Source organism: Pseudomonas sp. HS6 (genome assembly GCF_023375815.1).
In the GTDB taxonomy this organism is placed as follows: Bacteria; Pseudomonadota; Gammaproteobacteria; order Pseudomonadales; family Pseudomonadaceae; genus Aquipseudomonas.
Genome location: NZ_CP067412.1, coordinates 5596102 through 5651582, shown reverse-complemented (window position 1 = coordinate 5651582; position 55481 = coordinate 5596102). Strand labels below are relative to the sequence as shown.

Here is a 55481-nt window from a genome sequence, read left to right as displayed (position 1 = left end):
CGACCAGCGCTTCGGCGGCGCCGATCTGAGTGGCGATGAGGAAGGTTTCCACCGGGACTTTGCGGGTGATCGCGGCGGTCAGCGGGCTGGAACCGAGGTAGCCGATCTGCACGTCGCCGGAGGCGATGGCGGTGATGACGTCGGCACCGTTGTCGAACTTGCGCCAGCTGATGTCGGCTTTGGTGGCTTTTTCATAGGCGCCGTCGGCCTGGGCGACTTTCGCCGGGTCAACGGTGGTCTGGTAGGCGACGGTGAGGTCGGCGGCCTGAGCCAGGAAACTCGCGGCAGCCAGAGAGGCCACGGCCAGCAGGCGAAGCGGGACATTCAGTTTCATTGGAGAGCTCCATGTCAGGCGACCGAGGATCGGCGTGAAAGGAGACTAAATGATCTAAGAATCTAAAAATAAATAACTTTTTAGACTTAGCTTATGAGCGGAAAAATCTAAGGCTCGCTGGTATTGGGGGGCGTTTGAGTTTTGGGTATGGCTTGAGATCTTTTCCCCCTCACCCCAACCCTCTCCCCCAGGGGGGGCGAGGGGGAAAGGGAGCCGATTGGGGACCTTTCAGATACTGAGCTCGGCTTGATATTGCAGGTCGGCGTACCTCGCACCAACAACTCGGTCAGTCCCCTCTCCCTCCGGGAGGGGGAAAGGGAGCCGATTGGGGGCCTTTCAGATCCTGAGCTCGGCTTGATATTGCAGGTCGGCGTACCTCGCACTAACAACTCGGTCAGTCCCCTCTCCCTATGGGAGAGGGTTAGGGTGAGGGGCTTGCGATCTAAAGCCGAACGATCAGTTACTGATCGCCAGAATGCTCGCCTGATACGACCCGACAAACACATCGAAATCCCCCACCTCGTTCTGCTCCAGCTCAGCCTGTTGCGCCAGCGACGACCGCGCCAGTTCTTCAAACTTCGCCTGTTCCTCAGGCGCCAACGGCTCGCTGCGGAAGAACTTGGCGTGAGCCTGGCTCTGGCGCAGGGAGAATTGCGCGAAGCTTTCCTTGTGCTCGGCCATCGCCGCCAGCACCTGAGCCGAAGGTGTCAGGGACGAATCCTTGACCTTGGCCAGTTGTGCGTCGAGTGCCTTGCTGTGGGCATCGCCGCCATGGCTTTGATCCAGCAGCGCCGCCAATGGAGCGATTTTCTCCAGCAGTTCGGCCGCCCATTCCTTCAGCTCGACCGGTTGGCCGTCACGCTGCAATTGCAGGCCCGGACGGCGACCTTCCTTGACCACGCTGAGGAAGTTCGAAGTCGCACCGCCGCAGGAGTTGTTGGTCAGCAGCGGGCTCTCGTTCAGCGCGCAGTACAGCAGGAACGCGTCGAGGAAGCGCGATTCGGTGAGGTCGATGCCCATCGGCAGGAACGGGTTGATGTCCAGGCAACGCACTTCGACGTACTGGATGCCACGGGCAACCAGCGCCTGGATCGGCCGCTCGCCGGTGTAGGTCACGCGTTTCGGGCGGATGTTGGAGTAGTACTCGTTTTCGATCTGCAGGATGTTGGTGTTCAGTTGCACCCACTCGCCATCCTGGTGCGTGCCGACTTCAACGTACGGCGGGTACGGCGTGGCCACCGCCTTGCGCAGGCTGTCGGTGTAGCTTGCCAGGTCGTTGTAGCAAGGGGTCAGGCCGGCCTGGGCGTTGCTCTGGTAACCGAGGTCGCTCATGCGCAGGCTGGTGGCGTAGGGCAGGTACAGGGTGTCCGGATCCAGCTGTTCCAGCTGATGCGAACGGCCGCGCAGGAATCCTGCATCCAGCGCCGGCGAAGCACCGAACAGGTACATCAGCAGCCAGCTGTAGCGACGGAAGTTGCGGATCAGCGCGATATAGGACGACGACTGGAAATCCCGGTCGGTGCCAACGAAGCCTTCGGCTTCTTTCAGCAGCGGCCAGAGTTTTTCCGGCAGGGAGAAGTTGTAGTGAATCCCGGCGATGCACTGCATGGTCTTGCCGTAACGCAGGGCCAGGCCCTTGCGGTAGACGTACTTGAGCTGACCGATGTTGGAGGTGCCGTAATAGGCGATCGGGATGTCTTCCTCGGCCGGCAACGGGCACGGCATCGATGGACTCCACAGGTACTCGTTGCCGAGTTTGCTGTAGGCGAAGCGATGAATCTTGTCCAGGCTGGCCAGGGTGTCGGCCGGGTCCGGTAGGGCAGGCGTGATGAATTCCAGCAGCGACTCGGAATAGTCGGTGGTGATCTGTTCGTTGGTCAGCGCGGAACCCAGGCTTTCAGGGTGCGGCGTTTGCGCCAGACGTCCCTCGCCGGTCACGCGCAGGCATTCACGTTCGATACCGTGCAGGCACTGCTCGAGCAGAGAGAGGTTGGCGCGCTCACCGAGCAGAGCCAGGCGGCGGTTGAGAAGTTCGCTCAATTTGGATTCCTTCACGCGTCAGTCGCCCCAATATGGGGGTGGGCAGGACGGTCTACAAGGGTGAAGTTGAAACTGGCGTTTTCGCCTGGTTTTCGGGTGGTCAAACCCATGTTGGAAACGCCGACTTCAATCCTTGAATCTGGCTGATACACGCGAAGAAAATGAGATCCCTGTGGGAGCGGGCTTGCCCGCGAAAGCGGTGTGTCAGACAAGTTGATCCTGGCTGATACGCCCCATTCGCGGGCAAGCCCGCTCCCACAGGAAACTCCGACGCTGCGATCACAGCGCCGAAATTAACTCAAAATGATGAACAACATCTACAGGACAGCGAACGTGCCTTGCGCTTTTGCGACCAGTTTGTCGCCCTGCATCACGTCGGCTTCGACCACCAGCGTGCGCCGGCCCGGGTGGATCACCCGCGCCGTGCACATCACCTCGCCTTCGGAGACGGCGCGGATGTAGTTGATCTTGCACTCGATGGTCGCGCTTTGCTGGTCAAAGCCGTGAGTGCTGGAACAGGCCAGCCCCATGGCGATGTCGACCAGACTGAACAACGCGCCGCCATGCAGCTTGCCGCCGCGGTTGCGCAGTTCGGGTTCCAGCACCAGGGCGACTTGCGCCACCCCGGTTTCCAGGCTGTGCAGGCGGCAGCCCAACAGCTTGAAAAACGCGCTCTCGACGAGCCCGGCCGGAATCTCCATCAGCGTTTCTTCAACTGCTTGGCGTTGGCGAACAGCGACGCCATGGCGTTGTTCGCCGGAGCCGCCGGGGTGCTTTCCTTGCGTGGAGCCGAACCCTGCGACTGGCGTGGCGCCGAGCCCGGACGCGCGCCACGGGCACCGTCGATTTTCTCGCCCGGGGTGTCGCTCATGCGCATCGACAGGCCGACGCGTTTGCGCGGGATGTCGACTTCCATGACCTTCACTTTCACCACGTCACCGGCCTTCACCGCTTCGCGCGGATCCTTGATGAACTTCTCCGACAGCGCCGAGATGTGCACCAGACCGTCCTGATGCACACCGATGTCGACGAACGCGCCGAACGCGGTCACGTTGGTCACCACGCCCTCGAGGATCATCCCCAGTTGCAGGTCCTTCAAGTCCTCGACGCCTTCCTGGAACTCGGCGGTCTTGAACTCCGGACGCGGGTCGCGGCCCGGTTTTTCCAGTTCCTGCAGGATGTCGGTGACGGTTGGCAGACCGAAAGTCTCGTCGGTGTATTTCTTCGGATCCAGACGCTTGAGGAACCCCGCGTCGCCGATCAGCGAGCGGATGTCGCGGTCGGTTTCAGCGGCAATGCGTTGCACCAGCGGATAGGCTTCCGGGTGAACGGCCGAGGAATCCAGCGGGTTGTCGCCGTTCATCACACGCAGGAAGCCGGCGGCCTGTTCGAAGGTTTTCTCGCCCAGACGCGCGACTTTCTTCAGCGCAGCGCGGGTCTTGAACGCGCCGTGCTCGTCACGGTGAGTCACGATGTTCTGCGCCAGGGTCGCGTTGAGGCCAGAGATCCGCGCCAGCAGCGCCACGGACGCAGTGTTCACGTCCACGCCCACGGCGTTCACGCAGTCCTCGACCACGGCGTCCAGGCCGCGTGCCAGTTTCAGCTGCGACACGTCGTGCTGGTACTGACCGACACCGATGGATTTCGGATCGATCTTCACCAGTTCGGCCAGTGGATCCTGCAAGCGACGGGCGATGGACACGGCACCACGGATCGATACGTCCAGATCCGGGAATTCCTTGGCTGCCAGTTCCGATGCCGAGTACACCGATGCGCCGGCTTCGGAGACCATGACCTTGGTCATTTTCATCGCTGGGTATTTTTTGATCAGCTCGATGGCCAGTTTGTCGGTCTCACGGCTGGCGGTGCCGTTGCCGATGGCGATCAGATCGACCGAGTGCTTGGCGCACAGGGCGGCCAGGATGGCGATGGTCTGATCCCACTTGTTGTGCGGCACGTGCGGGTAAACCGTGGCGTGATCCAGCAGCTTGCCGGTGGAGTCGACCACGGCGACCTTGCAGCCGGTGCGCAGGCCCGGGTCGAGGCCCAGGGTAGCGCGCGGGCCGGCCGGAGCGGCCAGCAGCAAGTCGTGCAGGTTGTGGGCGAACACGTTGATCGCTTCGGTTTCCGCGCCGTCGCGCAACTCGCCGAGCAGGTCGGTTTCCAGGTGGGTGTAGAGCTTGACCTTCCATGTCCAGCGCACCACTTCGCCCAGCCATTTGTCGGCGGGGCGGTTCTGATTCTGGATGCCGACTTGTTGGCCGATCATGCCTTCACACGGATGCATGGTGCCCGGCAATTCGTCGCCGACTTTCAGCGCGGAACTGAGAATGCCTTCGTTGCGGCCACGGAAAATCGCCAGCGCGCGGTGCGACGGCATGCTTTTCAGCGGTTCGTCGTGTTCGAAGTAATCGCGGAACTTGGCGCCTTCCTCTTCTTTACCGGCGATCACGCGGGCACTGAGGGTGGCTTCCTGTTTCAGATAAGTACGCAGTTTTTCCAGCAGGTTGGCGTCTTCGGCGAAGCGCTCCATGAGGATGTACTTGGCGCCTTCCAGTGCAGCCTTGACGTCGGCCACGCCTTTTTCGGCGTCGATGAAGCGTGCGGCTTCGGTTTCCGGAGCCAGGCTCGGGTCGTTGAACAGACCGTCGGCCAGCTCGCCGAGGCCGGCTTCCAGGGCGATCTGGCCCTTGGTGCGGCGCTTCTGTTTGTACGGCAGATACAAGTCTTCGAGGCGGGTCTTGGTGTCGGCGAGTTTGATTTCGCGCTCCAGTTCAGGGGTGAGTTTGCCCTGCTCCTGGATGCTGGAAAGAATGCTGATGCGCCGTTCGTCGAGTTCTCGCAGGTAGCGCAAACGCTCTTCCAGATGACGCAACTGAGTGTCATCGAGGCTGCCGGTCACTTCTTTCCGGTAACGGGCGATGAAGGGAACGGTAGAGCCTTCATCGAGTAGCGCGACGGCCGCTTCGACCTGTTGTGGGCGTACGCCGAGTTCCTCGGCGATGCGGCTGTTGATGCTGTCCATAAAACCACCTGACAAATTGTGAAAGCAGGCTCGCAGGCACGTAAATAAAGGCCCGGAGTCTGGTTGGGCGGCCTGACGCTTGCCGCTGCCTGGGTCAAAAGGCTTCCCATTGACCCGTGAAATCGAACAATTACTGCTGCGCCCATGAAAATAAAGGACGGCCACCTGCGGTAACGATTCAGACGTTGCCTGACACAAAAGGCCGCGCATTATAACCAGCGTTCTGTCATTCGGGGGCGACACAGTCTGTAGGCTCAAGCCCCGGTTTTCTGGCAGTGAAGGAAAAATCTGCTAACAATGCACACGGTGCGTATAACGGCAGCTACGCCATAATGCGCGCCGAGCTAAAAGGAGCATCCAATGAGCAGCACTGCACAAACTGCTGAAGGCGAAAAAATTCTTATTGTTGACGACGATCCGGGGCTGAGCAGCCTGCTGGAACGCTTCTTCGTCAGCAAGGGCTACCGCGCCCGCGCCGTACCGAATACCGAGCAGATGGATCGTCTGCTGTCGCGTGAAGTGTTCAACCTGGTCGTTCTCGACCTGATGCTGCCGGGCGAAGACGGCCTGACCGCTTGCCGTCGTCTGCGTGGCGCGAACAATCAGATCCCGATCATCATGCTCACCGCCAAGGGCGACGAGCTGAGCCGTATCAAGGGTCTGGAACTGGGGGCCGACGACTACCTGGCGAAGCCGTTCAACCCGGACGAGTTGATGGCCCGCGTCAAAGCCGTCCTGCGCCGTCAGGCCGCACCGGTGCCGGGCGCGCCGGGCAGTGAAGAAGAAAACGTCACGTTCGGCGATTACGTGTTGTCCCTGGCCACCCGCGAACTCAAGCGCGGCGACGAAGTGCACATGCTCACCACCGGTGAGTTTGCGGTACTCAAGGCTCTGGTGATGAACGCCCGCCAGCCGCTGACGCGCGACAAACTGATGAACCTGGCCCGTGGCCGGGAGTGGGATGCCCTGGAGCGTTCCATTGACGTGCAGATTTCCCGTCTGCGCCGGATGATCGAACCCGATCCGTCCAAACCGCGCTACATCCAGACCGTCTGGGGCGTGGGTTATGTGTTCGTGCCGGATGGCAACTCCACCAAGTGACGGGTGATTTGTAGGAGCGGGTCTGTGGGGCGCGGTTGAAAGTACCGCCTCCGCAGACTCGTTTTCCGCAATATGCGAGCATTGCTCGCTCCTGCAAGTGCGTAGCGGTTATCCATGAAAACCCCTGTCTGGTTCCCCCAAAGTTTCTTCTCCCGCACCCTTTGGCTGGTGCTCATCGTCGTATTGTTTTCCAAGGCACTGACGCTGGTTTATCTGCTGATGAACGAGGACGTGCTCGTGGATCGCCAATACAGCCACGGCGTTGCCCTGACGCTGCGTGCCTATTGGGCCGCCGATGAGGAAAATCGCGCGAAGATTGCCGATGCCGCGACCCTGATCCGGGTGGTCGGTGCCGGTGTGCCGGAAGGCGAGCAGCACTGGCCGTACAGCGAAATCTACCAGCGGCAGATGCAGGCGGAACTGGGTGCCGACACCGAGGTTCGGCTGCGCATGCATTCGCCACCGGCATTGTGGGTGCGTGCGCCGAGCCTGGGTGATGGCTGGTTGAAAGTGCCGTTGTATCCGCACCCGTTGCGCGGCCAGAAAATCTGGAACGTGCTCGGCTGGTTCCTTGCCATCGGGTTGCTCTCGACCGCCTCGGCATGGATTTTCGTCAGTCAGCTCAACCAACCGTTGAAACGCCTGGTCTACGCCGCCCGGCAACTCGGCCAGGGCCGCAGCGTGCGCCTGCCGATCAGTGACACCCCCAGCGAGATGGCCGAGGTTTATCGCGCTTTCAACCAGATGGCCGAAGACGTCGAGCAGGCCGGTCGCGAGCGCGAGCTGATGCTGGCCGGGGTATCCCATGACTTGCGTACGCCGCTGACCCGTTTGCGACTGTCACTGGAGTTGATGGGTGACCGCACTGATCTGACTGACGACATGGTGCGCGACATCGAAGACATGGACGCGATTCTCGACCAGTTCCTCGCGTTCATTCGCGATGGTCGGGACGAGTCGGTGGAGGAAGTGGATCTGAGCGATCTGGTGCGTGAAGTCGCGGCGCCGTACAACCAGAGTGAAGAGAAAGTGCGCTTGCGTCTGGAGCCGATCCAGCCGTTCCCGCTGCGTCGGGTGTCGATGAAACGTCTGCTGAACAACTTGATTGGCAACGCGTTGAATCATGCTGGCGGTAGCGTGGACGTCGCGGCCTATGTGTCCGGAGACACCAGTGCGCCGTATGTGGTGCTGAGTGTGATGGACCGTGGGGCGGGGATTGATCCGTCGGAACTTGAAGCGATCTTCAACCCGTTCACCCGTGGCGATCGTGCCCGTGGTGGGAAGGGGACCGGGTTGGGGCTGGCGATCGTCAAGCGGATTGCTTCGATGCATGGTGGCAACGTCGAGTTGCGAAACCGGTCCGGTGGCGGGCTGGAGGCGCGGGTGCGCTTGCCGCTGGGGTTGATGCTGCCGCGAGACGCGGTTTAAGTTTCAGGCGGCCTTGCGGCCGCCTGATTCAAGGTTCAACCCTTGCCTTTTGTGCGGGTCATGTTCGGCCCGCCATTCTTTTCGAGATGCTCGATGATGATCCCCGCCACGTTCTTGCCGGTGGTGGTCTCGATCCCTTCCAGTCCCGGCGACGAGTTCACTTCCATCACCAGCGGCCCGTGATTCGAACGCAGGATATCCACACCCGCCACCGCCAGGCCCATGACCTTGGCGGCGCGCAGCGCGGTCATGCGTTCTTCCGGGGTGATCTTGATCAGGCTGGCGCTGCCGCCCCGGTGCAGGTTGGAGCGGAACTCACCAGGCTTGGCCTGACGCTTCATCGCCGCGATCACCTTGTCACCAACCACGAAGCAGCGGATGTCGGCGCCGCCGGCCTCCTTGATGTACTCCTGGACCATGATGTTCTGCTTCAGGCCCATGAACGCCTCAATCACCGACTCCGCCGCCGTTGCGGTTTCACACAGCACCACGCCAATGCCCTGAGTACCTTCCAGCACCTTGATCACCAGCGGCGCGCCGTTGACCATGTCGATCAGGTCGGGAATATCGTCCGGCGAGTGGGCGAACCCGGTCACCGGCAGGCCGATACCACGGCGTGACAGCAGTTGCAGCGAACGCAGCTTGTCCCGGGAACGGGCGATGGCCACCGATTCGTTGAGCGGAAACACCCCCATCATTTCGAACTGACGCAGCACCGCGCAGCCATAGAACGTCACCGATGCGCCGATCCGCGGGATCACCGCATCGAAACCTTCCAGCGGCTTGCCGCGATAGTGGATCTGCGGCTTGTGGCTGGCGATGTTCATGTAGGCGCGCAAGGTGTCGATCACCACCATTTCATGCCCGCGTTCGGTACCGGCTTCGACCAGACGACGGGTGGAATACAGACGCGGATTCCGCGACAGCACAGCGATCTTCATGCAACACCTGTGGAGGAGGTAGATACCGGGAACACCGGCTTGTCTTGTACATATTTGATGCCTGGATTGACCACCAACTGGCCGTCAATCAGGGCTTTGGAACCGAGTAACAAGCGATAACGCATGGACTTGCGGCAGGCGAGGGTGAACTCGACCGGCCAGACCCGATCACCGAGGGCCAGGGTGGTGCTGATCACATAGCGCACCTGGGCCTGGCCGTTGGAACTCTTGATGGTCTTGCGGGTGACCAGCGGTGCTTCGCAACGCCGATGGCGCAATTGCACTACCGTGCCCAGGTGCGCGGTGAAACGCACCCATTTCTCCCCGTCCCGTTCGAACGGCTCGATGTCGGTGGCGTGCAGGCTGGAGGTACTGGCCCCGGTGTCGATTTTCGCCCGAAGGCCCGCGACTCCCAAGCCCGGGAGCGCCACCCACTCGCGCAGACCGACAACGGTCAAATGGTCAAATGTCTTCAATGGAAAAAACCAACAATTAACGCGTCCACGCTCCAGGGGAAACCTGAGCTAACGCTTTGAATGCAGGCTTGGCGAACCAGAAACCCTGCATCAGAAATATTCCGCAGTCCGCCAGGAAATCCCGTTCACCAGCGCTTTCTATGCCTTCGGCGATGACTGTAACGTCCAACTCCGCACAGATTGTGACAATCCCCCGAACGATAGCCTGACGAACACGGTCACGGCCGATATCGCGGATCAGCGCCATGTCGAGTTTGATCAGGTCCGGCTGGAAATCGGCCAGCAGATTGAGCCCCGAATAGCCGGCACCGAAATCGTCGATGGCCGTCTTGAAGCCGAATTCGCGGTATTCACGCAGAATATTGGTCAAATGGCGATAGTTATCTACGTGCTCGCTTTCCAGTGTTTCGAAAATCAGCCGGTCGATCGGGAAATTGTGTTTCTTGGCGGCCTCCAGGGTGCTGCGAATGCATAACTCTGGACGATAGACGGCGTTGGGCATGAAGTTGATCGACAAGTGTGTCTGCATATTAAGCTCGGCCGCGCCTTCGATGGCGCGAGTCCGGCAGAGTTGGTCGAAACGGTAGCGGTTATCTTCTGTAACCTGATCCAACACGGTTAATGCGCCTTCACCGGCCGCACCGCGGACCAATGCCTCGTAGGCGTACACCGACTCGTCACGCAGATCCACGATGGGCTGATAAGCGAAGGAAAAATCGAAGCCCAGCGGCTCGCTTTGCTGGCAGCCCAGGCACCCGGATTTGGGCGAGGTCAATGAAGACGGGAATTTGGTCACTCGATCACTCCATGCCGTTGAACCGGCGAAGATCACAGTTTATCTGGAGCGCCGGGTTCTTGCGCCCGACAGAATCGGTAGTACAGTTCCGACTACTGGCTGAACGAGGAATTCATATGGCGCAAAAACAGGAAGAGGACGACAAGGTCCGTCTCGACAAGTGGCTGTGGGCCGCGCGGTTTTTCAAGACTCGCGCCTTGGCCAAAGCCGCCATCGAAAGTGGCAAGGTGCATTGTCGGGGAGAGCGCTGCAAACCTGGCAAAGAGCCACGCATCGGCGATGAATTCGAGATTCGTACCGGCTTCGATGAGAAGACTGTCGTGGTCCAGGCCCTGTCGATCGTACGTCGCGGTGCACCGGAAGCTCAGACGCTGTATGCGGAAACCGACGCCAGCGTCGCCAAGCGTGAGGCGGCTGCGGCGATGCGCAAGGCGGGCGCGTTGGGTGTGACCACCGATGGCAAACCGAGCAAGAAACAGCGTCGGGACTTGTTTAAATTTCGTGGGAATAGCAGCAGCGAATAAAAAATCGCAGCCTGCATGCGCTCCCGAAGGGGCCGCCGCAGGCTGCGATCTTTTCAGGCGCAGAGAATTAGCGGAGCGCCACCACACTCATCCGCGAAACCACCGGCAGCTTGCCCAGCAGGCCGAAAATCGGCGCGGTAACCTTCAGCCAGAAGTTCGCTGCGTGATACGCAAACGGCGTGTAGTAACCCCAGCCCAACGCCCACACCGCCAGCAGCAGGCCACCGATGTAATCGTCCTGGCCCCAGTGCGCGCCGGCCACCAGCCGCGGCAGCATGAACAGCAACGCCAGGCCCCAGATCGTCAGGAACTGGCCGGCTGAGCGACTGAATACGCCCATGAACAACGCCCAGATCAGCAACACCGAAGCATGGTCACCGGGGAAACTCTGGCTGGAGCGATCCTTCAGCTCAAAGGTCTTCTCCAGATGAGGGAAGTAGTCGCTCATATGAACGGCGCCCTGGAGCACCATGGATGGGCTATTGTGCTGCCAGCCCATGTGGTCGGCGAATTTGGAAAACAGCGCGCGGATCACCACCATCAGCAACAGGATCGAGAAAAATCCGAAGAAGGCGCGACGCACGTCAATCGCCTTGAACACCCAGTCGCCCTTGATCAGCAGCGTCAGCAGAATCAGTCCGACGACAACATCGAACGGGCGCAGACTTGCAATTGCCCAGATGTGGAGCCATATGGGGTTGCTGGCCAGCGGTGCATTGAGTGAGCGGAACAGCCACTCGTCGAAAATCACACACAGCATCTGACCCGTAGGCCATAACCAGAAAGCCAGTAGTGCCAATGGCACTGCATTGCACAGAACCAGCCGGCCGAGGTTCCACCTTGATTGGAACAAACCCGGATTGTTCATAAAATGCCTCCCGTGGCTGAACATAGGCATCAAAATGGATGCCAGAAGCGCGGGATTTTCATTCTTTGTAACCTTTTTGTCATTAAAATCAGATACCTAGACCTATGACCGATTTCCTCGATACCGATTACACCCAACGCTTCATCTTCGATGACAGCGACACGCGCGGCGAACTGGTGTCGCTGGAACGCAGCTACGCCGAAGTGCTCGCCAAGCACCCGTACCCGGAGCCGGTTGCGCAGCTGCTGGGTGAACTGATGGCGGCGGCGTCGTTACTGGTCGGCACTCTGAAGTTCGATGGCTTGCTGATTCTTCAGGCACGCTCCGAAGGCCCGATCCCGATGCTCATGATCGAGTGCTCCAGCGATCGCGAAATCCGCGGCCTGGCACGCTATGAGGCCGACCTGATCGCACCCGACGCAACGCTCTCCGACCTGATGCCCAACGGCGTATTGGCCCTGACTGTCGACCCGACCGTAGGCCAGCGTTACCAGGGCATCGTCGACCTCGACGGTGAAACCCTGTCCGATTGCTTCACCAACTATTTCGTCATGTCCCAGCAGGTCGGCACCCGCTTCAAACTCTTTGCCGATGGCCGTCGCGCCCGTGGCCTGCTGTTGCAGCAACTGCCTGCCGATCGCCTGAAAGACGAAGAGGAACGCGCCGCCAGCTGGCAGCACATCACTGCACTGGCCAGCACCCTGAGTGCCGATGAAATGCTGAGCCTGGACAACGAAACGGTTCTGCATCGCCTCTACCATGAAGAACAGGTGCGTCTGTTCGATGTGCAGAAACTGCGCTTCCATTGCAGCTGCTCCCGCGAACGCTCGGGCAATGCACTGGTCAGCCTGGGTCTGGAAGATGCGCAGGCGCTGGTGGTCGAGCAGGGTGGCAAAGTCGAGATCGATTGCCAGTTCTGCAACCAGCGCTACTTGTTCGATGCGGCGGATATCGCTCAATTGTTCGCTGGCGCGGGCGTCGAGACGCCGTCAGATACCCGGCACTAAAACGGTTCAGCGCAGGTAAATTCACTGCTCAACGACGGAATAACGCCGTTACGACGGGAGGGCCCTACTCTTTTTGGGCTTTTCTGGCATAATCCGGCCCACTTTTTTCGCGGTAGTAGTGCACGACTTTCTACTACAAAACGTTTGGAGCACACTCGGCCACTGGCCGACGGGGAACCTCATGACGCAAGCCAATAACGCCGTGTACACCGATCTGAGTGTTGATGATCTGGTAAAAGAAGCCCTGAAACGCGGTGAAGGCGAGCTTGCCGATACCGGCGCTCTGGTAGTTCGCACCGGTCACCGCACCGGCCGTTCGCCAGTCGACCGTTTCATTGTTGAAGAGCCTTCCACCCAGGCTGCCATCGCCTGGGGCCCGATCAACCGCAAGTTCCCGGCCGACAAGTTCGATGCCTTGTGGGCTCGCGTCGAGGCATTCAACAACGCGCAAGAGCATTTCGTTTCCCACGTGCATGTAGGCGCGGCCGAAGATCACTACCTGGCCGTGAAGATGACCACCCAGACTGCCTGGCAGAACCTGTTCGGTCGTTGCCTGTTCATCAACCCGGCCCAGTACAACCCGGCCGGTCGTGAAGAGTGGCAAGTGCTGAACGTGGCCAACTTCGAGTGCGTGCCTGAGCGTGACGGCACCAACTCCGACGGTTGCGTGATCCTCAACTTCGCACAGAAAAAAGTGCTGATCGCCGGCATGCGTTACGCCGGTGAAATGAAGAAAGCCATGTTCTCGGTGCAGAACTTCCTGCTGCCGGCTGCTGACGTGCTGCCAATGCACTGCGCTGCCAACATCGGCGAAGAAGGCGACGTGACCCTGTTCTTCGGTCTGTCCGGCACCGGCAAGACCACCCTGTCGGCCGACGAAAGCCGTTACCTGATCGGTGACGACGAACACGGCTGGGGCGAAGGCGTTGTGTTCAACATCGAAGGCGGCTGCTACGCCAAGTGCATCGACTTGTCCGAGAAGAACGAGCCGGTCATCTGGAAAGCCATCAAGCACGGCGCTGTGCTGGAAAACGTCGTGATCGACGACGCCAAGCACGCCGACTACGCCGATGTCAGCCTGACCCAGAACAGCCGCGCAGCCTACCCGCTGGAACACGTTGCCAAGCGTTCCGAGAAGAACCTGGGCGGCGAGCCAAACGCTGTGATCTTCCTGACCTGCGACCTGACCGGCGTACTGCCACCAGTGTCGATCCTGAACAACGAGCAAGCGGCTTACCACTTCCTGTCCGGCTACACCGCACTGGTGGGCTCGACTGAAATGGGTTCGGGCAGCGGCATCAAGTCGACCTTCTCCACCTGCTTCGGCGCACCGTTCTTCCCGCGTCCGGCTGGCGAATACGCTGAGCTGCTGATCAAGCGCATCAAGGGCTTCGGCTCCAAGGTCTACCTGGTCAACACCGGCTGGACCGGCGGTGGCTACGGCGTCGGCAAACGCTTCAACATCCCGACCACCCGCGCCGTGATCGCAGCGATCCAGAGCGGCGCGCTGATCGGTGCCGACACCGAACACCTGGACACCATCAACCTGGACGTGCCACTGGCCGTACCGGGCGTCGAAACCAACCTGCTCAACCCACGCAACACCTGGGCTGACAAGGCTGCGTACGACGAAGCTGCCAAAGCACTGGCCGGTCTGTTCATCGAGAACTTCAAGAAGTTCGACGTGAGCGACGCGATCAAGGCTGCCGGGCCTAAGTTGTAAGACTGGGTTCTGGTGAATGAAAAAGCCGCCTCTTGTGGGCGGCTTTTTTGTGGGCGTTCATTTTCTCAATGGGCCAATGCATTCAAAACATGAACCGGGTCGTTATGAATGGCCTTGAGCAAAGCTTTTGCCGGCCCGGTAGGCTCGCGACGACCCTGTTCCCAATTTCGTAGAGTGCCGAGTTGGACGTCGATCAGAGCCGCAAATTTGGTCTGGGTCAAACCGGTAGCTTTACGAATTTCTTTGACCTGCAATGCATCAACGTGGAATTCGCGAGAAGGTGCGCGCTGGCCTCGTACAATCTCGTCCATCTCTTGCACACTTTCCATCAGCTCATCAAAAAATTTGCTCATGGGCATCTCCATTTTTCGATCAAGACCTTGAGTGCTTTACGCTCATCGCTGGACAGATCGTGTTGTTCATTTTTAGGGTAGATCATCAATAACCCGATTTGTGACGCCGAAACGAAGTGGTAGTAGATCACCCGTGCTCCGCCTCGCTTGCCGTGTCCTTTCGCTGCGATTCGGGTTTTGCGGATCCCGCCTGTGCCTTCAATTACATCGCCAATCGAAGGACTTACAACCAGTTGCTTCTGAAAAGCGGCATACGTGTGATCGTCCAGCAGCTCTTTTACTCGACGAGTAAAGATCCGAGTCTCAACAAAAATCATCGTAAATGTACGCCATTGGCTTACCTTCCAGCAATGCTGAAGGGATTTGAGTAGATGACTGGTAAGTGATCGTTCTCATGTCGAACATGGGAACGATCTGATCACTCAACCTCAGACTGGAGCTTTCCAGTTGAGCATTCGTTGCTGGGCGACCTGCAACAGGTCAAACCCGTCTTTGGTCAGCAGGTAAAGGGCGTGGGTGATGTGGGGAATGTCTTCAACGTCGGCATGTTTGAAGCAGAGGCAGTAGAGAGTTTGCAGCAGGTCGCTTGAAGCGCGCAGGCGCTGGACGGCGCATTCGAGGATGTCTTGCGGGTTGGCCTCGGTGTCGATGACCAGGGGCTTGGTGTCGGTGAGGTTGGAGTCGAGTGGACGGTAGCGATCGGAGTGGAGCTCGTTCCATGATTTCATTTTTTAGATCCTCAATTGCTTCGAATGAAGCCACCAAATCGTGACCAAGCGACTGGAGGCGACTGTGTTCGGGTTGGTCAACCGGTGAGGATCATGCACATACCCGGCACGCTCGAAAGCGTCCCAAACACAGCCACCATAACGCTGCTGGCAATTGAGTGCCGGCAGGATACAGCGGACGCGAATGCATGATCCAATCGGGTGACCAAGCCCGAGCCGCTGAATTGGCAGCGATAGTCACAACTATAGGTTTCGACCTAACGGCGCCGATAGAAGACAAGGCGCCGCTGCGTGTAGGAACGGGATGCAGATTCGAGCAGGCCGTTCCTACAGATCAGTCACGGTTTTCAACGAATCGCCCGATACCCTTCAACATCCAGCACACTCGTCGTCAGCCCGGTCGCCGGGGTGTAGATCGTGCCTTTCACTGTCGAGAACGGGACGCCTTTGCTGCCCAGCGACACGTAGCGTTCACCTTGATCCAGTTCGGTGAACCAGGTGTAGGAGCACTTCTCCATGGCCTTGTATTTCGCTGCCGCGTTGACGATGGCGGCGGTGTGGTTTCGCAGGGCGGCGTCGGTGAGGTTGAGGTTTTTGTCGAGCACGGTGCCCCAGCGTTTCAGGCAGACCTCGGCAAAGTGGCGGACGATGAGGCCGGGTTCGGCCAGCACTTTGGGACCACTGTTGCCATCGGAGGAGGCGTTACCGACCAGGGTGGCGTGACGGCCAGGCATTGGGAAGATGCTGGTTTTGGTGCCGGTCGCGGTTTGCGGAATGACGCAGCTGAAACCCTTGGAGCGTTCGTCCCGAGCATAAAAGCCCACGTACTCTTTGACGTTGTAGTTGAGCTTTACCCGGTGTTCCTGAAAGTTACCGATACCGGGCACGGGATCAATGGCGAAGATATTCACCGGAATGTTTTTCAGCGCACTGTCGTTGAACATGGCATTGGCCAGCATATGGCAACTAATGCCGCCACGGCTCCAACCCACCAGATTGACCTTTGTTGGAATGACACCGTCCTTGCGGAAAGTTTTAATGATCTGCTCCTGTAACTTTTGTTGCGTGACGCTGCGCTCGCCATAGTTATATTTGCGCCATAGCCAGGAACCCTCGACCTTTACATCTTCAATGGGAATGCCGGCAGCTTTCAGGCGGTTGTATTCCGCTTCGGTCAGTTGCTCGCGCTGCCAGTCGCATTGGCCTTTGATGATGTTCATCGCGTGCTGGACGTTTTCCTCCCAGCCCTTGCCGAACAGGGTTCCGCTGAGGCCGTAGTCCTTGGATTTAGTGAATAGCTCATCGGCCTGAAGGTTGCTGGTGCCGGGACCATCGACCACGACCCATTCGGCGAATTCGCGACCGGTGTGATGGGAGGCCAGTGTGGAGACCAATTCGCCATCCCAATAGTTATCGTGGGCGTTATCAAACTTTGTCGAACCTGTACCGCAAAAGAAAATAGTTAAAGTAGTCATGTTGTTGCTCTCTGTTAATGTAAGAGCAAACAGGCTAGTTCTTAAATTTGTCGTATTGGAAGCGATGGGTTGTTGCGAACTTTGTAAGTTTGGCTGGCGGCTCTAATTGTTTATCCGATGCCTGGCAACTTCCAACAAATCACAACCGTCCTGCGTCAACAAATAAAGCGCATTGACGATGTTGGGGATATCTTTTACGTCGGCCTGTTTGAAACACAAGCAGTAAAGAGTTTCCAGCAGATCGCTGGCGGCACGCAGGCGTTGATCGGCGGCATTAAGCAGTTCACCCGGTTTTGCTTCGGTGTCGATGACCAAGACCGGGGTGTCGCCGTCGCAGGTTTTGAGAGGGCGAAAGCGAGTATTCAGCGGTTTGAACATGTTCATGATTGAGGCGTGTCCTTTACGAAGTCGCGTCGGTGGGCCGACACAGTGTTTTCAGCCGCGCCGGCCACTATAGAAGGGCGCCATCGAGTGGGACAAGACAGCCACAATGGACAGAATTCGTAGGGGTTTTTCCGGGGTTCGGGCATTTGCCCTACGCGTTTTTGCAGATTTTTCACAGCCAAACCCTGATGAGCGAAGTTTCCCACGCGTTTGTCGGGCGATTCCCGGTAAACCTCTGTATGGTGCGCGCCAGAATCCGTAGGGCGTTTCCAAATGTCCGACACTCGCTTAAAGGGAATTAGGTATGCAATGGCTACGAATGGCCTCGATCATTTTGCTGTGGGCCAGTGGTTGTCGTTTGGCGATGGCCTCCGATACGAGCAATGGGCTAGCACTTGCCAATCTGGAGCGCACCGGTTGGCCCGACGCGCTCACCACTCAGGCCAGCATCGACACCGCTTCCCGTGCTGAAGTGCTGATCTTCGGCAAGGCCCTGTTGGCGAGCGAAGCCCTGGATGAACCGGGACTCAAGCAACGGCTGGGCGTGCAGCAAATGCAGCTCAAGTCGATCAGGCAAGTGCGCGACGGTCTATGGGACCGCTTGCTCAGCACCTATCGCAACGCCAGCCAGAATTGCGACGAGCAAGCGTTTTGCCCGCGGGTGCGCAGCGTCGCCGACTTGCGTCAGTTGGCGGCGGCATTCACTGGCGATATCAGCCCGGCCCATGCACTTTGGGCGAGCAAGAGCCTGGACGTGCATGAGCGGGTACTGGATGAGCAATTGCGGGTGGCTGTGTTACGGCCATAACAATGCTCTTGCGGGTGTTAAGCCGAGGAGGCTTCATCCGCTGTCGCGGCGACAGCCCAGGGCGGTGGAAAACCGTCGGGAACTGGCGTGCATGCGCCCAGCAACAGGGATGTAAAGATCAGGGCGAGGGGTAGTTTCAAATGGTTCGACATGTTCACTCCTTGATAAAAATCCATGCGCATCGGCCGTCCTGGCTCGAGGCGTGACGGACATTACCCTCGGGTCGATTCACGCGGCGATGAACAAAGTGTTTCATTTGTTTGATCCCGTGGCAGGGCCGCCGACGCTGTATCATCCCGTATCGATTTGCCCCCCGACCTTTTCTCGACTCGCTGCGATCGCCCGCTAGGCTGTTGGCATCACAGCGGTCAACGGAGTGACAGCGAATGCACAACACCCTGGAACAGGTTTTTGGTTATCCACAATTTCGACCCGGTCAGGAAGCGGCAATCAGTGCCGTTTTGGCCGGGCGTTCGGCGGCGGCGATCTTTCCCACCGGATCTGGAAAATCTCTTTGTTACCAGCTGCCGGCACTCCTGTTGCCGCACCTGACGCTGGTGGTCTCGCCGTTGCTGGCGCTGATGCAGGATCAGCTCGAGTTTTTGCGGCGACATGGCATTTCGGCAGGCAGCATCGATTCGGCACAGAGCCGTGACGTCGCCAATGATGTGATGGCTCGCGCCCGTTCCGGCGAGTTGAAGATCCTGATGATTTCCGTGGAGCGGTTGAAGAACGAGCGCTTTCGCAACTTTTTGCAGCAGGTGCCGATCTCGCTGCTGGTGGTGGATGAGGCGCACTGTATCTCCGAGTGGGGCCATAACTTCCGGCCTGATTACCTCAAACTGCCGGACTACCAGCGCCAGTTCAAGATCCCGCAAACTTTGCTGCTGACCGCCACGGCAACACCGAAAGTCATCGCCGACATGCAGGCGAAATTCGCCATCGCTGCCGAGGATGTGGTGACCACCGGTTTCTACCGGCCCAACCTCAATCTGTTGGTGGAACCGGTGCGCGGTCAAGACAAGCGTCGACGGTTGGTAGAGTGGATGGCCGAGCGTGCGGATCAGCCGAGCATCGTCTACGTCACCTTGCAGAAAACCGCCGAGCACATCGCTGAACATCTGGGGCGCAATGGCATTCAGGCCGAGGCTTACCACGCCGGATTGCCTCACGAACAGCGGGACGCGATCCAGAAACGCTTCATGGGCGGGCAGTCCAATTGCATCGTCGCGACCATCGCCTTCGGGATGGGCATCGACAAGAGCGACATCCGCAATGTGGTGCATTTCGATCTGCCCAAATCCATCGAAAACTACAGCCAGGAAATCGGCCGCGCCGGGCGTGACGGGCAACCGTCCGACTGCCTGGTGCTGGCCAATCGCGACAGCCTCAATGTGCTGGAAAACTTCGTCTACGGCGACACGCCGGAGCGCGATGGCATTCGCCATGTGCTGGATGAATTGCAGGCCGCAGGTCCTGAAGGTCAGTGGGAGTTTTTGCTCGGGCCGTTGGCGGATCAGAGCAACATCCGTGCGCTGCCATTGAAGACGTTGCTGGTGCAACTGGAGCTGCGAGGGCTGATTGCCCCGCGCTACGCGTACTACGCCGAATACCGTTTCAAGTACCTGCTGGAACCCGAGGCGTTGCTTGAGCGTTTCGAGGGCGAGCGCAGGGATTTCGTCGCGGCCATCATCCAGACCTCAAGCCGCGCACGGACCTGGGCCACAGTGAATTTCGAGGCGATGTACACGCAATATTCGGCTGAGCGCAATCGTGTGGTGAAGGCGCTGGATTACTTCCAGGAGAAGGGCTGGGTCGAGCTGGAAAGCAAACAGATGACCGAGGTCTACAACGTGCTGCACAGCGCCTTCGACAGCCAGGTCTTGAGTGGCGAGCTGCATGAATACTTCTCCCGCCACGAACAGACCGAAGTGGCGCGGATTCACGCCATGCTCGAATTGTTCGCCACCGAACGCTGCCTGGGCTATCGACTGGCGGAGTACTTCGGCGATCACAACGCCCCCGAGCAGTGCGGGCATTGCTCGGTGTGTCATGGGCAGGTTGCCAGGCTCCCGGCACCTCCGGAATTGCCGGCACTTGTGGATAAAAGTTTCTCGGCGTTGTGCGGCGATTTTATCCACAGGCACGAGCAACAGACGGGCAGTGCGCCTTCAGCGGAGCGGCTGACGCGGTTTCTGTGCGGGATCAGTGTGCCGCTGTTTACCAAGCTCAAGGCGCGGACCATTTCCGGGTATGCATCGCTGGAGATGTATCCCTACGCGGACGTGCGGGCCTGGGCTCAGGCGCATCTTTGAAGAGATGAATCCATCTGCTGAATGTCGATCATCACGGTAATGAACTTCAAAAATGCCCGAGGGCTGACTATGGTGAAGACTGTCTTTGGATCTCCAACAAGAGAACAACATGAGCCAGACATCCTTCGAAATTCGGCAGGCCGCCGTGATCGGCGCCGGCACCATGGGCCGTGGCATTGTCATGTGCCTGGCCAACGCCGGCGTGTCAGTGCAATGGGTTGATAACAATCCACAGATGCTTGAGCAGGCGCTGAAGACGGTGGCCGATACCTATGCGCACAACGTGCGTCAGGGGCGGATCGATCAGGCCGAGGCCGATGCACGAATCGCCCGGGTCAGTACGGCGGCGGATTATGTGGCGATCCGCAATGTCGACCTGGTGATCGAAGCGGTGTACGAGAATCTCGAACTCAAGCAGAAGATCTTCCGTGAGCTCGATGGCTTGCTGAAACCCGAAGCCCTGCTGGCGAGCAACACTTCGGCGTTGGACATCGACGCGATTGCCGCGGCGACACGACGGCAGACGCAAGTGCTGGGGCTGCATTTCTTCAGCCCGGCGCACATCATGAAATTGCTGGAAATAGTCCGTGGTGCGCAAACCTCGCCAGCCGTGCTTGAAGCTGCGCTCGAACTGGGCAAGCGTATGGGCAAGGTCAGTGTGGTCTCGGGCAACTGCCACGGATTCATCGGCAATCGCATGCTCCATCCTTACGTGCTCGAGGCGCGCAAGATGCTGCTTGAGGGGGCCTGGCCGCAGCAGATCGACGCGATATTGCAGGGCTTCGGCTTTGCCATGGGGCCGTTTCGCATGTACGACGTGGTCGGCATTGATCTCGAGTGGCGTGCTCGTGAGCTGGCTGGCGAGGGCCAGGACGCGCCAGAGGTTCAGGTGGATAACCGCTTGTGCGAGTTGGGGCGGTTCGGGCAGAAGTCCGGCAACGGTTACTACCATTACGAACCGGGTAGTCGTCAGGCCGAGCATGATCCCGAGGTGGATGCGCTGGTGTTGAGCGTCAGCGAAGGTCTGGGGTTTCATCGCCGTGACATCGGGTCAGAGGAGATCCTTGAGCGCTGTCTTCTGGCACTGGTCAACGAGGGCGCGAAGATTCTGCAGGAAGGGATTGCCGAGTCGGCTCATGACATCGATCAGGTGTACCTGAATGGCTACGGCTTCCCGGCTGACAGGGGCGGGCCGATGGCGTGGGCGGATGATCAGGGATTGGAAGACATTCATAAGCGTTTGCTGGCGCTGGAAACGCGGCAGGGTGATCAATGGCGACCGGCGCAATTGATTGGCGAGTTGGCGGCACGAGGCAAAGGTTTTTACCTTTAGACTGGGCCGATCACTCAAGGAATCGACACTGATGTCCAACCCGATGCCGCAACGCGCCGATTACCCGCATTTCCAGCCGATCACCACGCGCTGGCATGACAACGATGCCTACGGCCACGTCAACAACGTCACCTACTACAGCTTTTTCGATACGGCCGTGAACACCTACCTGATTCAGGTCGGTGGCCTGGATATTCACGATGGCGAGGTGGTGGGGTTTGTGGTGAGTTCGTCTTGCGATTACTTCGCCTCGATTGCGTTTCCGGACTTGATCGAAGTCGGCTTGCGGGTCGGCAAACTGGGCAACAGTTCAGTGCAATACGAGCTGGCCGTGTTCAAGGCTGGCGAGCGTGAAGCCTGTGCGGCGGGGCGTTTCGTGCATGTGTTCGTTGATCGGGCGTCGAATCAGCCGGTGGCGATCCCGGCGGGTTTGCGCGAGGCGCTGGAACGGCTGGCGGTTTGACAGGCAAAAAAAATCGCAGCTCGGGGGAGCTGCGATCTGGCTGTACCGGCAACGAGGTCAAGCCTCAGTCGCGGTAATAGCGGTGATGCTTGCGGTGGCCGTAGGCATGGCCACGACCCCGGTGGTCGTCGCGGTAGTAGCGACCACGGTCACGGCCGCGATCGTAATTGCGGTCTTCGCGATTACTCTCGTTACCCATGTAGTTACCCAGCGCGCCACCGGCGCCGCCACCTGCTGCGGCACCGATCAGGCTGCCGGTGGTGCCGCCCATGCTGCGGCCAACCACGTTACCGCCGGCTGCGCCCAACGCACCGCCAATGGCGGCTTCGCCACGGCTGTGTTTGTTGGCGCCCACCGCGCTACCACCCGCGCCGCCCAGGGCCGCGCCAATGGTTGAACCTGTGCTGCCGCCTAAAGACTGACCGACGACCGAGCCAAGAACCCCGCCCAATGCGCCGCCCACACCTGCTTCGGTGGTGCCTCCGGCAGAAGCGAAGCCACTGACCAGGCCAAGGGACAACAAGAGAATCTGGGAGAACTTCATAGAGGAGCCTCAAAGGGATGACGGCGCGATCCTGAGGCTGTGTAACAGGGCTGACAATCGAAATCCGACGAATAACACGACTTGTATACAATTCTGCAAGTTACTGATTTTTGGGTGGAACTTAACCGATTTTGGCCGGTCTTTAACTGCTTCGGACAGGCCGCTTTTATGCAAAAGCGGCCTTTTTTGTGGGCGCTGAAAAGTTTGGTGTCAGGCCGATTTGGCCATGATCAGCCCTGTCTCGCTCGCTGCTTCCAACCGAATCGCGATGAACTTCGACGTCGGCGTATGGCTGCCATCCCCGGTGCTTTCCAGCGGCACCAGCGGGTTCACCTCAGGGTAGTAAGCCGCCGCTTGCCCCGCCGGAATATCGAACGCCAGCAGCGTGAAGCCCTTCACGCGACGCTCGCGTCCATCGTCCCACAGCGACACGATGTCAGCCTTCTGCCCAGGCTTGAAGCCCAGACGGATGATGTCCGCCTCGTTGGCGAACAGCACATCACGCTGTCCCTTCACCCCGCGATAACGGTCGTCGAGACCATAAATCGTGGTGTTGTACTGATCGTGAGAACGCATCGATTGCAGGATCAGGTCCGGCAGTTGGCCAGTGGCACGAGTGCGTTCGTGGATCAGGTCCTTGGGCAGCATGTTCGGCTTGAAGTTGGCCCGGCCCGACGTGGTGTTCCACTTGCGCGCGCCGGCGCTGTTGCCGAGGTAGAAGCCGCCCGGGTTCTTGACCTTCTCGTTGAAATCCTTGAAGCCCGGAATGGTGTCAGCGATCAGCTCGCGGATGCGCCGGTAGTCGGCCACCAGCCAGTTCCAGTCCACCGGTTTGCTGCCCAGGGTCGCGGCGGCGATGCCGGCGATGATCGACGGCTCCGAGCGCATCTGGTTCGACAGCGGCTGCAACTGGCCGTTGGAGGCATGCACCATGCTGAACGAGTCTTCCACGGTGACGGCCTGCGGGCCTTCGGTCTGGATGTCGATGTCGGTACGGCCCAGGCACGGCAGGATCAATGCGTCCTTGCCGTGGGCCAGGTGGCTGCGGTTGAGCTTGGTGCTGATCTGCACGGTCAGGTCGCAGTTGCTCAGGGCCTGGAAGGTGCGTGGGCTGTCCGGTGTGGCCTGGGCAAAGTTACCGCCCAGACCGATGAACACCTTGGCGCGACCCTCGGCCATCGCGTGAATCGCTTCGACCACGTTGTGCCCGTTGTGGCGCGGCACCTTGAACTGAAAGCGGCGTTCCAGGGAATCGAGGAACGCCACTGGCGGACGCTCGTTGATGCCCATGGTGCGGTCGCCCTGCACGTTGCTGTGGCCGCGCACCGGGCACAGACCGGCGCCGGGCTTGCCGATGTTGCCGCGCAGCAGCATCAGGTTGGCGATTTCCTGGATGGTCGGCACCGAATGGCGGTGCTGGGTGATGCCCATCGCCCAGCACATGATCACGTTCTTGCCTTTGGCGTACATGCGCGCCGCTTGCTCGATTTCCACGAGGGTCAGGCCGGACTGCGCAACGATCTGCTCCCACGGCGTGTCATCAACAACGCCGAGGTATTCCAGCACGTTGACGCTGTGTTCATTGAGGAAGTCGTGATCGAACACCGCCGGTGCACCGGCCTTTTGAGCATCGCGTTCCCATTGCAGCAGGAACTTGGCCATGCCGCGCAGCACTGCCATGTCGCCGCCCAATGCCGGGCGGAAGTACGCGGTGTTGGTCGGTTTGTCGCCGTTCGTGAGCATTTCGATCGGGTGCTGCGGATGCTGGAAGCGTTCCAGGCCACGTTCTTTCAGCGGGTTGATACAGACCACCTGGGCGCCGCGCTTCACTGCTTCACGCAGCGGTTCGAGCATGCGCGGGTGGTTGGTGCCGGGGTTCTGGCCCCAGACGAAAATCGCATCGGCATGTTCGAAGTCGTCGAAGGTCACGGTGCCTTTGCCGACGCCGACGCTTTGTGCGAGCGCCACACCGCTGGCTTCGTGGCACATGTTCGAGCAGTCGGGGAAATTGTTGGTGCCGTAAGCGCGCACGAACAGTTGATACAGGTAGGCGGCTTCATTGCTGGCGCGGCCCGAGGTATAGAACTCGGCCAGGTCCGGGCTCGGCAGGGCTTGCAGGTGCTTGCCGATCAGCGCGTAGGCATCGTCCCAGCTGATCGGCTTGTAGCGGTCGGTTTCGGCGTCATACACGACCGGCTCGGTCAGACGGCCCTGATATTCAAGCCAGTAGTCGCTCTGCTCCAGCAGCGAGGTGACGCTGTGTTTGGCGAAGAACTTGCCGTCCACGCGGCGCTTGGTCGCTTCCCAGTTCACTGCTTTGGCGCCGTTCTCGCAGAACTTGACCATGCCGCTTTCCGGCGAGTCGCCCCAGGCGCAGCCCGGGCAGTCGAAGCCGCCATTTTGGTTGGTTTTGAGCATCATGCGCAGGTTCTTCAGCGCGTTGTCGCTGGTCAACCAGGCCTGGGCCACGCTGATCAATGCGCCCCAGCCGCCGGCTGCGCCCTTGTAGGGCTTGTAGCGCGGGACGGGTTTCTGGTCGGCTTGATGGTGTTGGCTCACGAGTGTTTCTCCATTTCTGGGCTATACACCCGCGGCGCGTTCTTCTGCGGCAGGTGGATGAGATTGAGGTTGTGGCGGCGGGCCCATTGCACGGCGAGGCCGGTGGGCGCGGACAGACTGACGAGGGTCTGGATCCCGGCGCGCAGGACTTTCTGGATCAATTCGAGGCTGCAACGGCTGGTGACAATCGCCAGGCCGCCGGTTGTGGATATCTTTTGCCGGATCAGGCCGCCGATCAGTTTGTCGAGGGCGTTATGCCGGCCGATGTCTTCACGGCCCAGCAGCAATTCACCGCTGGCGTTCATGAACACCGCTGCATGCACCGCGCCGCAATGCTGGCCCAGCGGCTGGAACGCGCCGATGCGCTGGCGCAGACCGTCGAGCCATTCGGCCGGCGGCAAAGGGGCGCCGGGCAAGACCTTGAGATCGGGCAACGCCTGTTCCACCGCTTCCACGCCGCACAAACCGCAACCGCTGGTGCCGGCCAGTTGCCGACGCTGCTGCTTGAGGTTCCAGAAGGCGCGGTTGGCGATGGTCACTTGAGCATATTGCGCCGAGCCCGAACCGGTCAGTTGCAGGTCATAGATGTCGGTGGCGTCTTCGATGATGCCGCTGCCCAGGCTGAAGCCGACGATAAAATCTTCGAGGTCGGTTGGCGTTACCAGCATCACGGCCTGGCTGATGCCGTTGTAGGCAATCGCCAGTGCAACTTCCTCGGCCAGCGCAGTGCTGGCCGACTCGACAAGTGGCAGGTCGCTGTAACTGTAGGTCTGACTGGCGGCGGGCGCGGGCGTTTCGAGTGCAGGCGCCGCGCAGGCCGGGCGCTTGGCGTTCATGGCATCACCGACGGATTGATCAACGCTAAGACTAGGCGCGGCAACTTGTCGCGTCTAATCGCTAGTGTCGATCTATCGATAGATGCCGTCGATCAAGCGGCCGTTGGCGATTTCTGATAAAGCGCGAAACAGGCCTCGGCCAGCGCCGATCGCGGGGCGCCTCGGCGCATGATCAGGCCCAGCCGGGCGAGGGTCTGGGCGTTTTCGAGCGGTTGTAGGCGCAGGTGGTCGGTGAGGCGTTCGAGGCCGCCGTCCAGCGGCATGATCGCGCAGCAGAATCCGCCGTGCACAGCTTGTAACAATTGATGCACGGCGTCGGTCTGCAACAGTGGCTGCGGGGTCAGGCCACGGCTGTGGAAGTTGTGGTCGATGGACTGGCGAAAGTGCATGCCGCTGGTGAGCATGCCCAGCGGCAGCTCGATCAGCGCCTGCCATCTCAGCGGTGCCTCGCCGAAGCTGAAGGAGCGCTGATCGTAAAGCAGGCCCATGCGGGTTTCGTCGAACGCCAGAGATTCGAAACGCTCGTTGTCGAGGCGGTCCAGATACGAGACGCCGATGTCGATCCGGTTGTCCGCCAGTTGTTCGAGGATCTGCTCCGAACTCAGCGCCGACAATTCGAAGCGCAACTCCGGGTGTGCAGCGTGCAGGCGTTGCATCAGCGGCAGCGGATCAAAACTCGACAGCGGCACCACCCCCAGGCGCAAAGTGCCGATCAGGTTGCCGCGACAGGCCGCCGCTTCCGCCTGCAAGCCATCGTAAGCGGCCAGCACCATACGTGCCCAGGCCAGCACTCGTTCGCCTGGTGCGGTGAAACCTTCGAAGCGCTGGCCGCGATTGACCAGCGGCAGATCGAGTTCTTCTTCCAGGCTGCGCAGGCGCATCGACAGGGTCGGCTGGGTGATGTGGCAGCGGGCGGCGGCCTGGCCGAAGTGGCGTGTTTCGTCGAGGGCGATGAGGAATTTCAGCTGCTTGATGTCCATCTTCGCTCCGGGGCGCTGGCAAGGGTGGGCGATTCTACCGCTTGCGCGGCGACAGGGTCATTGGTCGGCCTGGAACCGGGTTGGTTTGTGGTGGTCTAGGCTTGGGCGTCTGGAACTTAAATCAAGGAGTGTGCGCTATGAGTCTTTTGAGCTTTGTAAAAGAAGCGGGTGAGAAGCTGATCGACCTGCTGACCCCCGGCAACGCCAATGCCAGCGAGCAATTGAAGGAACACATCAGCAAGGTCGGGTTGGGTAACCCGAATGTTCAGGCGACGGTGGATGGCGACAAGGTGACGGTCACCGGCGAGGTGGCGAGCCAGGAAGAGAAAGAGAAAATTCTGCTGGCGGTGGGCAATATTGAAGGCGTCGGCAGTGTCGATGATCAGATCACGGTTACCGGGCCGGTGGTGGCTGCCGCACGTTTTGTCGTAGTGAAAAAGGGCGACACCCTCAGCGCGATTTCCCTGGCGGTGTATGGCAACGCCAACCAGTACAACAAGATTTTCGAGGCCAATAAGCCGCTGCTCAAGGACGTGAACAAGATCTATCCGGGGCAGACGCTGCGCATTCCCGAGTAACAACAGGCTTGCGGGAGCTGCCTTTGGCAGCCCCCGCAGCGTTCAGAGTCCGGCGATCAAATCCCGGTAATCCTCGACCGCCGCGAATTCCGCCGTGTCCTTCGGCCCCTTGCGGCTGTCCGGCTCCCTCACCGCCAATAAATGCGCTACACCGAAATCCCGTGCGCTGCGCAGGATCGGCAAGGTGTCGTCGATGAACAGACTGCGCGCCGGGTCGAAACCTATATCAGCCTGCAAGGCATCCCAGAACTGCGGATTCTCCTTGGGAAAACCGTAATCGTGGGAGCTGATCAGCCGCTCGAAGTACGGCGCCAGTTCAACCCGCTCCAGTTTCAGCGACAGCGAATCGCGATGGGCGTTGGTGATCATGATCACCCGCTTGCCAGCGCGCTTGATTGCTTCCAGAAAGGTGTCGGCGTCCGGGCGCAGGGCAATCAGGTGGGCGGTCTCCTGCTTCAGGTCGCGCACCGAAAGCTTCAATTCCGCGCTCCAGAAATCCAGGCAATACCACTGCAATTGACCGGCATGGCGTTCGAACAACGGCTGCAATTCCATTTCCGCCATGGCCCGGCTCACGCCATGCAGTTCGGCGTAGCGCTGCGGCAAGTGTTCCAGCCAGAAGTGGTTGTCGAAGTGCAGATCCAGCAACGTGCCGTCCATGTCGAGCAGAACGGTATCGATGTCGGACCACGGTAATGAAGGCATGGCAACGTCTCGAACGGTAGAAAGATATCCGACGCAAACAATCGGAAAAGCCGCGTTATAGTAGCGCGTTCACGCCAAGGAGCTTTGCATGCGCCAGAAACCAACCGTACTTGCCCGCGAAATCGTCGCCACCAGTCGTCTGTTCTGCGTGGAAGAGCTGAAACTGCGCTTTTCCAACGGCGTGGAACGCACCTACGAGCGGCTGGTGGGCAAGGGCGCCGGTTACGGCGCGGTGATGATTGTGGCCATGCTCGATGCCGAACATGCGGTGCTGGTGGAGGAATACTGCGGCGGTACCGACGAATATGAACTGTCCTTGCCCAAGGGTTTGATCGAACCGGGCGAGGATGTGCTGGCGGCGGCCGAGCGTGAGCTCAAGGAAGAGGCAGGTTACGGCGCGCGGCAACTGGAACACCTGACCGAGCTGTCGTTGTCCCCCGGCTACATGAGCCAGAAAATCCAGGTGGTGCTTGCCAGCGATCTGTATGAAGAGCGACTGGAAGGCGACGAGCCGGAGCCGATGCGGGTGGACAAGGTCAACCTGCGGGATCTCTCTTCATTGGCGCAAAATCCGCAATTTTCCGAAGGTCGTGCCTTGGCGGCGTTGTACCTGGCCCGCGACCTGTTGACCCAGCGCGGCTTTTTCCAGTCATGAGTGAGATGTCTATGAGTTTTCCCCATCCGTTGATGGCGCCGGTGGTTGAACTGGCGTTGCGTGCCGGCGAGGCGATTCTGCCGTTCTGGCGCGCCGATGTGGCGGTCACCGCCAAGTCCGATGATTCGCCGGTCACCGCTGCGGATATTGCCGCGCACCATGTGATCGTCGCCGGCCTGACCGCGCTGGATCCGAGTATTCCGGTGTTGTCCGAAGAAGATGCCGACATCCCGCAAAGTGTGCGCGCCGGCTGGCAGCGCTGGTGGCTGGTGGATCCGCTCGATGGCACCAAGGAGTTCATCAACGGCAGCGAAGAGTTTACGGTCAATATCGCTCTGATCGAAAACGGCCGGGTGGTTTTTGGCGTGGTGTCGATGCCGACCAATGGGCGTTACTACGTCGGCGGTGCCGGGCTCGGCGCCTGGCGTGGCGACACGGGCGGCACGCCGGTGGAAATTCAGGTACGTGATGTGCCAGGGCCTGGCGAGGCGTTCACCGTGGTCGCCAGTCGTCGCCATTCAAGCCCGGAGCAGGAGCGCTTGCTTGCCGGACTGAGTGCGAGCCTGGGCGAGTTGCAACTGGCCAATATCGGCAGTTCGCTGAAGTTCTGTCTGGTGGCCGAAGGCGCGGCGGACTGCTACCCGCGACTGGCGCCGACTTCCCAGTGGGATACGGCGGCAGCCCAAGGCGTTCTGGAAGGCGCGGGCGGTGAGGTGCTGGATTTGAGCGGTGAAGCGTTCTGCTATCCGCCACGGGAATCGTTGTTGAACGGATTCTTCCTGGCGTTGCCGGCCAAAGCCGCGTGGCGGGCGAAGCTGCTGGAACTGGCTCGTTCGTAATCGCGTTCCCACACCTGGGATTGCTCAATCTTCAGCGGTGCAGGACGTACTGCCCGCTGAACGTCACCGCATCCTCATCGCTCCCCGCATTGACGACTCGCGTATGCAGCGTCAATCGCGCCCGCCCGTAGCGCTGATACATCGTCAGAAACCTCTTCCACACGGCCGCGTTCGGCGCCGCGCAGATGGCGTTGGCATCACCGGTTACCGGCAGCGGATAACTGATCTGTCCTTCCTGAATCACGATGTGCCCGTCGGTGATGCCTTCTTCTTTCAAACGCAAGTGCAGCCAGCCCCAACCGGCCAGCACCGCGCCGCAATACAGGCTGCCGCCGAACATGGTGCTCTTGTGATTGACGTTGGCTTCCAGCGGCAAATGCAGGCGTAGTTGCTGTTCCTGCCAGTCGAGCACTTTGAGGCCCATGTCCCGGGTCAGCGGAATGTCGTGATGGAGGATGGATTCCAGATAGCGGCTGTCGCGATTCATTCGGATTCGTCTCCATGGCTGCTGTCGGCGAAGTTCAGACCGTGCTTGCGCAGTTTGTCGTGCAGGGTCTTGCGCGGAATGCCCAGGGCTTCGGCGAGACTGCGCACCGAGCTGTGTGAACGGGCCAGTTCGGCGGCGATCAATGACTTCTCGAAATTCTCCACCTGTTCACTGAGGCCACCGCTGGTGACCTTGATGGCCGCGCTGCTGCCGTCAGGCTGAGTGTTGTCCAGTGCCAGCTCCAGGCCAAGGGCGAAACGCTCCGCCGCGTTCTGCAGTTCCCGCACATTGCCTGGCCATGAGTGACGGAGCAGCAATGCTCTTTGCGCCGGTTGCAGTTCATGGGGCGGCAAACCATGGCGTGCGCTGGCTTCGTCAGCATAATGCTGGAACAGTACCAACACGTCCTCGCCCCGTTCACGCAGCGGTGGAATTCGCAGTGGCGCCACGTTGAGGCGGTAATACAAGTCCGCCCGGAAGCGGCCTTGATCAGCGGCCTGACGCAGGTCCTCCTTGGTCGCGGCGATGACGCGGATGTCCAGCGGGATCAATTGATTGCCGCCCAACCGTTCGACCACTCGCTCCTGCAGCATGCGCAGTAATTTGACCTGCACGTCCATGCTCATGCTCTCGATTTCATCGAGGAACAGCGTGCCGCCATTGGCGAATTCGAACTTGCCGATCCGACGCTTTTGCGCACCGGTGAACGCGCCGGGCTCGTGGCCGAACAGTTCGCTTTCCACCACCGACTCGGCCAGCGCCCCGGCGTTAATCGCCACGAACGGGCCGTTGCGCCGGCTCGACAGGTCGTGCAGCGCGCGAGCCACCACTTCTTTGCCGGCACCGGTTTCGCCGAGGATCAAGACGTCAGCTTTGGTTGCGGCCAGTGCGCCGATCTGCTCGCGCAGGCGCGCCATCGGGGCTGACTGGCCGACCAGCCGCGCGCTCAGTTCGTTGCGGTCGCTCAGGGCCATGCGCAGGCTGCGGTTGTCCAGCACCAGACGCCGCAGGGCCAATGCGCGGCGCACGCTGTCGAGCAGGGCGTCGCTGGCGAACGGTTTTTCGAGGAAGTCGTAGGCACCGGCGCGCATGGCCTGCACGGCCAGCGGTACGTCGCCGTGGCCGGTGATCAGCAGCACGGGCAGCTCCGGGTCCTGAGCGTGCAGTTCGCTCAATAACTCAAGACCGTCCATGCCGGGCATGCGGATGTCGCTGACCACCACGCCGGGCCAGTCACGCTCCAGTTGAGCGGCCAGACCCTTGGCTTCGGACAGCGGAAGGATTTTCAGGCCGGCCAGATCCAGCGTCTGGCCCAGGGCCTGACGCAGGTGCGGATCGTCGTCGATCAGCACCACCTGAATGCGGTTGTCGATGGTCATGCACTTCGATCCTCGGACGGTTGCAGGCTGACCCCAGGCGCGCCGGCGCGCAGCCGCAGGGTGATCAAGGCGCCACCTTGCTTGTGGTTGGCGAACGACAGTTCACCGCCGAAGGCGCGCATCAGGGTTTCGCAAATGGCCAACCCCAGACCAAGGCCCTGAGTGCGGGTCTTGGTGGTGTAAAACGGTTCGCTGGCGCGGCCCAGTGCTTCCATGCAGAAACCCGGGCCGTTGTCGCGAATGTACAGATTGACGCCCTCGCCGGTGGATTCGGCACTCAGCCACAATTTACGCGGCGGGCCTTTCTCGGTCAGGGCGTCGAGGGCGTTGGCCAGCAGATTGCCGAGGACCTGACGCAGTCGGGTTTCCCCGGCCTCGACCCACAAGGTTGCGGCGGGCAGGTCGCGGATCAGCTCGACGTCCATACTCCGGCGACGTTTGGCCAGCAGCGCCAATGCATCGTCCAGTGCCGGTTGCAGGGCCACGCTTTCCGGGGCGTGGCGATCGCGGCGGGCGAAAGCGCGCAGGTGAGCGATGATCGACGCCATGCGCCCGGTCAGCTCGCTGATCAACTTGAGATTGCCGCGAGCGTCGTCGGTGCGCTGATGATCGAGCAGTACCTCGGCGTTTTCCGCGTAGCTGCGGATCGCCGCCAGTGGCTGGTTTAATTCGTGGCTGATGCTCGCCGACATCGTCCCGAGCGCTGACAGTTTGCCGGCCTGCACCAGATCGTCCTGGGCCCGCACCAGTTCCTGCTGGGCCTGTTCGCGTTCCAGCACTTCCTGTTTCAGACGTCGGTTGAGTCCTTCCAGATCGCTGGTCCGTTCGGCGACCCGGCCTTCGAGTTCCCGCCGCGCCTTGGCTTCGAAAGCGATCCGTTCCAGATAATGGCGGCGGCGCTGCATCATCAGCCCGAGCAACAGCATCACCACCAGCAACGTGGCGCCGCCGACGGCCACCACGGTGCGCACTGGGCGGTCGATCAGGGTGCGTGGGGCCAGAATGCTGACGCTCCAGCCGGTTTCCTCGATGTCCCGGGTCTGAGTCAGCCAGGCGGTCGGGCTGAGGTTCAATGGACGCGGTTCGCGAGTCGGGTACGGCTGGATCGCGGTGATTGCCGAACGTTCGTCGTTACTCAATGGACGGGTCGATCTGAAGCGCCACTCCGGGCGCGAGGTGAGAATGACCACGCCGTTGTGATCGGTCACCAGCAATTGTTCCGGGGTTTTGCCCCACAGGCTTTCGGTGTGGTCGAGGTCGACCTTGATCACCAGCACACCGATGATTTTCTCGCCATTGCGTACAGCTGCGGCGAAGAAGTAGCCGCGTTTGGCGGAGGTGGTGCCAAGGCCGAAGAAGCGGCCCAGGCGTCCGGCCATCGCTTCGCTGAAGTAGGGCCGGAACGAGAAATTGCGTCCGACGAAGCTGTCGTGCTTGTCCCAGTTCGACGCTGCCAGTGTCCGGCCGGTGGTGTCCATCAGGTACATGACTTCGGCGCCAGTCTGAGCGGCGATGTTCTTCAGCAGGCGGTTGGCATTACCTTGGGTGACACCATCGTCCGGTGCGCCGACGACCGCTCGCAGGGCCGGCAGGTCGCCGAGGATCTGTGGCAGCACTTCGTAGCGATGCAGGGTGCCCAGCAGGTTGGCCACGTAGAGATCGAGGGTTTGACGGTTCTGGCCGGTCAGCTCGCTGCGGTAATAACGCTCGGCCAGATGTTCCAGCGGCCACAGCAGCGGTGCCAGGCATAGGGCCAACAGGGCGAGGCTGCGCCAGCGAGGTCTGCGGGGAAGGGGTGGAGTCATGAGCCTCAAGCGCCTGGGGGAACAGGCGCATTATGCCCGGGCCAGGCCTGATCTGCGTATCCGCTTTTTTCGGATACGCGTGCGTGGAAATTTCACACAAGGTTTCAGGAAAAGACTTCGGCGTCCTTGAAAAAGGCTGCGGTTTGATCCTTGGCAGACAGCGTCGGCGCTTCAGCCAATTGCCAGTCAATGCCGAGATCCGGATCGTTCCAGCGAATGCTGCGTTCGGCCGCCGGGGTGTAGTAGTCCGTGGTTTTATAGAGGAACTCGGCGTAGTCGCTCAGCACCACGAAACCATGGGCGAAACCTTCCGGAATCCACAGTTGGCGGCAATTGTCGGCGGACAGGCGCACAGCCACCCATTTGCCGAAATTCGGCGAGCTGCGGCGAATATCCACCGCCACGTCGAGAACTTCACCGGCGGTGACGCGTACCAGTTTGCCTTGGGTGTGTTGCACCTGGTAATGGAGGCCCCGCAGCACGCCTTTTTGTGATCGGGAATGGTTGTCCTGGACGAAGTGCGGGCTGATACCGGTTGCGTCCTCAAAAGCCTTGGCATTGAAACTTTCGTAAAAGAAACCGCGCTCGTCACCAAACACCTTGGGTTCGATGATCAGAACACCGGGCAGATCGGTGGTAATTACATTCATGAAAAAATTCCAGTTAAAGGTGGAATGACCGATATTTTTGCGCAAAGTGCCGAGGCGCGCGAGTTCTGTTGTTTTTTATAGTCTATTGGCCGACTGCCGGCCATCGGGTAGACCACTACATCAATCCGGGCCTGTCAGGGTGAGGTGGAGGGGAGTGGAACGCAATCTGAAAATCTTGTGGGAAATGTCGCCTTGAATGGTAGCTGTGTGTATCGGCAGTCATTACCCAATCTGCAACCGGTCCAGGGGGTTGCTTATCGTCTGCAGCAATGGCGATATAAACGCCTAATAAAATTTCAGGGGTCGTTCCATGTCGTTCGCCACGTTGATTCATCGCGCCAGTCTGCCAGGCCCACAGGTCACTGCGGAGCAGGCGTTGCAGGTTCTGGCGCAGCATTACGGGCTGAACGGCACGTTGCAGGCACTGGGCAGCCAGCAGGACCTCAACTATCGCGTGGACAGCGAGCGCGGACGATTCGTGTTGAAGATCTGTCGGGGCGACTATTCGCTGGTGGAGTTGCAGGCTCAGCATGCGGGCCTGAAGTATCTGGCCGAACACTGCGATGTCCACGTTCCCCGGGTCATCCCGGCCAATGACGGCCAAGACCTGTTGTCGTTGGAGATCGACGGTGAGGCGGTGCACGTGCGGTTGCTCGACTACATCGAAGGTCAGCCGCTGACCGAGCTCGATCATCTTGGTCACGAAGTCGTCGCCGGGTTCGGCCGGCTATGCGGCGAAATGGATCAGGCCCTGGCCGGATTCGACCATCCGGGACTCGAACGCACCTTGCAATGGGACGCGCGCCACGCCAGTGCGTTGATCGAGCATCTGCTGCCAGTGATCGAGGATCAGCGCCAGCGTGCACTGATCGCCGAGGCCGCCGAACAGGCCGGGCGCCGCCTGCAACCGTTGCTGGAAAAACTGCCGGTGCAGGCGATCCACATGGACATCACCGACGACAATGTGGTCTGGCAGCGCGATGCCCGGCGGCACTGGCAGTTGCAGGGCGTCATCGATTTCGGTGATCTGGTGCGCACCTGGCGCATCACCGATCTGTCGGTCACCTGTGCGGCGTTACTGCATCACGCCGGGGGCGATCCGTTCGTGATCCTGCCGGCGGTGCAGGCCTACCACGCGGTCAATCCGCTGCAACGCGAAGAATTGCAGGCGCTGTGGCCGCTGATCGTGGCGCGGGCGGCGGTGCTGGTGCTCAGTGGCGAGCAACAGGTCAGCATTGATCCGGGCAACACTTACAGTCGCGACAACCTCACCCATGAGTGGGAAATCTTCCGAGTCGCCACCTCGGTGTCGCTGGCATTGATGGAGGCGGCGATCCTCTCGGCGGTCGGGCAGACGTTGCCAGCCATCGACAGCGAAGGCTTCGCGCCGTTGTTGCCGGATCTGGTCGGACGCGAGTTTGCGCTGATTGATTTGGGTGTGTTGAGCGCGCACTTCGAGGCGGGCAACTGGGAGCAGCCGGGCATCGATCAACGCCTGTTGAACGAGGCCGCCGCTATTCATGGTCTGGCCGCCAGTCGCTACGGACAATACCGGTTGTCGCGCACCCGGCCTGACAGCGCCGATGAGCCAGAAACATTCCCGCTGCACGTTGAATTGCGCGTACCCCAAGGCACGACGGTGGAAGCGCCGTTTGCCGGAGTGCTGCATTTGTCGGCTGACGGTGCACTGCGACTCGACGGCCCGCAACTGAGCGTGCGCCTGTGGGGCGTGACGCCGTCGCTGCACAGCGGCGCGGCGCTGGTCAAAGGCCAGGTGTTGGGTTCGGTTGAAGGTCCGTTGATCGTGCAACTGGTTCGCGATGCGCTCCTTGAAGCCCCGCTGTTCTGTACCCCGTCACGCGCGTTGGCGTGGCAGGCGCTGTCCCCATCGCCAGCGGCGCTGCTGGGCCTGGCTTGTGACGCCGAGCCGGAGCTGGATGCGCAAACCCTGCTGGCCCGCCGTGACGCCAGTTTCGCCCGCACTCAAAAACATTATTACGTCGATCCACCGCGCATCGAACGCGGCTGGCGCAATCACCTGATCGACATGCAGGGCCGCTCCTACCTCGACATGCTCAACAACGTCGCGGTGCTCGGGCACGGTCACCCGCGCATGGCGGCGGTCGCGAGCCGGCAGTGGTCGTTGCTCAATACCAACTCGCGGTTCAACTATGCGGCAGTCGCCGAGTTTTCCGAGCGCTTGCTGAAACTGGCGCCGGAAGGCATGGACCGGGTGTTCCTGGTCAACAGCGGCAGTGAGGCCAATGATCTGGCGATCCGTCTGGCCTGGGCCTACAGCGGCGGGCGCGACATAATCAGTGTGCTGGAGGCCTATCACGGCTGGACGGTCGGCGCCGACGCGGTATCGACCTCGATCGCCGACAACCCGCAGGCCCTGAGCAGCCGTCCGGACTGGGTGCATCCGGTGACTGCGCCGAACATCTACCGTGGCGAGTTCCGAGGCCTCGATTCGGCACCCGATTACGTGCGCAGCGTCGAACACAACCTGGCCAAAATCGACGAGCAGAAACGCCAACTGGCCGGATTCATCTGCGAGCCGGTCTACGGCAATGCAGGCGGGATCTCATTGCCGCCGGGCTACCTGAAAAAAGTCTATGAACGGGTGCGCGCCCGGGGCGGCGTGTGCATCGCCGATGAGGTGCAGGTCGGTTACGGGCGTATGGGCCACTTCTTCTGGGGTTTCGAAGAGCAAGGCGTGGTGCCGGACATCATCACCATGGCCAAAGGCATGGGCAACGGCCAGCCGTTGGGCGCCGTGATCACCCGTCGGGAAATCGCCGAAGCGCTGGAAGCCGAAGGTTATTTCTTCTCGTCAGCCGGCGGCAGTCCCGTGAGTTGCCAGATCGGTATGGCGGTGCTCGATGTGATGGAAGAAGAAAAACTCTGGGAAAACGCCCAGGTGGTTGGCGGGCACTTCAAGCAGCGGCTAGAGGCGTTGATCGATAAACATCCGCTGGTCGGTGCGGTGCATGGTTCGGGGTTCTATCTGGGGGTCGAACTGATCCGCAATCGGCAGACCCTGGAGCCGGCGACCGAAGAAACCACGTTGCTGTGTGATCGCCTGCGAGAGTTGGGGATTTTCATGCAGCCAACCGGCGATGACCTGAATATCCTCAAGATCAAACCGCCGATGGTCACCTCGCGCCAGAGCGTGGATTTCTTTGTCGACATGCTGTCGAAGGTGCTGGAAGAAGGCCTCTGAGCCTGTGACAGGCCGATTAATGCCGATTTCTATCGGCATTAATCGATAAAAACAAAACGCTGTATTTGTTTTTAGCTTTTAAAGTCGATATTTATCGTTTATAAAGTCGCCATCGTCCGTCGTCCAAACCTGTTCGGCGCGTTGAACAACCACGACCGTTCCCTGGAGTCCTGATCGACATGACCACCTTGAAAAGTACCCCACGCGCCGATGGCTTCCACATGCCGGCCGAATGGGCGCCGCAAACCCAGACCTGGATGATCTGGCCCGAGCGTCCGGACAACTGGCGTCTAGGCGGCAAGCCGGCGCAGGCCGCTCACGCTGCCGTGGCCAAGGCCATCGCGCGTTTCGAACCGGTGACCGTGGCGGTGTCCGCCGGCCAGTATGAAAACGCTCGCGCTCGCCTCGACGTGCCGAATATTCGTGTGGTCGAGATGTCCAGTGATGACGCCTGGGTCCGCGACAGCGGCCCTACCTTTGTGATCAACAACAGCGGCGAAGTGCGCGGTGTGAACTGGGACTTCAACGCCTGGGGCGGCTTTGACGGCGGTCTGTATTCGCCGTGGAACCGTGATTCCCAGGTCGGCGGCAAGATCCTCGAGATCGAGCGCAGCCCGCGCTATCGCACTGAAGGTTTTGTGCTTGAAGGCGGCTCGATTCACGTCGACGGCGAGGGCACGCTGATCACCACCGAAGAATGCCTGCTCAACCGCAATCGCAACCCGCACCTGGGCCGCGAGGAAATCGAAGCGGTGCTCAGCGAAAACCTGTCGGTGGACAAAATCATCTGGCTGCCGGATGGCCTGTTCAACGACGAAACCGACGGCCATGTGGATAACTTCTGCTGCTACGTGCGTCCGGGCGAAGTGCTGCTGGCGTGGACCGATGATCCACAGGATCCGAACTACTCGCGCTGCCAGGCCGCGATGAAAGTGCTGGAAAGCAGCACCGACGCCAAGGGCCGCCCGTTCACGGTGCACAAGATGCCGATTCCGGGGCCGCTGTTTGCCACCGAGGAAGAGTGCGCGGGCGTGGATCCGGTGGACGGAACTCAGGAGCGCAACCCGAGCGTGCGTCTGGCAGGTTCCTACGTGAACTTCCTGATCGTCAACGGCGGCATCATTGCGCCGAGCTTCGACGACCCGATGGACGCCCCGGCCCGTGAGATTCTGCAGAACCTGTTCCCGCAACACGAAGTGGTGATGGTACCGGGTCGCGAACTGTTACTGGGCGGCGGCAACATTCACTGCCTTACCCAACAGCAACCCGCGCCGCACAAAGAGTGAGTGCGGATGTAACAGCTTGAGTTGATTGAAAAATCGACCGGGCAGTCATTTGTTGCCCACGCTTGAAGAGAAACCCGCAGCCCGTCAGGACTGCGGGTTTCTTTATGTCCGCTGGTCGACAATTTCATTACGTTGGCATAGCTCTTGTATCGCTCATGACGCACTAGGGAGGGGGGAGAACTTCAACAGTTCTGTCATAAACCTTGGATAACGTAGCCGCTCACGAACGGGGAGAGAGCGCTGAAATGAACGCCGAAGTGAACGTAATCAGCGAGCGGACGTTGCATCCCATGGCTGTAAATAGTGAGTCGCTCCAGATTGTCGCGCACTGGTTGAAGTCCAATGGAACGCGTCAGATCAGGGAACCTGATCCGCGCCGGATGATGATCGAGCGTTACCCCGCTGACCTGTTCAGCGAGGCCGAACTGGACGCATTGTGGGATGTGATGGAAGGATAAGCAGAACAACAAGGATTGGTAAAAGCGCTGCCGGGATGGCAGCGCTTTTTTTATGGGCGCGAATCAGAAGCTGTAAGTACCGGTCATGACCAGGCTGCGGGGGGCGCCTGGCTGGATCTGGAAGGCGCTGGTGGCCGAGGAGTAGTACTCGCGGTCGGTGATGTTGTTCAAAGCTGCGCGCAGATCCCAGTCCTTGTGACGGTAGCCGACCAGGGCGTCCCAGCGACCGTAGCCCGGCAACACGGTGGTGTTGGCGTTGTCGGCGTAACGCTGGCCGACCAGGGTCAGGCCGGTTTCGCCGTACCAGCCCATCTCCGGTTTCCAGGTCAGGAACAGGCTGCCGTTGTGCTTGGCGACGTTGTTGACGCGTTTGCCTTCCAGGCCGTTGTTGTCCTTCTCGATGGTCGCGTCCTGCACACCGACGCCACCGCGCACGTACCAGTTGCCGACGATCTTGCCGGTTCCGGTCAGTTCGATTCCGCGTGAACGTTGCAAGCCACTCATCACGGTCAGGGTCGGATCGACCGGGTCGGTGGTGCGGCGGTTGTAGAGTTCCAGCTCGTAGATCGCCAGGGTGGTGCTCAGACGATCGTCGAGCCAGTCGCTCTTGACGCCGATTTCCTTCTGTTTGGTCAGCTCCGGACTCAGGTCATTGCTGTTGCCCGGCGCACCCGGCGTGATGCCGATCAAACCGCCACCGACCGGCGAAAACGTCTTGGTCCACGAAGCGTAGAACGAGTGATTCTGCAGCGGCGTCCAGACCACGCCGAAACGTGGGCTGGTGCTGTGGCTGTCACGGTCCTCGGAGATGTTGCGCAGTTTGTTGGTCGACTCGATATCGAAAGTGTCGTAGCGCAGACCGGCCAGCAGTTGCCATTCATCGTTAAGGCGCAGTTGATCCTGAACGTAGATCGCGCGGCTTTCGACTTCGGTGTGGCTGCTGCTCGACACCTGCATGCGCCCGGTGTGGCGAAGGTCGCGGTTGGGGTTGTACAGATCCAGCGACGGCACCGGAGAGCTGCCGCGACCGGAAGTAGCGGCGTTGTACAGCGTCGGGTCGCGGCGCTGGCTGCCGGTTTCGATCCCGGTCAGCAGGCGATGTTCGAGGCCGAAAGTATCGAATCCACCTTCCAGTTCGACATTGTTGAACACGTTGCGGGTGGTCAGGTCCTGTTGCCAGTGCTGGCGGGTGACCTTCTTGGTGGTCGGGGTGTAGCCAGTGAGATAGGTGTTATCGAAATCGCTGTCGAGCTTGAACACACCGAGCGTGTGGCGCAGTTGCCAGTTGTCGTTGATTTCATAGCTCAGCTTCGAACGCAGGGACTGCGACTTGTCATCGATAAAGTCGTGATCGTTGCCGTAGGTCGTGTCCCGGCCGACATCCGCCGGACGTCCGTTGACTCCGGGAATGCCGCGATCCGGCGAGCGGTTGTAGCGGCTGTATTCGTATTGCACCAGCCAGTTCAGGTCAGGCGTGAGCTGCCAGCTCATCGACGGCGCGAACAGTTTACGGTTGCCACTGACACCGTCACGAAAACTGTTCTCGTCCATGTTGCCCATATTCAGGCGCAGGCTGATGTTATCGCTCGGGTCGGCGCTGAGGTCGGCGTAGAGGCTGCGCAGATCTTCGCTTCCGCCTTGGGCCTCGATGGTCGAGCGGCGGCCGAATTCGGGTGCCTTGCTGACGCGGTTGACGATCCCGCCCTGGCTGCCACGGCCGTACAGCACGGCGGCGGGGCCCTTGAGCACTTCAACGCGTTCGATGTTATGCAGGTCGCGCTTGTACTGGCTGTCGTCGCGGATGCCGTCCAAGTAGAAGTCGTTGCTGGCGTCGAAACCACGGATGCGCAGGCTGTCGAAGCGCGTGTCGCCACCGCTGCTGACGTTGGGGATCCCGCTCAGGGCATCTTCAATGTCATTGATGCCGTAATCCGCGACGTTGGCGGTCTTGATCGAATCGATCGCCTGCGGCACGTAGCGCACCGGGGTGGACGTACGAGTCGCGGTGTTGCTGACCTTCACGCGTGGGTCGTCGACTTGCGATTCGGCGCTTATCGAAGTGGCGGGAAGCTCGGTCGCGGAGTAAGCGAAACCGGAGGACAAAAAGGCAGAAAGTCCAAGCGTGACGGGCGTGAGACGGAACGGGGCTGGCATTGAAAAGCGCATCCGAAAGGGTGGAAGAATTCGAGCGCGCGAATGGTAATGCTTTGCATTTGCTTCCGTTAACTATTCCTGAAAGGTTCCGTGGTTTGATTGTGTCAATTTATTTCGAAATTGTTACATAGCCGGTAACGACCCCATTCGACCGATTGCCGAAACAGACTTGAAGCCATTCCGGCGTTTTTCCGCAACCAACAAGGTATTAACGTGCCGCCATTGTTTTTCCCACTTTCATGCCGGAGCTTTCCGATGACGCTTCACTACATCTACGACCCTTTGTGCGGCTGGTGCTACGGCGCCAAACCGCTGGTACAAGCCGCACAACAAGTGCTGCCGGTGATCGCCCACGCCGGCGGCATGATGACCGGTGCCAACCGTCAGAGCGTTTCACCGCAATTGCGCAATTACGTGATGCCTCACGACCGTCGCATTGCCGAATACACCGGACAGCCGTTCGGCGAGGCCTATTTCGAAGGTCTGTTGCGTGATCACTCGGCGGTTTTTGATTCCGCGCCGCCAATTGCCGCTGTCATGGCAGCAGAAAGCATCGATGGGCGTGGCCTGGAACTGCTTGGCCGTTTGCAAACCGCGCACTATGTAGAAGGCCGGCGGATTGCCGATGAACCCGTGCTCGTGGAGTGCGCGGTAGAGATGGGCTACGAGGCGGACACGTTCCTCAAAACCCTGCAAGCGACCAACACCGATCAACACATAAAGAACAGCCGCGCACTGCTGGCGAAACTCGGTGGCCAGGGCTTTCCGACCTTTGCGCTGGAACAGGACGGCCAGTTCACCCTGATCGATATCGGCCCATGGCTCGGCAAACCGCAGGCCTTTGCACAATGGTTGAGTGAGTCCATTCCGTCGGCACCAGCGGCGCAAACCTTGCCGGTCTGCGGCCTCGATGGTTGCGCGTGACTGGGCATCAAAATCCCTGATTACAGGCGTTTCCCTGCACGCAGCCATCGAAAAATTTACTTTTTTTAGACGATTTTTGCCTATTTAAAGACGATTCTTGAAATTGACACATTGTTCAGGGCGCAGCTACGATTCGGCCCAACGCCTGTGGCCAACCGCCATGACTCAAAATAATAAGAAGGCCCGCCACGACTTTGTCGTGGGCGGGCCTTTTTGTTTCGGGGTGAAAAAAGAGTGCATTAGCGCCGTTTCAGCCGTTCGACACAGCGCGTTTCAACCCGTAATAAGGAAAACAAAATGTTGAACAAGCGGATCAGTCTGATCGCATTGGGGATGTTGAGCGCCACTCAGGCCATGGCTAACGACCAGGCCGAGTCCAAGGGTTTTGTTGAAGACAGCAGCCTCAAAGTGCTGCTGCGCAATGCCTATATCAATCGTGACTACAAAGACGGCAACAAGGACAAATCCGAGTGGGGCCAGGCGGCCATCGGTACGTTCTCGTCCGGTTTCACCCAGGGCACCGTCGGTGTCGGTGTGGACGCATTCGGTCTGTACGCCCTGAACCTGGAGCGCAGCGAAGACCGTAGCGGCGCCCAAGGTATCGACTTCTTCAAGAAGGGCGACAGTGGCCACCCGGCCAATGACCTGTCCAAGGGCGGCGCAGCGGTGAAATTCCGCTTGTCCAACACCACCCTGACTTACGGTGACCAGATGCCGGCCCTGCCGGTGCTGAACTACGACAACTCGCGTCTGCTGCCGGAAAGCTACACCGGCACCTTGATCACTTCCAAAGAGATCAAAGGTCTGCAACTGGATGCCGGTCGTTTCACCGCCGAATCGCGTAAAAGCGCTGAAGGCCGTGACAGCGGTGGTCTGAAGTCGATCAACGTGTTGGGCGGTAGCTACCAGTTCACCGAACAGTTCAAGGCTGCGCTGTACGCTTCCGACGTCGAAGACGTGCTGAAGAAGCAATACGTGAACGCCAACTACGTGTTCCCGATCGACAAGGATCAGTCGCTGACCCTGGACTTCAACGGTTACCGCACCAAGCTGGACAACTCCTATGTCCGCGAAAACGGTGTGACCGGCGACGACAACAAGATCTGGAGCCTGGCAGCGACCTTCGCTACCGGTCCGCACTCGTTCACCGTGGCGCACCAGCGCTCCACCGGCGACAGCAACCTGGGTTACGCCTACGGCGGCTACCAGAAAGGTCAAGGTCGCGTGGGTGACGGTGGCAACACCATCTACCTGGCCAACTCCTACTGGTCGGACTTCAACGCTGAAGACGAGCGCAGCTGGCAGTTGGGCTACGGCCTGGACTTCGGCGCATTCGGCGTACCGGGTCTGAGCTACAACTTCGCGTACGTACGTGGCGACAACATCACCACGTCCACCAGCGAAGGCGGCACCGAGCGCGAAATCTTCAACCAGTTCAAGTACGTCGTGCAAAGTGGCCCGGCCAAAGACCTGAGCGTGAAACTGCGTAGCTCGATCCTGCGTGTTTCGCAGAAATCCAGCGAATACAACGTCAGCGGCAACGAGCTGCGTGTGTTCGTGGATTACCCGATCAACATCTTCTGATGATTGGTTGAGCCTGCGAAAGCGATAAAAAAACCCCGACTTGTTCGGGGTTTTTTTTTGACGTTTTTTTTGACGTTTTTTTTGAAAAAAGCATAAAAACCCGTGTTTTTGTCATTTGAAATGCACTTTCAAGCCATTTCAAATCGCGTTTCAAACAGGGCTTTAAATGCCTGAAATTCTTTCTCATGGACGCAAATTCTCCACCTAATAGATTAGGCCGCTCAATGCAGCGGAGAATTTGGTAATGATCGTTTTAACCAGAGAAGTGGGCGAATCGCTACGGCGCGACAAGTACGCCAATGTGCAGGGTGCTGACTTCAATCTCTACGGTCATTTCGCCGACTTCGTCAGACTGACCAAAAGTTGGGAAAACATGGAGCCTGACAGTTACTACGGTCAGGCCGAAGCCGGCATGCGTTACCGTCGTTACAGCGACTTTGAGTACAACCCCAAGACACGCGAACTGAAGCAACTGGAACATCGCGCGTACGTGCAGTCCAAGGAAAACAATGCTTACGTGGGCGGCGTTGTGCGGCACTTCCAGGATTTCTCCGATGAAGTGATCAGTTCGCCGGTGATGCGCAGCCTGATCGACACCGATTTTGAAGTGTACAAAAGCGTGTTGCCGGAAGAGCTGCACGATGAAATCTGGCAGTGCCAGATCCATCAGATCCGCATCGAGATCAAGCCCGGCAAACAACTGGAAATAACCCCGGAAGGGATTCACTGCGACGGTTACCCGTTCAGCGGCGTGCACTTCTGGGGCCGCAACAATGTCGAGGGCGCCGAAAGCCGTCTGTACGACATTCACGAGCAGCAACTGGCGTCGACCACTTACCTGGAAATCCTCGACACCACTTACTTCCTCGACCGCGACATGCGCCACTACGTGACACCGGCACGCAACACTCACTCCCATGCCATGGCGTACCGGCAGATTCTGGCGATTTCTTTCTCGCGGCCCGGGACCGCTTTCGACATTGTTCGCTAATCAGATCACCCAAGTAGACGGCGTCGAGTGCTCGACGCCGGTGGTGCTGCGGCGCGCGACGGCCAAGGACGCGCAGCGCATGGAGCGTTTCTTCCGCCAGTTCGACGAAGTGTCGTTCTGCGAATGGCAGGACGCCAAATGCCTGCGCGGCGTGTTGATCCAGAAAACCACCACGGCATACCTGGCCTTCGATGTCGAAGGCGAGATCGTCGGTGCGGTGCTGGGCGGCATGCTGGGCAGTCGCGGCACGATCAACCACCTGGCGGTCAGCGCGCGCTATCGCAGCCAAGGCGTCGGCCAGCGGCTGGTGGAAGCGGCGTCGGCCGACATGAAACGAGTCGGTGTGCTGCGGATGTTTCTGTTCGTCGACGATGCTAACCTCGCGGGCAAGCGTTTCTGGACTGCCCAGGGTTTTTGCGAACCTCACGGCGAGCGGACATTTGAGAGGGATCTATGAATGAAACATCCGGCAGTGCGCCGCTGATGGTCGACCGTCAGCCGTCGCGCACCTTTGCCGAAGCCAGCCCGGTGGTGGCCGGTTATTTCACCGTGTCGTTCGTGTTCGGGCTGATGGCGGTCAATGCCGGGCTGCCGCTGTGGCTGCCGGTGGCAATGTGTCTGTTCGTGTATGCCGGGGCTTCGCAGTTCGCGGCGCTGGCGCTGATCAGCAGCGGTGCGTCGCTGACCACCATCGTGCTGACCACTTTTCTGATCAATGCGCGTCACATGCTGATGTCGGTCTACATGGCGAAGGCCCTGCGGGCTCTGGGCCTGAGCCGCATGGAGCGCTGGTGCTACGCCGGCGGCCTGACCGATGAATCGTTCGCCTTCCACAGCGTCAAACTCGGCACCGGGGCGCCGGTGAACATCCGTTATCTGATCGGCTTCAACCTGTTCTGCCACACCTCTTGGGTGATCGGCGGATTGCTCGGCGCCCTGTGCGCGCAGTACGCGTCGCACCTGATCAAATATCAGCTCGACTATGCGCTGACCGCGATGATGCTCTACGTGCTGGTTTCGCTGTGCAACACCCGCAACAAACTCATCGCCGCCCTCGCTGCAGTGATCTGCATGGGCGCACTGAGCCTGGTCGGCAGCTCGCCATTCAACGTTTTCATCGCCACGTTTGTGGGCTGCGGAGTGGGTGTATGCCTGACCAAACGTTCCTGATTCTGGTGGTCGCGCTGATGATGGCCGTGACCTTCCTGCCACGGGCCTTGCCTTTGCAGGTCAATACCGAGCACTGGCCGCCCTTCGTCGCCCGGGCGCTGGAGTACCTGCCGGTGGCGATCGTCGCTGCGATCAGCCTGACACCCTTGTTGATCAAGGATCAGCACATACAGCTCGATCGCCCGGAATTCTATGCAGCGATTCCGACGCTGTTATGTGCGTATTTCAGCAAAAACCTCTTTCTCAGTGTGGCGGTTGGGACGGCTGCGTACATTGCGCTCGGCTCGTTCATGTAGCGGCAGATCGACCACATCGTTCAACGCCTGTCCGGACAGGTCCGGGTTATTCACCGCCAGGCGCACCTCAAGGAAATCCTCGAACCCGGGGAAAATCGTCAGGCCGTTCTTCTGCGCGGCCTCGCGAGAGACCATGCCGACGGCGTCCATCTGCGTGATGAGCGACAGGGTCAGCGTTTCGCTGCAGGAATAGATCGTCCGCTGACTGTTCTCGTGATTGCCCAGCCCGGCGTCGAGAAAACGCAAAAAGCTGTGGGAATACGGACAATCTTCTGCCGGACGCACCTGGAACTTGTTGCCGAGCAACGTCAGCGGATCGTTTTCCTGACCACAATGAGCGCCGACCACCTGCACCTGCACTTCAGGCAGGACAATGCTCGGCAAACCCGGACGCTGCGGGCCGATCAGCACCGCAAGGTCGAAGTCTTCATTCTTCAGCTTGCTGAGATTTTCCATCGACTCGGCGTAACTGAATTCCATCTGGTAGTCGGGAAACACCTCGATCAGGCGTCCGATCAATCGTCGGTTGAAATCCGGGTCCAGCGTGGTGTTCAACGCCACTTTCAACGTGCGCTGTCCCGGCACCTTCAGCGCCTCGACTTTCTCTTCCATCTGCCGCGTGGCAATCAGCACTCTGTCCATATAGGGCGTCAGCTCAGTACCTTGCGGCGTCAGCGTCAGCCCCTTGTTGGAACGGCGAAACAAGCGGAAACCGAACTGCTCTTCGACCTTGTTCAACTGCGCGGCCAGGGCCTGCACAGTCAGGCACGAATGCTCGGCTGCGGCCGACAACGAGCCGGTCTGCACGATGCGCATGAGGTTGCGTAAGGTTCTGCTATCCATGGGTAATGCCCTCTGAAGTGGGCTGGGTATTGTTGTGTACGTGACGGCCTGAACGGCGCCATTTGCCGGCTATATTCCTGCACCTGAGCATAGTTGTCGCGCAATTAGTAGCGAATTGATGTCCCTGCCGATGGCTGGAGGCTGACACAGGATCGGGGTTTTTGGTGACGTGGGGGTGATTGGGGTCAAAAAAAGTGCACGGTTTGGGTGCGTTTGCGGGGATATTCAGAGGGAAACGACTGACAGGGTCGGCGTGTTATGCCAGCAATTTGAGCAGGCGTATCTCAAAGGAAGTTCAAATAACGCTCATAAAAAAGCCGACATCGCTGCCGGCATTTTTCAAAGAAGCTTGATATTTTTCTCCCTCAAGCAAGGGAGAAGAGGTCTCACCCGAACGCTGATTTTCAGGTCATCAACGGGGTTCCTAACGCCGGCTATCGTCACCTGATGGCAGCCGGTTTCGCGCTCTTGGGGGAATTCTCTGTCACTGAACTTTGGATTGCCAATTCATTACACCACCTCACAAATGAAGTACCCCACCCCTACTTTTTCCCCTCCCGGTACACGCCTAAATTGAGCTCCAACACCTGACCATCATCCCGAGGGCAGGTCACTGGAGTCGTCGTCATGCCATTTGTCAGCGTACGCATCACCCGCGATGGTGTTACCCGTGAGCAGAAAGCTCAGGTGATCGCCGAAATCACTGAAACCCTGGAACGCGTCCTCAACAAGCGCCCGGACCTGACCCACATCGTGATCGAAGAAGTCGACACCGATAACTGGGGCTACGCCGGCATCACCACTACCGAGTACCGCCGACAACTGGCGGAACGGGGCCAGTCATGACCTCGACCGTGACCATCGATTTCGTCTCCGACGTGGTGTGCCCCTGGTGCGCGCTCGGGGCGACAGCGCTGGAGCAGGCGATCGGCAATCTGGCCGGCGAGGTTTCGGTGGCGCTGACCTACAAGCCCTTCGAACTCAACCCGGACATGCCCGCCGAAGGCGAACCAGCGGTGCAGCACCTGATGCGCAAATACGGCCGCACCGCCGAAGACGTCGCTGCCGGCAAGAAGATGCAGATCGAACGCGGCAAGGCCATCGGTTTCGAGTTCGACCTGGAGAAACGCACGCACTTTCACAACACCTTCGATGCCCATCGGTTGCTGATGTGGGCAGCGCAGGAAGGGCGGCAGATCGCGCTGAAAAAGATCCTTCTGCGCGCTTACTTCCGCGACGGCGACAACCCGAACGATCACCCGACACTGATCCGTCTGGCGACCGAAGCGGGGCTGGATGCAGCGAGGGCCCGCAAGGTGCTGGCCAACGACGAATTCGCCAGCGAAGTGCGGCAACTGCAGGCGTTCTACCGGCAGCACGGAATCAACTCGGTGCCCGCGCTGATCCTGAACGGCAAGCACTTGGTATCCGGCTCGCAATCGGTCGAGTACTACGAACAAATGCTGAAACAACTGGCTACCGCCTGATTCAACACCTACTTATTGATTGAGGATTTCATCATGAGCAACTCGAAAAAAACCGTTGTCATCACTGGCGCCTCCCAAGGTCTGGGCGAAGGCATGGTCAAGGCCTTCCGTGAACTGGGCTACAACATCGTCGCCACCTCGCGCTCGATCAAACCGTCGAACGATCCGCAGATCCTGACCATCGCCGGCGACATCGGCGACCCGGCCACCGCTCAACGCGTCATCAGCGAAGGCGTGGCCCGCTTCGGCCGCATCGACACCCTGGTCAACAACGCCGGCATCTTCGTCGCCAAACCGTTCACCGCCTACACACCGGAAGATTACGCGGCGGTGCTGTCGGTCAACCTCAACGGCTTCTTCTACATCACCCAACTGGCCATCGCCGAGATGGAAAAACAGGGCAAGGGCCACGTGGTCAACATCACCACCAGCCTGACCGACCACGCGGTCGACGGCGTGCCCTCGGTCCTCGCGTCACTGACCAAGGGCGGCCTCAACGCCGCCACCAAATCCCTGGCCATTGAATACGCCAAACGCGGGATCCGGGTGAACGCGGTATCGCCAGGCATCATCAAGACGCCGATGCATGGCGAGGAAACCCACGCGGCACTGGGCGCGCTGCATCCGGTTGGGCACATGGGCGAGATCGACGATATTGCGCAGGCTGTGGTGTATCTGGATAACGCGAGTTTTGTCACTGGCGAGATTCTGCATGTGGATGGTGGGCAGAGCGCTGGGCACTGATTGATGCGGTAACACAAAGCCCTCGCAGCGATGCGAGGGCTTTTTTGTGGGCGCCGGTTTACGGATCTGGGCTCAGCACTTTGACCGCATCATCAACCAGCGCCTTGCTCAACTCCTGCAAATATTGCGAGGCGCAGGCGTGGAGTTCCGGGTCGTTGGCGGCGGAAGTATCTGACGTGAGCAGTTTGGAAATGTGGAGCAGATGGGACGCGTGGGAGAGGGCGGTGACGACCGGGACGCCGGAGTTGGTGCGGAAGAGTGCGTGGTTGGAGTGGAAGAAGAAATGGGTGAGGCCGAGGGTTTTCAGATCGTGGGGATGGGTCATGGCTTCACCTACCGATGGCTGGTTGGTGGAAGGGGCAGACTTTGGACGGATCGATGCTAATCATTTGTGAAACTCCCTGTATCAAATGAGTGCTGCCAATTCGTTATCAGGCGAATGGGTGGCAGCTATGCGCAGGCTGATAAACCGGAGATACAGGAACCCGGCAGACCCGAAGGTCTCCCACGCACAGCCGCCATTGCACGGAAATGCAGGCACAAAAAAACGCCGGCAAACGTGGGTTGGGGCGCTGGTGCGCCTGTATCTTACGCGGGTTATCAGGCCCGGTCGCTGAATTGGCAGCGACGGGTTTGAAGGTAGCGTGGGAGAGGGATGTGCGCAATCGTGGCCAGGTGGTGGCGGAGGCTAGCGATGTTCCAGATGTGCGGTGCAACAGTTATGTTGCATACGCAACAGATATGTTGCACATTCGCTCTACCGAAACAGCGAGTGATGCACATGAAGTACAGCGAGTTTCGGCGATGGTTGAAAGCCCAAGGCGTTGAGTTCCAAACCGGCAAGGGCAGCCATTTCAAGGTTTCCTTGAATGGCAGATCAACTGTCTTTCCCGACCACGGAGCCAAGGAAATGGGCGAAGGGTTGAGAAAATCGATAATCAAACAACTGGGTCTCAAGGATTGAGACCCAGTTGTACCCCATGAGAGGAAGCGTAATGTTCGAATATGCGTTGGAAGTTCACGAAGAGCCGGGCAGTGTCTGGTTGTCCTGCGCAGAAATTCCAGAGATGCACACCGCAGGCGACACCCTCGAGGAAGCACTCGACGGCGCCATTGATGCAATGGAAACAGCCTTGTCGATTTACGTTGATGATCGCCGGTTGATTCCGACAGGTGATGCGGGAGAACAGGAAAGTGACGCTGTTTTGCGTCTACCTGCACTGACTGCGGCAAAGGTTGGGCTCTGGAATACGCTTCTGGAGTCTGGGGTCAGCAAAGCTGAACTGGCACGACGCTTGGGTGTACAACGGCCCCAGGTAGATCGGTTAGTCGATTTCCTGCATCACTCCAAGATTGAGAATGTGGAGCGAGCATTGCAGCAGCTTGGGCGCCGGATTTTGCTTTCGGTTGAGGCTGCGTAGGCTCACCAACTGAGAGTTGGAGAAAAGTAATTGGATGATGAAATAGCAGTGGTCAATGAACTGGAGCAATTCCAGCAGGACTTGCTGGACTCTGTCCGCCAGATGAAAGCGGGAAAAGCTGCTCGTGTGACAGAGGTGCCACTTTCGGCGGTCGATGAAGCACGGGAGAAGGTGGGCGTTTCGCAGAGTGCGTTCGCCAAGTTGATCGGTGTGAGTCTGCGGACGTTGCAGGATTGGGAGCAGGGTCGGAGGCAGCCGACAGGTGCGGCACAGACATCGTTACGTGTTGCTAGCCAGCATCCGGAAGCATTGCGGGATTTGCAGCCAGCCTGAGGTGAAATCGTCTACGGATTGTTCCGATTAGAACTGGCAATGCGGTCGCCGACGATCGGAGATGTGGACGAAATGTGGACACCCCAGAAACAACAAAGCCCCTGCATTTCTGCAGGGGCTTTGTTTTGTATGGTGCGACATATCTCGCCACGCAGCACCCGAGCAGAGTACCCAGAACACGCCATCAAACATCAGGCGGCCGCCCTCGGCCATGGCTATCCATGAAGAGATCGGAGACTACACCCCAGTCCTTGTCCGAGAGTTCAAGGGGCGACGATTGGGTTTCTCGGGATTTCGTACAGAGCCTAGTGCTGAGTAATGGTAAAGGCACAGCCACACACTGCGGAATCTGAATGAGTTGCTTCGACCTCAGCAGGCCTATTCCTGCCGTTCGGCGTAACCTACTTGCAATAGACATACTCGGTGCGAATCGAGTAGTGTCTAGGCGAATTTGCTCCCGCATTTGGCCGAGCAATCGAGGCTGTCCATCCATGGTGTATAACTTCCTTATACGGTCATCGGAACGCTGAAAGCCCCAGCCTAGAAAAGGGTAGTGAGAGAACAAGGAATGTTATACGCCACGCCCATTTTGGGAGTTATGCACCAGTTGGTGTCTATTTATAGTTAGCGGCTTATCTATGGATCACTTAGAAATTCCAAGGCCCGAAGTATGGGAAGCGCGGCGCGAATGGTATGAAAGTCATATTTTTTACTACGAGGAACTCGGCAGCTATCTTGTAGGAGAACAAGCGTGCGCACTAATAAGTGACACTCAAGCCTGTTTCTGCGCTGGCGCGTGGGCTAGCGTAATCGTCATTTCCTTTGCGGTAATCGAAGCTCACATAAGAGAAACAAACCCAGACTCTTCAAAAAAGCATTCGCACGCTCTTCTTGAGGAAAGAGGGTTCGGCGAACGAGTGCAAAGCTTACGAAAATTAAGAAACAGCTTGGTACACGCCAAGCACGATGCGCCGGCACTAACAGTGGATCAGCAGTGGGATGAAAGAGAAAAATTGGAAGTAATTGCAAAGGAGGCAGTATCCATTATGTTTGAAATTTTTTACTCAGAGCCTGGCACATAAGCCGCTAACAATGCGCTCAACTACCGCTCACGTCCGTTCACTGGACCTCCCAAAGCTGCGCTTTTGGCCGCCCTCTCGCTTAATCGTCATGTATACTTAGAATGAAAAAAATCATAGCGCTATCAAATACACAGCAGTATTTACTTTTGGATTTATTACAAACTTCAGCGGAGCACTAAACGCTATAGTGAGTATCCCGAATTATTATAAATAGTTGAAAATGGTTTATTTTTACAGCGGAAATTCAATAACGGGGAAATGATCAGACTAAAGCCCGTCTCTTAATCAAACGATATATTTCTTAATCACTGAGCCGGCAGAAGAATTACTATGTATTATCAAGTCAAAACTGAATTTATTGATATAGCCCCATACCTTGGAAACGAGTTCAGGCGCAAGGTTGATTCATGCTGCAATTGGTTGACGTTAGAGTTAAATATACCGTTGAAAGGCCGAGTGCCCGAGTACATTAAACACATTCAACTTTACGAAAGATTTAGGGGGTGTTTTTGTGATGAAATGTATTACTGTCTTCAATCATTCTCCGAAATCAACCAGATAGTCAAACTTAAAGAATACCTTTCAGATAATAGAGAAAAGGAATTCCTAGAAACTATTAAAAAATCTATTTCAGGAGTGGCCTTTAAAAATAAAATCAATAAAGAAGGCAATGATGACGCAAGAAATTTCCTCTTTGAGTTATCTATTGCTTCTGAAATTAAAAAGCTAGGAGTGGACATTGATCTATCAAGCCGAGCTGACATTGTTTTCAATAATGAAAATGTACTTGTTGAGTGCAAAAGGGTTCGATCTAAAAATAAACTAATTGCTAGAATTAAAGAGGCTATTGAGCAGTCAGCTGAAGATGTTGGTGATAATGGCAAATTATTTGTCTTTGTAGATGTTACGGAGTTTTTTGATGATTCAAAAACTATCGCAGTAGTGAACGAAACAGATCATCCTTTAGCCATCGCTTTTTTAATGAGCGAGGCCGAGTTAAGGGAAGTGTTCGAGTCAAAAATGGAAGATGTATCTAGGGCTTTTATCAGGTCACATGTCGAAAAAATTCAAAACCTTTGCGTCGGCAATGTTTCTGGAGTTGTTATAAATTATAATGCGGTAGGATTTCATATTAGCGCAATTAAAGAAGAGATGGTTCTTGGCAATATTAAGTATTTGGTGAGTAATAAAGAATTGCCAGATAAAAATTGCTTTGGGGGCTACTTTAATGGCTTTAAGAAGTTTGAAATATAACAATTGGTTTAAGCTATTGGGAAAGGTGACTGGTGGGAAAGGGAAAGGGAAAGGGAAAGGGAAAGGGAAAGGTGACAGGGAAAGGTGACAGATTTATTTTCTATTAAGAACCGATCTATCCCCATTTCGAAGGAGCTACAGAGCAAGATCAAGGCAGCTTTGTCATTTTGGGACTGTTACAAGAAGTTCGGTGACTCTGTCGATGCGGTGGGGCTGGATTTGCCAGCTGGGCAGTTAACACATGTTTTGAGACATACGTTTGCCAGCCATTACATGATGAATGGTGGTGACATTCTGACGTTACAGCGGGTGCTTGGACATGCCTCGTTGGCTATGACGAATCAGACATAGAGGAGGAGTTTTTTGAAGCAAAAATTGATGGTGATTTTAACCGGGTTTATCAAGCTAACGTGACGAAGCTGGGCGTGCTCAGTGCGGAGGAGGCGAGGCAAATTGTGCGTTTTCACCAGTTCGCTGACAGTGTGCGTCTTGATGTCATTCCGGGTGGGGTGCTTGCGGTTGGAAGTGACAACCCTGAGGTGTTCAGAGAAGCGATTACTTTGCTCGAAACCATTTTGAAAATTGGCAAAGCTTTGGTGGGGAATGAAACGAATCGGTCGGATTAGGGGCTGAGCTCTGGCGAGCAAAGTTTTTGGCGGTGGACGTTTTGTGGACGTTTTCTGGATTTGACGTGATGTGGTTCAAAGACCCCAGAAACGACAAAGCCCCGCATTGCGGGGCTTTGAATATGGTGCCGGCACCAGGAATCGAACCCGGGACCTACTGATTACAAGTCAGTTGCTCTACCATCTGAGCTATACCGGCGTGTGGGCGACGATTATAGCGACTCGGTTGCTTCTGTAAACCCCTGAATTCAGACTATTTTTGCGCGGGCTCCGATCAGGCTCGGCGCAGGACGTTGCGCAGTTTCTGAATGGCTCGCCAGGCGCGGTTGTTCTGGAGGGCGCGCAGTTGGGCTTCGGCGTGTTCGGCGCGTTGCGTGGCGGCGCTGATTTGCGCCAGGGCGTCGGCTTCGCTGGGGCTGACGGGGTGGGCGAAGGGGTGGCCGAGGCATAGCTGGAAGTTGTCGAGCTGGCAGGGTGGCATGTCGAAGGCGGGTTTGAGGTTCAGGTGTTCGTCGGCCAGGAAGTAGCTGTTGAGGCCGTCGAAGCAGACGTTGGTGTAGCCGGCGCCGGTGACCAGATGTTCCCACTTGTGGTCACGCTCGAACGGGGTTTCGATGATGATGATCCATGGGCGGAAGCGGCTGAGGTCCATGCCGCGCAGCACGGTTTCTTCGTGGCCTTCGACGTCGATTTTCAGGAAGTGGATGTCGCGGCCGGCTGCGTGTTCTTCGCAGATCGAGGTCAGGGTGCGGGCCTTGACGGTGAGGCTGCGTACGTCGAGGCCGAGGTCGCGGCGTTCCTGGGCGGTGACGGGGTCGGCGGTGGACAGACCGGTGCCGGGAATGCCGTAGAAGGTCACTTCGCCGGGCTCATCGCTGGCGATGCATTGCAGCGTTGTGTCGCGCGGGCGCTGCTGGCGCAGGGCGTCGTGGAAGTTTTGCATCGGCTCGACGTTGATGCCGCTCCAGCCGCGATCGTAGAACGCCTTGGTAACCGAATCGTGGATCGGGTCGTTGGCGCCGACATCTATATAGAAGCCGTTCTCGAAGAATTTAAGGGCGCGCCACAGGCGGATGTCTTCGAAATTCTGTGCGTAAGAGATGAACGTCACGGTCACTCCCTGTCGGTCGGGTTCTTCTTGTTCGTGCGTGCGCTGCCGGCACGGTGTGAGCCTGTATAGCAAGGGTGGTGGGCAGGCGCAATTTTCCGTTACCGGCGTCCGTGATTCGGCGGTTATGTCCTTTTGCTTGGGGGCTTATGCACAACGGGCGTTTAAGCAGGCGGGCTTAGGCTGGATTTTGTGGACGGGTTCTCATTTGAATCGCAAATCCCTGTTTTACAGGTTTTTTATTCATATGAACAAAAAATGACCAAGGCTGTTAATGGCTTGAAGCAGGCGTGGATATTGGATCCACGAGAAATCCATCAACAGAGTTATCCACAGGCTGTAAAGATTTAAGCGCGTT

56 protein-coding genes, 1 tRNA gene and 1 pseudogene (2 of these 58 only partly in view) are annotated in these 55481 nt (G+C 58.8%); 30 read left to right on the top strand and 28 right to left on the bottom strand.

Translation table 11 applies throughout. From position 1 onward, the window contains the following. The 4 genes from tauA to JJN09_RS25675 form a co-directional block, all read right to left on the bottom strand. Positions 1-334 carry the start of a taurine ABC transporter substrate-binding protein gene (gene tauA, locus JJN09_RS25690; protein WP_102620596.1) on the bottom strand. It extends 644 nt beyond the left edge of the window, so the window shows 334 of its 978 coding nt (coding positions 1-334); its start codon is at positions 332-334; its stop codon lies off the left edge, out of view. A gap of 456 nt (positions 335-790) precedes the next feature. Beyond that, positions 791-2374 carry a glutamate--cysteine ligase gene (gshA, locus tag JJN09_RS25685; RefSeq protein WP_249484296.1) on the bottom strand — a complete coding sequence of 528 codons (1584 nt, stop codon included), beginning with the start codon at positions 2372-2374 and terminating at the stop codon, positions 791-793. Positions 2375-2691: 317 nt separating this feature from the next. Further along, positions 2692-3075: a PaaI family thioesterase gene (locus JJN09_RS25680; RefSeq protein WP_085712709.1), complete on the bottom strand. Its 384-nt coding sequence runs from the start codon at positions 3073-3075 to the stop codon at positions 2692-2694. After that, the gene (locus JJN09_RS25675; RefSeq protein WP_249484295.1) at positions 3075-5399 is read right to left on the bottom strand and encodes a Tex family protein; all 2325 of its coding nucleotides are present in this window, start codon (positions 5397-5399) and stop codon (positions 3075-3077) included. Before JJN09_RS25675 ends, JJN09_RS25680 begins: the two co-directional genes overlap by 1 nt. 360 nt (positions 5400-5759) lie before the next feature. Here JJN09_RS25675 and ompR point away from each other — a divergent pair, with 360 nt between their 5' ends. Further along, positions 5760-6500 carry a two-component system response regulator OmpR gene (gene ompR / locus JJN09_RS25670; RefSeq protein ID WP_007952694.1) on the top strand — a complete coding sequence of 247 codons (741 nt, stop codon included), beginning with the start codon at positions 5760-5762 and terminating at the stop codon, positions 6498-6500. A gap of 114 nt (positions 6501-6614) precedes the next feature. After that, the gene (locus JJN09_RS25665; RefSeq protein WP_085684165.1) at positions 6615-7928 is read left to right on the top strand and encodes an ATP-binding protein; all 1314 of its coding nucleotides are present in this window, start codon (positions 6615-6617) and stop codon (positions 7926-7928) included. 35 nt (positions 7929-7963) lie between these two features. Here the strand turns inward: JJN09_RS25665 and rimK are convergent, their stop codons facing one another. Genes rimK through JJN09_RS25650 form a run of 3 tightly spaced genes read right to left on the bottom strand, consistent with a single transcriptional unit; the run spans position 7964 to position 10141 of the window. Then, positions 7964-8869 (bottom strand): 30S ribosomal protein S6--L-glutamate ligase, encoded by a 906-nt coding sequence (rimK, locus tag JJN09_RS25660; RefSeq protein WP_007949201.1) that lies wholly within the window; start codon positions 8867-8869, stop codon positions 7964-7966. Beyond that, on the bottom strand, positions 8866-9312 hold the full coding sequence (locus JJN09_RS25655) for an ATP-dependent zinc protease (protein ID WP_173861338.1): 447 nt from the start codon (positions 9310-9312) through the stop codon (positions 8866-8868). The genes rimK and JJN09_RS25655 overlap by 4 nt, the downstream gene beginning before the upstream one ends. 49 nt (positions 9313-9361) lie before the next feature. Then, positions 9362-10141, bottom strand: a complete 780-nt coding sequence (locus JJN09_RS25650; protein WP_249484294.1) for an EAL domain-containing protein — start codon at positions 10139-10141, stop codon at positions 9362-9364. A 116-nt stretch (positions 10142-10257) separates the two neighbouring features. Between JJN09_RS25650 and JJN09_RS25645 the strand changes: the two genes are divergently transcribed. Beyond that, complete coding sequence (locus tag JJN09_RS25645) at positions 10258-10665, top strand: RNA-binding S4 domain-containing protein (RefSeq protein ID WP_249484293.1); 408 nt, start codon at positions 10258-10260, stop codon at positions 10663-10665. Between the two features lie 67 nt (positions 10666-10732). On the opposite strand, the gene JJN09_RS25640 is transcribed toward JJN09_RS25645, so the two are convergent. Further along, positions 10733-11533, bottom strand: a complete 801-nt coding sequence (locus tag JJN09_RS25640; RefSeq protein WP_249484292.1) for a phosphatase PAP2 family protein — start codon at positions 11531-11533, stop codon at positions 10733-10735. A 104-nt stretch (positions 11534-11637) separates the two neighbouring features. On the opposite strand from JJN09_RS25640, the gene hslO reads away from it, so the two are divergent. Beyond that, positions 11638-12540: an Hsp33 family molecular chaperone HslO gene (hslO, locus tag JJN09_RS25635; protein WP_249484291.1), complete on the top strand. Its 903-nt coding sequence runs from the start codon at positions 11638-11640 to the stop codon at positions 12538-12540. 181 nt (positions 12541-12721) lie between these two features. Further along, a complete protein-coding gene (locus tag JJN09_RS25630; RefSeq protein ID WP_249484290.1) occupies positions 12722-14263 on the top strand; it encodes a phosphoenolpyruvate carboxykinase in 1542 nt (513 codons plus the stop codon). 65 nt (positions 14264-14328) lie between these two features. Here JJN09_RS25630 and nadS read toward each other — a convergent pair whose 3' ends face one another. The 5 genes from nadS to JJN09_RS25605 all read right to left on the bottom strand — a co-directional run bounded on the left by nadS (position 14329) and on the right by JJN09_RS25605 (position 17203). After that, a complete protein-coding gene (nadS, locus tag JJN09_RS25625) occupies positions 14329-14616 on the bottom strand; it encodes a NadS family protein (RefSeq protein ID WP_127796615.1) in 288 nt (95 codons plus the stop codon). Then, a complete protein-coding gene (locus JJN09_RS25620; protein WP_249484289.1) occupies positions 14613-14933 on the bottom strand; it encodes a type II toxin-antitoxin system RelE/ParE family toxin in 321 nt (106 codons plus the stop codon). Before JJN09_RS25620 ends, nadS begins: the two co-directional genes overlap by 4 nt. 111 nt (positions 14934-15044) lie before the next feature. Next, positions 15045-15344 carry a hypothetical protein gene (locus JJN09_RS25615; protein WP_249484288.1) on the bottom strand — a complete coding sequence of 100 codons (300 nt, stop codon included), beginning with the start codon at positions 15342-15344 and terminating at the stop codon, positions 15045-15047. A gap of 347 nt (positions 15345-15691) precedes the next feature. Further along, positions 15692-16819 carry a hypothetical protein gene (locus JJN09_RS25610; protein WP_249484287.1) on the bottom strand — a complete coding sequence of 376 codons (1128 nt, stop codon included), beginning with the start codon at positions 16817-16819 and terminating at the stop codon, positions 15692-15694. A 102-nt stretch (positions 16820-16921) separates the two neighbouring features. Beyond that, a complete protein-coding gene (locus JJN09_RS25605; RefSeq protein WP_249484286.1) occupies positions 16922-17203 on the bottom strand; it encodes a hypothetical protein in 282 nt (93 codons plus the stop codon). A gap of 304 nt (positions 17204-17507) precedes the next feature. Here JJN09_RS25605 and JJN09_RS25600 point away from each other — a divergent pair, with 304 nt between their 5' ends. The 4 genes from JJN09_RS25600 (at position 17508) to JJN09_RS25585 (ending at position 22122) form a co-directional block, all read left to right on the top strand. Next, on the top strand, positions 17508-18011 hold the full coding sequence (locus tag JJN09_RS25600; RefSeq protein ID WP_249484285.1) for a polysaccharide deacetylase: 504 nt from the start codon (positions 17508-17510) through the stop codon (positions 18009-18011). A 386-nt stretch (positions 18012-18397) separates the two neighbouring features. After that, positions 18398-20326 (top strand): ATP-dependent DNA helicase RecQ, encoded by a 1929-nt coding sequence (locus JJN09_RS25595; RefSeq protein ID WP_249484284.1) that lies wholly within the window; start codon positions 18398-18400, stop codon positions 20324-20326. Between the two features lie 109 nt (positions 20327-20435). Next, the gene (locus JJN09_RS25590; RefSeq protein WP_249484283.1) at positions 20436-21659 is read left to right on the top strand and encodes a 3-hydroxyacyl-CoA dehydrogenase; all 1224 of its coding nucleotides are present in this window, start codon (positions 20436-20438) and stop codon (positions 21657-21659) included. A 31-nt stretch (positions 21660-21690) separates the two neighbouring features. After that, a complete protein-coding gene (locus JJN09_RS25585) occupies positions 21691-22122 on the top strand; it encodes a thioesterase family protein (protein ID WP_249484282.1) in 432 nt (143 codons plus the stop codon). 64 nt (positions 22123-22186) lie between these two features. Here the strand turns inward: JJN09_RS25585 and JJN09_RS25580 are convergent, their stop codons facing one another. The 4 genes from JJN09_RS25580 to JJN09_RS25565 form a co-directional block, all read right to left on the bottom strand. Further along, positions 22187-22666, bottom strand: coding sequence for a glycine zipper domain-containing protein (locus tag JJN09_RS25580; protein ID WP_248738654.1), 480 nt, complete (start codon positions 22664-22666; stop codon positions 22187-22189). Positions 22667-22876: 210 nt separating this feature from the next. Next, positions 22877-25225, bottom strand: coding sequence for an FdhF/YdeP family oxidoreductase (locus tag JJN09_RS25575; RefSeq protein ID WP_249484281.1), 2349 nt, complete (start codon positions 25223-25225; stop codon positions 22877-22879). Then, positions 25222-26061 (bottom strand): formate dehydrogenase accessory sulfurtransferase FdhD, encoded by an 840-nt coding sequence (gene fdhD, locus JJN09_RS25570; protein WP_249484280.1) that lies wholly within the window; start codon positions 26059-26061, stop codon positions 25222-25224. The genes JJN09_RS25575 and fdhD overlap by 4 nt, the downstream gene beginning before the upstream one ends. A 92-nt stretch (positions 26062-26153) precedes the next feature. After that, positions 26154-27041 carry a LysR family transcriptional regulator gene (locus JJN09_RS25565; RefSeq protein ID WP_249484279.1) on the bottom strand — a complete coding sequence of 296 codons (888 nt, stop codon included), beginning with the start codon at positions 27039-27041 and terminating at the stop codon, positions 26154-26156. A gap of 137 nt (positions 27042-27178) precedes the next feature. On the opposite strand from JJN09_RS25565, the gene lysM reads away from it, so the two are divergent. After that, positions 27179-27619: a peptidoglycan-binding protein LysM gene (gene lysM, locus JJN09_RS25560; RefSeq protein ID WP_008080501.1), complete on the top strand. Its 441-nt coding sequence runs from the start codon at positions 27179-27181 to the stop codon at positions 27617-27619. A gap of 42 nt (positions 27620-27661) precedes the next feature. Here lysM and yrfG read toward each other — a convergent pair whose 3' ends face one another. Beyond that, positions 27662-28324: a GMP/IMP nucleotidase gene (yrfG, locus tag JJN09_RS25555; protein WP_249484278.1), complete on the bottom strand. Its 663-nt coding sequence runs from the start codon at positions 28322-28324 to the stop codon at positions 27662-27664. Between the two features lie 88 nt (positions 28325-28412). Between yrfG and nudE the strand changes: the two genes are divergently transcribed. Both nudE and cysQ read left to right on the top strand, forming a co-directional pair. Then, the gene (gene nudE / locus JJN09_RS25550) at positions 28413-28979 is read left to right on the top strand and encodes an ADP compounds hydrolase NudE (RefSeq protein ID WP_249484277.1); all 567 of its coding nucleotides are present in this window, start codon (positions 28413-28415) and stop codon (positions 28977-28979) included. 5 nt (positions 28980-28984) lie between these two features. Beyond that, a complete protein-coding gene (gene cysQ, locus JJN09_RS25545; protein ID WP_249490854.1) occupies positions 28985-29818 on the top strand; it encodes a 3'(2'),5'-bisphosphate nucleotidase CysQ in 834 nt (277 codons plus the stop codon). Between the two features lie 31 nt (positions 29819-29849). Here the strand turns inward: cysQ and JJN09_RS25540 are convergent, their stop codons facing one another. The 4 genes from JJN09_RS25540 to rfbC form a co-directional block, all read right to left on the bottom strand. Further along, a complete protein-coding gene (locus JJN09_RS25540) occupies positions 29850-30305 on the bottom strand; it encodes a thioesterase domain-containing protein (protein WP_249484276.1) in 456 nt (151 codons plus the stop codon). Continuing rightward, the gene (locus JJN09_RS25535; RefSeq protein ID WP_249484275.1) at positions 30302-31684 is read right to left on the bottom strand and encodes a sigma-54 dependent transcriptional regulator; all 1383 of its coding nucleotides are present in this window, start codon (positions 31682-31684) and stop codon (positions 30302-30304) included. Before JJN09_RS25535 ends, JJN09_RS25540 begins: the two co-directional genes overlap by 4 nt. Beyond that, a complete protein-coding gene (locus JJN09_RS25530; RefSeq protein ID WP_249484274.1) occupies positions 31681-33489 on the bottom strand; it encodes an ATP-binding protein in 1809 nt (602 codons plus the stop codon). The genes JJN09_RS25535 and JJN09_RS25530 overlap by 4 nt, the downstream gene beginning before the upstream one ends. A 104-nt stretch (positions 33490-33593) precedes the next feature. Further along, the gene (gene rfbC / locus JJN09_RS25525) at positions 33594-34139 is read right to left on the bottom strand and encodes a dTDP-4-dehydrorhamnose 3,5-epimerase (RefSeq protein ID WP_249484273.1); all 546 of its coding nucleotides are present in this window, start codon (positions 34137-34139) and stop codon (positions 33594-33596) included. Between the two features lie 310 nt (positions 34140-34449). Between rfbC and JJN09_RS25520 the strand changes: the two genes are divergently transcribed. The 3 genes from JJN09_RS25520 to JJN09_RS25510 all read left to right on the top strand — a co-directional run bounded on the left by JJN09_RS25520 (position 34450) and on the right by JJN09_RS25510 (position 39106). Continuing rightward, positions 34450-37362: an aminotransferase gene (locus JJN09_RS25520; protein WP_249484272.1), complete on the top strand. Its 2913-nt coding sequence runs from the start codon at positions 34450-34452 to the stop codon at positions 37360-37362. Positions 37363-37541: 179 nt separating this feature from the next. After that, positions 37542-38648 (top strand): agmatine deiminase, encoded by a 1107-nt coding sequence (aguA, locus tag JJN09_RS25515; protein WP_249484271.1) that lies wholly within the window; start codon positions 37542-37544, stop codon positions 38646-38648. 245 nt (positions 38649-38893) lie between these two features. Beyond that, complete coding sequence (locus JJN09_RS25510) at positions 38894-39106, top strand: hypothetical protein (protein WP_249484270.1); 213 nt, start codon at positions 38894-38896, stop codon at positions 39104-39106. A 63-nt stretch (positions 39107-39169) separates the two neighbouring features. On the opposite strand, the gene JJN09_RS25505 is transcribed toward JJN09_RS25510, so the two are convergent. Further along, on the bottom strand, positions 39170-41260 hold the full coding sequence (locus JJN09_RS25505; RefSeq protein ID WP_249484269.1) for a TonB-dependent siderophore receptor: 2091 nt from the start codon (positions 41258-41260) through the stop codon (positions 39170-39172). 255 nt (positions 41261-41515) lie between these two features. Between JJN09_RS25505 and JJN09_RS25500 the strand changes: the two genes are divergently transcribed. From JJN09_RS25500 to JJN09_RS25475, 6 genes are all read left to right on the top strand, one after another. Next, the gene (locus tag JJN09_RS25500) at positions 41516-42184 is read left to right on the top strand and encodes a DsbA family protein (RefSeq protein WP_249484268.1); all 669 of its coding nucleotides are present in this window, start codon (positions 41516-41518) and stop codon (positions 42182-42184) included. Positions 42185-42481: 297 nt separating this feature from the next. Then, positions 42482-43768, top strand: a complete 1287-nt coding sequence (locus JJN09_RS25495; RefSeq protein WP_096821931.1) for an OprD family porin — start codon at positions 42482-42484, stop codon at positions 43766-43768. Between the two features lie 244 nt (positions 43769-44012). Continuing rightward, positions 44013-44759, top strand: a complete 747-nt coding sequence (locus JJN09_RS25490) for a 2OG-Fe dioxygenase family protein (RefSeq protein WP_096821932.1) — start codon at positions 44013-44015, stop codon at positions 44757-44759. A 79-nt stretch (positions 44760-44838) separates the two neighbouring features. Then, positions 44839-45216, top strand: coding sequence for a GNAT family N-acetyltransferase (locus JJN09_RS25485; protein ID WP_096821986.1), 378 nt, complete (start codon positions 44839-44841; stop codon positions 45214-45216). Then, positions 45213-45929, top strand: a complete 717-nt coding sequence (locus JJN09_RS25480) for an AzlC family ABC transporter permease (RefSeq protein ID WP_248744155.1) — start codon at positions 45213-45215, stop codon at positions 45927-45929. The genes JJN09_RS25485 and JJN09_RS25480 overlap by 4 nt, the downstream gene beginning before the upstream one ends. Continuing rightward, a complete protein-coding gene (locus JJN09_RS25475; RefSeq protein ID WP_007952614.1) occupies positions 45908-46225 on the top strand; it encodes an AzlD domain-containing protein in 318 nt (105 codons plus the stop codon). Before JJN09_RS25480 ends, JJN09_RS25475 begins: the two co-directional genes overlap by 22 nt. Here the strand turns inward: JJN09_RS25475 and JJN09_RS25470 are convergent. Further along, on the bottom strand, positions 46142-47068 hold the full coding sequence (locus tag JJN09_RS25470; RefSeq protein WP_085647967.1) for a LysR family transcriptional regulator: 927 nt from the start codon (positions 47066-47068) through the stop codon (positions 46142-46144). The two genes, JJN09_RS25475 and JJN09_RS25470, sit on opposite strands and share 84 nt — an antisense overlap. A 627-nt stretch (positions 47069-47695) precedes the next feature. Between JJN09_RS25470 and JJN09_RS25465 the strand changes: the two genes are divergently transcribed. The 3 genes from JJN09_RS25465 to JJN09_RS25455 are packed head-to-tail and all read left to right on the top strand — an operon-like array spanning position 47696 to position 49299. Continuing rightward, complete coding sequence (locus JJN09_RS25465; protein WP_007952610.1) at positions 47696-47914, top strand: 4-oxalocrotonate tautomerase family protein; 219 nt, start codon at positions 47696-47698, stop codon at positions 47912-47914. After that, positions 47911-48555, top strand: a complete 645-nt coding sequence (locus JJN09_RS25460; protein WP_249484267.1) for a DsbA family oxidoreductase — start codon at positions 47911-47913, stop codon at positions 48553-48555. The genes JJN09_RS25465 and JJN09_RS25460 overlap by 4 nt, the downstream gene beginning before the upstream one ends. Positions 48556-48588: 33 nt before the next feature. Beyond that, positions 48589-49299 (top strand): SDR family NAD(P)-dependent oxidoreductase, encoded by a 711-nt coding sequence (locus tag JJN09_RS25455; RefSeq protein ID WP_085647969.1) that lies wholly within the window; start codon positions 48589-48591, stop codon positions 49297-49299. Positions 49300-49357: 58 nt separating this feature from the next. Here JJN09_RS25455 and JJN09_RS25450 read toward each other — a convergent pair whose 3' ends face one another. Beyond that, positions 49358-49624, bottom strand: a complete 267-nt coding sequence (locus JJN09_RS25450; protein ID WP_249484266.1) for a DUF3077 domain-containing protein — start codon at positions 49622-49624, stop codon at positions 49358-49360. 456 nt (positions 49625-50080) lie between these two features. Here JJN09_RS25450 and JJN09_RS25445 point away from each other — a divergent pair, with 456 nt between their 5' ends. The 6 genes and pseudogenes from JJN09_RS25445 to JJN09_RS29680 all read left to right on the top strand — a co-directional run. Next, positions 50081-50263 carry a type II toxin-antitoxin system HicA family toxin gene (locus JJN09_RS25445; protein WP_064384144.1) on the top strand — a complete coding sequence of 61 codons (183 nt, stop codon included), beginning with the start codon at positions 50081-50083 and terminating at the stop codon, positions 50261-50263. A 31-nt stretch (positions 50264-50294) separates the two neighbouring features. Next, positions 50295-50720, top strand: coding sequence for a type II toxin-antitoxin system HicB family antitoxin (locus JJN09_RS25440; protein WP_249484265.1), 426 nt, complete (start codon positions 50295-50297; stop codon positions 50718-50720). Positions 50721-50768: 48 nt separating this feature from the next. Further along, positions 50769-51053, top strand: a complete 285-nt coding sequence (locus JJN09_RS25435; protein ID WP_249490853.1) for a DNA-binding transcriptional regulator — start codon at positions 50769-50771, stop codon at positions 51051-51053. A gap of 638 nt (positions 51054-51691) precedes the next feature. Further along, positions 51692-52135, top strand: coding sequence for a hypothetical protein (locus JJN09_RS25425; RefSeq protein WP_249484264.1), 444 nt, complete (start codon positions 51692-51694; stop codon positions 52133-52135). 330 nt (positions 52136-52465) lie between these two features. Further along, positions 52466-53389, top strand: coding sequence for a hypothetical protein (locus JJN09_RS25420; RefSeq protein ID WP_249484263.1), 924 nt, complete (start codon positions 52466-52468; stop codon positions 53387-53389). A gap of 99 nt (positions 53390-53488) precedes the next feature. After that, positions 53489-53728 (top strand): annotated as a pseudogene (locus JJN09_RS29680) (tyrosine-type recombinase/integrase); the annotation flags it as partial. Positions 53729-54138: 410 nt separating this feature from the next. Here JJN09_RS29680 and JJN09_RS25410 read toward each other — a convergent pair. The 3 genes from JJN09_RS25410 to JJN09_RS25400 all read right to left on the bottom strand — a co-directional run. After that, positions 54139-54214 (bottom strand) — tRNA-Thr (locus tag JJN09_RS25410). 75 nt (positions 54215-54289) lie between these two features. Continuing rightward, positions 54290-55126: an FkbM family methyltransferase gene (locus tag JJN09_RS25405; protein ID WP_249484262.1), complete on the bottom strand. Its 837-nt coding sequence runs from the start codon at positions 55124-55126 to the stop codon at positions 54290-54292. 344 nt (positions 55127-55470) lie between these two features. Then, positions 55471-55481 carry the end of a methyltransferase gene (locus tag JJN09_RS25400; protein ID WP_249484261.1) on the bottom strand. The gene runs 1225 nt beyond the window's last position, so 11 of the gene's 1236 nt are visible here — the last part of the coding sequence; its start codon lies beyond the right edge, outside the window; its stop codon occupies positions 55471-55473.

Excerpts from the sequence above, each read along its gene's own strand:
- JJN09_RS25600 (WP_249484285.1), top strand. The coding sequence starts at position 17,508 with ATGCAATGGCTACGAATGGCCTCGATCATTTTGCTGTGGGCCAGTGGT.
- JJN09_RS25500 (WP_249484268.1), top strand. The coding sequence starts at position 41,516 with ATGACGCTTCACTACATCTACGACCCTTTGTGCGGCTGGTGCTACGGC.
- JJN09_RS25680 (WP_085712709.1), bottom strand. The coding sequence starts at position 3,075 with ATGGAGATTCCGGCCGGGCTCGTCGAGAGCGCGTTTTTCAAGCTGTTG.
- JJN09_RS25420 (WP_249484263.1), top strand. The coding sequence starts at position 52,466 with ATGTATTATCAAGTCAAAACTGAATTTATTGATATAGCCCCATACCTT.
- JJN09_RS25455 (WP_085647969.1), top strand. The coding sequence starts at position 48,589 with ATGAGCAACTCGAAAAAAACCGTTGTCATCACTGGCGCCTCCCAAGGT.
- JJN09_RS25465 (WP_007952610.1), top strand. The coding sequence starts at position 47,696 with ATGCCATTTGTCAGCGTACGCATCACCCGCGATGGTGTTACCCGTGAG.
- JJN09_RS25620 (WP_249484289.1), bottom strand. The coding sequence starts at position 14,933 with ATGATTTTTGTTGAGACTCGGATCTTTACTCGTCGAGTAAAAGAGCTG.
- JJN09_RS25450 (WP_249484266.1), bottom strand. The coding sequence starts at position 49,624 with ATGACCCATCCCCACGATCTGAAAACCCTCGGCCTCACCCATTTCTTC.
- JJN09_RS25440 (WP_249484265.1), top strand. The coding sequence starts at position 50,295 with ATGTTCGAATATGCGTTGGAAGTTCACGAAGAGCCGGGCAGTGTCTGG.
- JJN09_RS25445 (WP_064384144.1), top strand. The coding sequence starts at position 50,081 with ATGAAGTACAGCGAGTTTCGGCGATGGTTGAAAGCCCAAGGCGTTGAG.
- JJN09_RS25605 (WP_249484286.1), bottom strand. The coding sequence starts at position 17,203 with ATGAACATGTTCAAACCGCTGAATACTCGCTTTCGCCCTCTCAAAACC.
- JJN09_RS25495 (WP_096821931.1), top strand. The coding sequence starts at position 42,482 with ATGTTGAACAAGCGGATCAGTCTGATCGCATTGGGGATGTTGAGCGCC.
- lysM (WP_008080501.1), top strand. The coding sequence starts at position 27,179 with ATGAGTCTTTTGAGCTTTGTAAAAGAAGCGGGTGAGAAGCTGATCGAC.
- JJN09_RS25640 (WP_249484292.1), bottom strand. The coding sequence starts at position 11,533 with ATGAACAATCCGGGTTTGTTCCAATCAAGGTGGAACCTCGGCCGGCTG.
- JJN09_RS25585 (WP_249484282.1), top strand. The coding sequence starts at position 21,691 with ATGTCCAACCCGATGCCGCAACGCGCCGATTACCCGCATTTCCAGCCG.
- hslO (WP_249484291.1), top strand. The coding sequence starts at position 11,638 with ATGACCGATTTCCTCGATACCGATTACACCCAACGCTTCATCTTCGAT.
- JJN09_RS25665 (WP_085684165.1), top strand. The coding sequence starts at position 6,615 with ATGAAAACCCCTGTCTGGTTCCCCCAAAGTTTCTTCTCCCGCACCCTT.
- JJN09_RS25615 (WP_249484288.1), bottom strand. The coding sequence starts at position 15,344 with ATGAAATCATGGAACGAGCTCCACTCCGATCGCTACCGTCCACTCGAC.
- JJN09_RS25610 (WP_249484287.1), bottom strand. The coding sequence starts at position 16,819 with ATGACTACTTTAACTATTTTCTTTTGCGGTACAGGTTCGACAAAGTTT.
- JJN09_RS25675 (WP_249484295.1), bottom strand. The coding sequence starts at position 5,399 with ATGGACAGCATCAACAGCCGCATCGCCGAGGAACTCGGCGTACGCCCA.
- nudE (WP_249484277.1), top strand. The coding sequence starts at position 28,413 with ATGCGCCAGAAACCAACCGTACTTGCCCGCGAAATCGTCGCCACCAGT.
- JJN09_RS25530 (WP_249484274.1), bottom strand. The coding sequence starts at position 33,489 with ATGACTCCACCCCTTCCCCGCAGACCTCGCTGGCGCAGCCTCGCCCTG.
- nadS (WP_127796615.1), bottom strand. The coding sequence starts at position 14,616 with ATGAGCAAATTTTTTGATGAGCTGATGGAAAGTGTGCAAGAGATGGAC.
- JJN09_RS25595 (WP_249484284.1), top strand. The coding sequence starts at position 18,398 with ATGCACAACACCCTGGAACAGGTTTTTGGTTATCCACAATTTCGACCC.
- JJN09_RS25485 (WP_096821986.1), top strand. The coding sequence starts at position 44,839 with ATGGAGCGTTTCTTCCGCCAGTTCGACGAAGTGTCGTTCTGCGAATGG.
- JJN09_RS25590 (WP_249484283.1), top strand. The coding sequence starts at position 20,436 with ATGAGCCAGACATCCTTCGAAATTCGGCAGGCCGCCGTGATCGGCGCC.
- rimK (WP_007949201.1), bottom strand. The coding sequence starts at position 8,869 with ATGAAGATCGCTGTGCTGTCGCGGAATCCGCGTCTGTATTCCACCCGT.
- rfbC (WP_249484273.1), bottom strand. The coding sequence starts at position 34,139 with ATGAATGTAATTACCACCGATCTGCCCGGTGTTCTGATCATCGAACCC.
- JJN09_RS25505 (WP_249484269.1), bottom strand. The coding sequence starts at position 41,260 with ATGCCAGCCCCGTTCCGTCTCACGCCCGTCACGCTTGGACTTTCTGCC.
- JJN09_RS25460 (WP_249484267.1), top strand. The coding sequence starts at position 47,911 with ATGACCTCGACCGTGACCATCGATTTCGTCTCCGACGTGGTGTGCCCC.
- ompR (WP_007952694.1), top strand. The coding sequence starts at position 5,760 with ATGAGCAGCACTGCACAAACTGCTGAAGGCGAAAAAATTCTTATTGTT.
- JJN09_RS25480 (WP_248744155.1), top strand. The coding sequence starts at position 45,213 with ATGAATGAAACATCCGGCAGTGCGCCGCTGATGGTCGACCGTCAGCCG.
- JJN09_RS25520 (WP_249484272.1), top strand. The coding sequence starts at position 34,450 with ATGTCGTTCGCCACGTTGATTCATCGCGCCAGTCTGCCAGGCCCACAG.
- JJN09_RS25535 (WP_249484275.1), bottom strand. The coding sequence starts at position 31,684 with ATGACCATCGACAACCGCATTCAGGTGGTGCTGATCGACGACGATCCG.
- JJN09_RS25630 (WP_249484290.1), top strand. The coding sequence starts at position 12,722 with ATGACGCAAGCCAATAACGCCGTGTACACCGATCTGAGTGTTGATGAT.
- JJN09_RS25510 (WP_249484270.1), top strand. The coding sequence starts at position 38,894 with ATGAACGCCGAAGTGAACGTAATCAGCGAGCGGACGTTGCATCCCATG.
- JJN09_RS25540 (WP_249484276.1), bottom strand. The coding sequence starts at position 30,305 with ATGAATCGCGACAGCCGCTATCTGGAATCCATCCTCCATCACGACATT.
- JJN09_RS25490 (WP_096821932.1), top strand. The coding sequence starts at position 44,013 with ATGATCGTTTTAACCAGAGAAGTGGGCGAATCGCTACGGCGCGACAAG.
- aguA (WP_249484271.1), top strand. The coding sequence starts at position 37,542 with ATGACCACCTTGAAAAGTACCCCACGCGCCGATGGCTTCCACATGCCG.
- JJN09_RS25645 (WP_249484293.1), top strand. The coding sequence starts at position 10,258 with ATGGCGCAAAAACAGGAAGAGGACGACAAGGTCCGTCTCGACAAGTGG.
- JJN09_RS25580 (WP_248738654.1), bottom strand. The coding sequence starts at position 22,666 with ATGAAGTTCTCCCAGATTCTCTTGTTGTCCCTTGGCCTGGTCAGTGGC.
- JJN09_RS25475 (WP_007952614.1), top strand. The coding sequence starts at position 45,908 with ATGCCTGACCAAACGTTCCTGATTCTGGTGGTCGCGCTGATGATGGCC.
- yrfG (WP_249484278.1), bottom strand. The coding sequence starts at position 28,324 with ATGCCTTCATTACCGTGGTCCGACATCGATACCGTTCTGCTCGACATG.
- cysQ (WP_249490854.1), top strand. The coding sequence starts at position 28,985 with ATGTCTATGAGTTTTCCCCATCCGTTGATGGCGCCGGTGGTTGAACTG.
- JJN09_RS25425 (WP_249484264.1), top strand. The coding sequence starts at position 51,692 with ATGGATCACTTAGAAATTCCAAGGCCCGAAGTATGGGAAGCGCGGCGC.
- fdhD (WP_249484280.1), bottom strand. The coding sequence starts at position 26,061 with ATGAACGCCAAGCGCCCGGCCTGCGCGGCGCCTGCACTCGAAACGCCC.
- JJN09_RS25565 (WP_249484279.1), bottom strand. The coding sequence starts at position 27,041 with ATGGACATCAAGCAGCTGAAATTCCTCATCGCCCTCGACGAAACACGC.
- JJN09_RS25470 (WP_085647967.1), bottom strand. The coding sequence starts at position 47,068 with ATGGATAGCAGAACCTTACGCAACCTCATGCGCATCGTGCAGACCGGC.